This window comes from Rufibacter sediminis (assembly GCF_014269285.1).
In the GTDB taxonomy this organism is placed as follows: domain Bacteria; phylum Bacteroidota; class Bacteroidia; order Cytophagales; family Hymenobacteraceae; genus Nibribacter; species Nibribacter sediminis.
Window position 1 is genome coordinate 235,953 of sequence record NZ_JACOAF010000058.1, and the last position, 46,201, is coordinate 282,153.

Annotated in this window: 45 protein-coding genes and 1 pseudogene (1 of these 46 running past the window's edge); 11 read left to right on the top strand and 35 right to left on the bottom strand. The window is 50.2% G+C overall.

What is annotated here, in order from left to right; translation table 11 throughout:
* The 14 genes from H7U12_RS21680 to H7U12_RS21740 form a co-directional block, all read right to left on the bottom strand.
* Nucleotides 1-970: the 5' portion of a Gfo/Idh/MocA family protein gene (locus H7U12_RS21680; protein ID WP_186642017.1), read on the bottom strand. 182 nt of this gene lie to the left of the window's left edge; 970 of the gene's 1,152 nt are visible here — the first part of the coding sequence; it begins with the start codon at nucleotides 968-970; the stop codon falls past the left edge of the window.
* Between the two features lie 379 nt (nucleotides 971-1,349).
* Complete coding sequence (locus H7U12_RS21685; protein WP_186642018.1) at nucleotides 1,350-1,622, bottom strand: hypothetical protein; 273 nt, start codon at nucleotides 1,620-1,622, stop codon at nucleotides 1,350-1,352.
* Nucleotides 1,623-1,732: 110 nt separating this feature from the next.
* Nucleotides 1,733-2,032, bottom strand: a complete 300-nt coding sequence (locus H7U12_RS21690; protein WP_186642019.1) for a hypothetical protein — start codon at nucleotides 2,030-2,032, stop codon at nucleotides 1,733-1,735.
* A 127-nt stretch (nucleotides 2,033-2,159) separates the two neighbouring features.
* Nucleotides 2,160-2,384, bottom strand: a complete 225-nt coding sequence (locus H7U12_RS22745; protein WP_241749611.1) for a hypothetical protein — start codon at nucleotides 2,382-2,384, stop codon at nucleotides 2,160-2,162.
* 75 nt (nucleotides 2,385-2,459) lie between these two features.
* Nucleotides 2,460-2,921 (bottom strand): hypothetical protein, encoded by a 462-nt coding sequence (locus tag H7U12_RS22750; protein ID WP_241749613.1) that lies wholly within the window; start codon nucleotides 2,919-2,921, stop codon nucleotides 2,460-2,462.
* Between the two features lie 6 nt (nucleotides 2,922-2,927).
* A complete protein-coding gene (locus tag H7U12_RS21700; RefSeq protein ID WP_186642020.1) occupies nucleotides 2,928-4,172 on the bottom strand; it encodes a DUF4153 domain-containing protein in 1,245 nt (414 codons plus the stop codon).
* 41 nt (nucleotides 4,173-4,213) lie between these two features.
* Complete coding sequence (locus H7U12_RS21705) at nucleotides 4,214-4,552, bottom strand: potassium transporter KefB (RefSeq protein WP_241749615.1); 339 nt, start codon at nucleotides 4,550-4,552, stop codon at nucleotides 4,214-4,216.
* A gap of 320 nt (nucleotides 4,553-4,872) precedes the next feature.
* Nucleotides 4,873-5,175, bottom strand: a complete 303-nt coding sequence (locus H7U12_RS21710; RefSeq protein WP_186642021.1) for a winged helix-turn-helix domain-containing protein — start codon at nucleotides 5,173-5,175, stop codon at nucleotides 4,873-4,875.
* Entirely contained in the window at nucleotides 5,172-5,798 is a 627-nt protein-coding gene (locus H7U12_RS21715; protein WP_186642022.1) for a hypothetical protein, read from the bottom strand. Before H7U12_RS21715 ends, H7U12_RS21710 begins: the two co-directional genes overlap by 4 nt.
* Nucleotides 5,799-6,306: 508 nt before the next feature.
* A complete protein-coding gene (locus H7U12_RS21720) occupies nucleotides 6,307-6,573 on the bottom strand; it encodes a hypothetical protein (RefSeq protein ID WP_186642023.1) in 267 nt (88 codons plus the stop codon).
* A gap of 181 nt (nucleotides 6,574-6,754) precedes the next feature.
* Nucleotides 6,755-7,810, bottom strand: coding sequence for an ABC transporter permease (locus tag H7U12_RS21725; protein WP_186642024.1), 1,056 nt, complete (start codon nucleotides 7,808-7,810; stop codon nucleotides 6,755-6,757).
* 12 nt (nucleotides 7,811-7,822) lie between these two features.
* Complete coding sequence (locus H7U12_RS21730; protein ID WP_186642025.1) at nucleotides 7,823-9,184, bottom strand: ABC transporter permease; 1,362 nt, start codon at nucleotides 9,182-9,184, stop codon at nucleotides 7,823-7,825.
* A 6-nt stretch (nucleotides 9,185-9,190) separates the two neighbouring features.
* On the bottom strand, nucleotides 9,191-10,912 hold the full coding sequence (locus H7U12_RS21735; RefSeq protein ID WP_186642026.1) for an ABC transporter substrate-binding protein: 1,722 nt from the start codon (nucleotides 10,910-10,912) through the stop codon (nucleotides 9,191-9,193).
* Nucleotides 10,913-11,038: 126 nt separating this feature from the next.
* The gene (locus tag H7U12_RS21740; RefSeq protein ID WP_186642027.1) at nucleotides 11,039-11,239 is read right to left on the bottom strand and encodes a hypothetical protein; all 201 of its coding nucleotides are present in this window, start codon (nucleotides 11,237-11,239) and stop codon (nucleotides 11,039-11,041) included.
* A gap of 272 nt (nucleotides 11,240-11,511) precedes the next feature.
* Between H7U12_RS21740 and H7U12_RS21745 the strand changes: the two genes are divergently transcribed.
* Complete coding sequence (locus H7U12_RS21745) at nucleotides 11,512-12,993, top strand: hypothetical protein (protein ID WP_186642028.1); 1,482 nt, start codon at nucleotides 11,512-11,514, stop codon at nucleotides 12,991-12,993.
* Nucleotides 12,994-13,131: 138 nt separating this feature from the next.
* Here H7U12_RS21745 and H7U12_RS21750 read toward each other — a convergent pair whose 3' ends face one another.
* From H7U12_RS21750 to H7U12_RS21765, 4 genes are all read right to left on the bottom strand, one after another.
* The gene (locus H7U12_RS21750) at nucleotides 13,132-15,723 is read right to left on the bottom strand and encodes a carboxypeptidase regulatory-like domain-containing protein (RefSeq protein ID WP_186642029.1); all 2,592 of its coding nucleotides are present in this window, start codon (nucleotides 15,721-15,723) and stop codon (nucleotides 13,132-13,134) included.
* A 569-nt stretch (nucleotides 15,724-16,292) separates the two neighbouring features.
* Nucleotides 16,293-17,030 (bottom strand): head GIN domain-containing protein, encoded by a 738-nt coding sequence (locus tag H7U12_RS21755; RefSeq protein ID WP_186642030.1) that lies wholly within the window; start codon nucleotides 17,028-17,030, stop codon nucleotides 16,293-16,295.
* A gap of 25 nt (nucleotides 17,031-17,055) precedes the next feature.
* The gene (locus H7U12_RS21760) at nucleotides 17,056-18,135 is read right to left on the bottom strand and encodes a FecR family protein (protein WP_186642031.1); all 1,080 of its coding nucleotides are present in this window, start codon (nucleotides 18,133-18,135) and stop codon (nucleotides 17,056-17,058) included.
* Between the two features lie 113 nt (nucleotides 18,136-18,248).
* Nucleotides 18,249-18,818 carry an RNA polymerase sigma-70 factor gene (locus tag H7U12_RS21765; RefSeq protein ID WP_186642032.1) on the bottom strand — a complete coding sequence of 190 codons (570 nt, stop codon included), beginning with the start codon at nucleotides 18,816-18,818 and terminating at the stop codon, nucleotides 18,249-18,251.
* Nucleotides 18,819-18,967: 149 nt separating this feature from the next.
* On the opposite strand from H7U12_RS21765, the gene H7U12_RS21770 reads away from it, so the two are divergent.
* On the top strand, nucleotides 18,968-20,278 hold the full coding sequence (locus H7U12_RS21770) for an MFS transporter (RefSeq protein ID WP_241749616.1): 1,311 nt from the start codon (nucleotides 18,968-18,970) through the stop codon (nucleotides 20,276-20,278).
* A gap of 85 nt (nucleotides 20,279-20,363) precedes the next feature.
* Here H7U12_RS21770 and H7U12_RS21775 read toward each other — a convergent pair whose 3' ends face one another.
* Complete coding sequence (locus H7U12_RS21775) at nucleotides 20,364-22,016, bottom strand: amidohydrolase (protein WP_186642033.1); 1,653 nt, start codon at nucleotides 22,014-22,016, stop codon at nucleotides 20,364-20,366.
* Nucleotides 22,009-22,779 carry an AMP nucleosidase gene (locus H7U12_RS21780; RefSeq protein WP_186642034.1) on the bottom strand — a complete coding sequence of 257 codons (771 nt, stop codon included), beginning with the start codon at nucleotides 22,777-22,779 and terminating at the stop codon, nucleotides 22,009-22,011. Before H7U12_RS21780 ends, H7U12_RS21775 begins: the two co-directional genes overlap by 8 nt.
* A gap of 74 nt (nucleotides 22,780-22,853) precedes the next feature.
* Between H7U12_RS21780 and H7U12_RS21785 the strand changes: the two genes are divergently transcribed.
* Entirely contained in the window at nucleotides 22,854-23,321 is a 468-nt protein-coding gene (locus H7U12_RS21785; RefSeq protein ID WP_186642035.1) for a type I restriction enzyme HsdR N-terminal domain-containing protein, read from the top strand.
* Nucleotides 23,322-23,498: 177 nt separating this feature from the next.
* Here H7U12_RS21785 and ald read toward each other — a convergent pair whose 3' ends face one another.
* Nucleotides 23,499-24,614, bottom strand: a complete 1,116-nt coding sequence (gene ald, locus H7U12_RS21790) for an alanine dehydrogenase (protein WP_186642036.1) — start codon at nucleotides 24,612-24,614, stop codon at nucleotides 23,499-23,501.
* A 411-nt stretch (nucleotides 24,615-25,025) separates the two neighbouring features.
* Nucleotides 25,026-25,823: a DUF1573 domain-containing protein gene (locus tag H7U12_RS21795; protein WP_186642037.1), complete on the bottom strand. Its 798-nt coding sequence runs from the start codon at nucleotides 25,821-25,823 to the stop codon at nucleotides 25,026-25,028.
* Between the two features lie 187 nt (nucleotides 25,824-26,010).
* On the opposite strand from H7U12_RS21795, the gene H7U12_RS21800 reads away from it, so the two are divergent.
* A complete protein-coding gene (locus tag H7U12_RS21800; RefSeq protein ID WP_186642038.1) occupies nucleotides 26,011-28,422 on the top strand; it encodes an alpha-ketoacid dehydrogenase subunit alpha/beta in 2,412 nt (803 codons plus the stop codon).
* A gap of 82 nt (nucleotides 28,423-28,504) precedes the next feature.
* On the opposite strand, the gene H7U12_RS21805 is transcribed toward H7U12_RS21800, so the two are convergent.
* Nucleotides 28,505-29,101, bottom strand: a complete 597-nt coding sequence (locus tag H7U12_RS21805; protein ID WP_186642039.1) for a hypothetical protein — start codon at nucleotides 29,099-29,101, stop codon at nucleotides 28,505-28,507.
* A 78-nt stretch (nucleotides 29,102-29,179) separates the two neighbouring features.
* On the opposite strand from H7U12_RS21805, the gene H7U12_RS21810 reads away from it, so the two are divergent.
* Nucleotides 29,180-30,172: an acyl-CoA synthetase family protein gene (locus tag H7U12_RS21810; protein ID WP_186642040.1), complete on the top strand. Its 993-nt coding sequence runs from the start codon at nucleotides 29,180-29,182 to the stop codon at nucleotides 30,170-30,172.
* A 94-nt stretch (nucleotides 30,173-30,266) separates the two neighbouring features.
* Here H7U12_RS21810 and H7U12_RS21815 read toward each other — a convergent pair whose 3' ends face one another.
* The 6 genes and pseudogenes from H7U12_RS21815 to parS form a co-directional block, all read right to left on the bottom strand.
* Complete coding sequence (locus H7U12_RS21815) at nucleotides 30,267-31,421, bottom strand: sigma-54-dependent transcriptional regulator (RefSeq protein WP_186642041.1); 1,155 nt, start codon at nucleotides 31,419-31,421, stop codon at nucleotides 30,267-30,269.
* Between the two features lie 172 nt (nucleotides 31,422-31,593).
* Nucleotides 31,594-32,346, bottom strand: coding sequence for a copper homeostasis protein CutC (locus H7U12_RS21820; protein WP_241749620.1), 753 nt, complete (start codon nucleotides 32,344-32,346; stop codon nucleotides 31,594-31,596).
* Nucleotides 32,347-32,352: 6 nt separating this feature from the next.
* The gene (locus H7U12_RS21825) at nucleotides 32,353-33,330 is read right to left on the bottom strand and encodes a N(4)-(beta-N-acetylglucosaminyl)-L-asparaginase (RefSeq protein WP_186642042.1); all 978 of its coding nucleotides are present in this window, start codon (nucleotides 33,328-33,330) and stop codon (nucleotides 32,353-32,355) included.
* Between the two features lie 133 nt (nucleotides 33,331-33,463).
* Nucleotides 33,464-34,279, bottom strand: a complete 816-nt coding sequence (locus H7U12_RS21830; protein ID WP_186642043.1) for a PhzF family phenazine biosynthesis protein — start codon at nucleotides 34,277-34,279, stop codon at nucleotides 33,464-33,466.
* 214 nt (nucleotides 34,280-34,493) lie between these two features.
* A pseudogene (locus H7U12_RS21835) lies at nucleotides 34,494-34,954 on the bottom strand (RES family NAD+ phosphorylase).
* Nucleotides 34,951-35,367, bottom strand: a complete 417-nt coding sequence (gene parS, locus H7U12_RS21840; RefSeq protein WP_186642044.1) for a type II RES/Xre toxin-antitoxin system antitoxin — start codon at nucleotides 35,365-35,367, stop codon at nucleotides 34,951-34,953. Before parS ends, H7U12_RS21835 begins: the two are co-directional and overlap by 4 nt.
* Nucleotides 35,368-35,738: 371 nt before the next feature.
* Here parS and H7U12_RS21845 point away from each other — a divergent pair, with 371 nt between their 5' ends.
* A complete protein-coding gene (locus H7U12_RS21845) occupies nucleotides 35,739-37,001 on the top strand; it encodes a dicarboxylate/amino acid:cation symporter (RefSeq protein WP_186642045.1) in 1,263 nt (420 codons plus the stop codon).
* Nucleotides 37,002-37,043: 42 nt separating this feature from the next.
* Here the strand turns inward: H7U12_RS21845 and H7U12_RS21850 are convergent, their stop codons facing one another.
* A complete protein-coding gene (locus H7U12_RS21850; RefSeq protein WP_186642046.1) occupies nucleotides 37,044-37,409 on the bottom strand; it encodes a winged helix-turn-helix transcriptional regulator in 366 nt (121 codons plus the stop codon).
* 125 nt (nucleotides 37,410-37,534) lie between these two features.
* Here H7U12_RS21850 and H7U12_RS21855 point away from each other — a divergent pair, with 125 nt between their 5' ends.
* On the top strand, nucleotides 37,535-38,167 hold the full coding sequence (locus H7U12_RS21855; protein ID WP_186642047.1) for an NAD(P)H-dependent oxidoreductase: 633 nt from the start codon (nucleotides 37,535-37,537) through the stop codon (nucleotides 38,165-38,167).
* A gap of 101 nt (nucleotides 38,168-38,268) precedes the next feature.
* Entirely contained in the window at nucleotides 38,269-39,219 is a 951-nt protein-coding gene (locus tag H7U12_RS21860; RefSeq protein ID WP_186642048.1) for an aldo/keto reductase, read from the top strand.
* Nucleotides 39,220-39,949: 730 nt separating this feature from the next.
* Here the strand turns inward: H7U12_RS21860 and H7U12_RS21865 are convergent.
* Nucleotides 39,950-40,435 (bottom strand): NUDIX domain-containing protein, encoded by a 486-nt coding sequence (locus H7U12_RS21865; RefSeq protein WP_186642049.1) that lies wholly within the window; start codon nucleotides 40,433-40,435, stop codon nucleotides 39,950-39,952.
* Nucleotides 40,436-40,473: 38 nt separating this feature from the next.
* On the opposite strand from H7U12_RS21865, the gene H7U12_RS21870 reads away from it, so the two are divergent.
* From H7U12_RS21870 to H7U12_RS21880, 3 genes are read left to right on the top strand one after another with little or no spacing between them, the layout of a single operon-like run.
* Nucleotides 40,474-40,929, top strand: coding sequence for a PaaI family thioesterase (locus H7U12_RS21870; RefSeq protein WP_186642050.1), 456 nt, complete (start codon nucleotides 40,474-40,476; stop codon nucleotides 40,927-40,929).
* A 2-nt stretch (nucleotides 40,930-40,931) separates the two neighbouring features.
* Complete coding sequence (locus tag H7U12_RS21875; RefSeq protein ID WP_186642051.1) at nucleotides 40,932-42,359, top strand: ATP-dependent DNA helicase; 1,428 nt, start codon at nucleotides 40,932-40,934, stop codon at nucleotides 42,357-42,359.
* A 43-nt stretch (nucleotides 42,360-42,402) separates the two neighbouring features.
* On the top strand, nucleotides 42,403-42,852 hold the full coding sequence (locus tag H7U12_RS21880) for a DUF1573 domain-containing protein (protein ID WP_241749622.1): 450 nt from the start codon (nucleotides 42,403-42,405) through the stop codon (nucleotides 42,850-42,852).
* A gap of 90 nt (nucleotides 42,853-42,942) precedes the next feature.
* Here H7U12_RS21880 and H7U12_RS21885 read toward each other — a convergent pair whose 3' ends face one another.
* From H7U12_RS21885 to H7U12_RS21900, 4 genes are read right to left on the bottom strand one after another with little or no spacing between them, the layout of a single operon-like run.
* On the bottom strand, nucleotides 42,943-43,326 hold the full coding sequence (locus tag H7U12_RS21885; RefSeq protein ID WP_186642052.1) for a DUF423 domain-containing protein: 384 nt from the start codon (nucleotides 43,324-43,326) through the stop codon (nucleotides 42,943-42,945).
* A 21-nt stretch (nucleotides 43,327-43,347) separates the two neighbouring features.
* Entirely contained in the window at nucleotides 43,348-44,031 is a 684-nt protein-coding gene (locus tag H7U12_RS21890) for a YggS family pyridoxal phosphate-dependent enzyme (protein WP_186642053.1), read from the bottom strand.
* Nucleotides 44,031-45,080, bottom strand: a complete 1,050-nt coding sequence (locus H7U12_RS21895) for a vWA domain-containing protein (protein ID WP_186642054.1) — start codon at nucleotides 45,078-45,080, stop codon at nucleotides 44,031-44,033. The genes H7U12_RS21890 and H7U12_RS21895 overlap by 1 nt, the downstream gene beginning before the upstream one ends.
* Complete coding sequence (locus tag H7U12_RS21900; RefSeq protein WP_186642055.1) at nucleotides 45,061-45,987, bottom strand: hypothetical protein; 927 nt, start codon at nucleotides 45,985-45,987, stop codon at nucleotides 45,061-45,063. The genes H7U12_RS21895 and H7U12_RS21900 overlap by 20 nt, the downstream gene beginning before the upstream one ends.
* Between the last annotated feature and the right edge of the window lie 214 nt (nucleotides 45,988-46,201).

Here is a 46,201-nt window from a genome sequence, read left to right on the forward strand (position 1 = left end):
GGCTGGTTTCGCCTTCTTTACCTTCGTAGCCGAAAGAAGGCCCTAAGCGCCACCAGCCTTTATCTGCTTTGCCCTCCAGAAAGTCCTCCTGATCGGCGTAGCTGCTGTTGCATTCCGCCACTACACCATTCTCAAATTCCATCCGCCAGCTAATGGATTGCTCCACTTCCTTGAAGATGTCGGGCTTGGTGACTTCCCCAAATTTGGCTGTCACGGCAACCGGTGTTTTGCCCAAGGTGTAACAAGCCGCCTGCACGCAGTAGATGCCCATGTCCATCAAAGGCCCTCCGCCGGATCTTTCCCTATCTACCCGCCAACTGCCCGGTCCTCCCATGACAAAGCTGTTATGCGCCCTGATGCTCTGCACTTTCCCGAATAGCTGTTTCTGCCCAAGTTCCATCACCCGTTGATGAAAAGGGTCGAAGTGCAGGCGATAGCCGATGGCCAGTTGCACGTTGTTCTGGCGGCAGGCCTCCAGCATGCGTTGCGCATCTTCTACCGAGGTGGCCATGGGTTTCTCACAGATCACGTGCTTTTTTGCTTTCGCTGCCCTGATGGTGTACTCGGCGTGCATGGCGTTGGGGAGAACTACGTAGATGATGTCTATGTCTTTGTTATCCGCAATCTGATCGAAGTTCTGGTAGTTATAGATATTCTTGTCAGGGATGTTGTACTTGGCTTTCCAGGTTTCAGCTTTGGACGGCGTACCCGTGACAATGCCGGCCAGGTAACAGTTCTTGGTCTCCTGCAGCGCGGGAGCAAGTTGATGCGTGCTGTACCCGCCAAGCCCCACCAAAGCGATGCCCAGTTTCCGATTCTGGTTGTTCGCGGCACCAGTTTGACTTTCCTGGGTTGTATTTCCCTCCGTTTCACTTGAGCAGAAGGACAGGAGCGGTACCCCAAACACTGTGGAGCCAATGGTAAAGGTTAACCCTTTCAGGAATGTGCGACGTTGGTTGTCTGGTTGCATACCTTTTTGTTTCATGGAAAGAAATAGAGCAGCTGATTACCAATAAGACTTCTAAGGATTGTTTTAGGTAACGGTCAAATCTTATAAGATGAACGGAGGATCCTAAAACGTACTATCCTAAATGCCTCAATGCTTCGGTGTCATTTTACAGTATTTAGAGTACGAATGCACCTATCTAAAGTTGATGAGATAATTCCATCGTCCTGGTTCTTTCATCAAAGTGATGATTGGTGCGAAATAAATGGATGATTGTCCCTTCTGAAAAATAGGCTTTCAGCAGAAATAGGAAAGGAAGTATCGTTCTGCGCACAGCGGATTTTCACCCTTCTTTCCATCGTCTAAATAAGAACTAACCCTGATGTTTGTCTTGCTAGAAAGCTCACCATTTATCAATTATATCTCCCAAGTCACTCACTCCTAAGGTGAACATGACCATGATAATTCCTAAGATAATCTTTATAAGCGGCGGAACTGAGATACCGGTTTTTCTCTTAAGCAGCTCATTTGCAGGAGGAAAATAAAGGAAGGAAAGTAGAAGATACCCGATCCCCGGAACAGGATGCACCCACAGCAAATTCAGCACTCCGGTGAGTATTACCATGATACAGAATACCCAACTGAATAGGTTGAATGAAATAGTTTTAGCTTCCATTTTAGTTGTCATTACGTTTTAAGCCGATTTTTTCAAAAACACTCAATAAACAGACTTAGCTGATCAGTAGCAGTCATTCTTGACTTACCTTTAAGCCACAAATTCAAGCATTAAAAGGACATCAGCATCAGGTCGATTTTTTGAAACAATTCACCTACACCCAGGGCAGCAATGAGGATGAACAGGCCCAGGAGCCATTTCGCTACTCTCGGGATGGAGAATCCGGATATTTTCTGGAAGTAAGTGTTTGCGGGAGGAAGGAAAACGAAGGCAAGCAGGAAAATAAAGATCCCGAATTGCGGGTCATTTCCCCAAAACATATTAATTATTCCAATGGCCATCACCAGAAGGCCGAAGAACCAACCAATTACTTTTGAGAGGCTGGTGGTAAGATGAGAAGTGGTAATCATAGCGTTTTACGTTTTATAGTTTAAGTGACTTTTTACAAAAATGTGCTTAAAACAAGTTGCTCTTTTTTGCGACCCATGTAGCAATTTAGAAAAGGTAAAAGGGCGAATTTGGACAGAGAAATGAATGCTACGGAGTTCGGTTCTGGTGCTTTTTTGCTTGCTCGTATTCATTGAGGCACTTGTCCAGAGGCTGGCAATTAGCGTGAATACAATCGCAGAAGTCATAGCAGGCCTCGGGGTTGTCGCTGTCAGGGCATTGCTGGCGGCAGTCTTTTGTGGAATTGCGGGGCATCAATTCGCAGGACGTTAAGATCACCAGCGCAGCCATGTAAACTATAGAATAAGGTTTCATGATCCTTTAGGGTTAGGCCTTTGTTTTAAAGAATTGGGAAGTATTTGCTGGAATTACTTGCCTAAATAGTTCCGTTCAGGCGGTTTGAGCCTCCTGTTTCTCCCAAGGGAAAATGAATTTCAGCTTGTGGTAGTCCCAGCAAAGGAGGTACAAATTGGCCGTTACCATTAAGGGAGCAGTTAGCCAGGATCCCTCAAAGCGCACCGCCCAGGTTAGGACGCATATGTTCAAAATAATGGGAAAATATATCACCGCTCCCAGGGTTGCCGTACGCGGAATCAACAGCAGAATGGCCGCCATCACCTGCATGACACCTATTGATGTATAGTAGAATCCGGTTTGAAACAAGGCATCTAAATAATGCCCCATCGGGTGGCAGGTGGCTAAATCGGTGAACCGCTCACCCATTATTTTCACGAAGCCCGACGGTAAAAATCCCATGGCCAGCGCTACCCGGTTAAAGATCGCAAAGTCGCGGAGCCATCTGTTCTGCCTTGCCCGCAGATGCACGCTATTCAACGCCGACGAAATAGACATATTCGTTTATTTAAACCCAAATAGAACCGGAAACAGAAAAACCACGATGAGTGTCCAAAGGAAATAAATGGGCAAATAGGAGGCAATGGCTTTTCCGGCTTCGGCTGAATCAGACTTCTTGGTCACTGCTTTGAAAAGCTGGACGGTTACAAGAATCAGGTTGATCAAAATCAGGAGATTACTTCCTAGTACGGCTGCCCTGTTGGGCGTAATTCCCCATTCCGAGATCCTAAATAAGATGGCTGAGAGCGCAATGCTATTCACGATGATGGTGACTGCAGATAATAGAAAGAGAATCCAGATTTCAGCGGGGCTCTTGGTTTCTTTGGACGTTTCTGCCACCGAAAAGAAGATGATGGCCATGACACCAATCAGCAGCGCATTGAACATGAGCAGAAACTCCCGATCATTGTAGGGGTCTTTGCCGGAATACAGAATGGCGATCAGATAAATCACCAGCATGATAAACACCAGCGGACTGAATATTCTGGCAATAACAGGAGAAACTTTCCCAACCAGCTGCGGATTGGTCTGGGTGAGATACGTGCCTACGATGGGAACTGCGGCAAGACCGAAAACGATGACATACTGCGCGTAAAACTTTTCGATGTTCAACCCGATCAAAGAGAAGAGTCCGATTGTGATCCCTGACATGGGGCCCCCGGCCAGCAGAATCAGCGCGACCATTACTACCAGGTCGCCGTTGTACCTCAAAAATCCCAGCCGTTGGTGCGTGTCGCCTAAGTTATTGCCCACGAAAGCAGTTCCCAGCAACACCCACAGCAGTAAAGGCAAATGAATGCAGGCTAAGATCAAGGTGTCACTGGCATCAGAGCCCGGCAAGAGATTGATGTAGAGGAGGGACACGAGCATTATGCCATAGAGCACGGCTGTTTTTTTGGCCGGCAATTTGTTCTTCCAGGCGAAATAGGCCGTCAGGAAAGGTAGAAAGATGAAGCCTAGGTTGCGAGGGTAGAAGAACTCTTCATCAATAGCGAAGATAGCCGGGATCTTAGCGATGAGTCCTGCTAAAAGTCCCGCCAGGAGGACAAACAGGAGATCGCGGCCCGTGCCCCAGTGAAGGTCATCGGTTTCGTAGGTCAGCCTTTCGTGCCAGAAATCCGCCAGCGGATTGCCTTGCAGGGTAGGATATAAGGTGCTGAATTCTCTTTTGAAAGGTCCCTTGTTGTTGTGGTACAACCTTTCCAGCTGCCCTGGATCACCTAAATGGGTTTGAATTTCGTCTTTCATGTGCCTGTATTTTAACGTTTACTTCTGAACAGAATAGCGACTCAATCCCACATGGTACCGGCCAAACCCAAAACAACCCCCAGCCATAAGCTGATGAGGTAGACCACTAAGCTCAGCAGAATAGCTACTGTTCTATTGAAGCCTCGGGAAGTCTGGTAACTGAGGAATGCGTAAAAGGCACCGCCCAGCGCCCCAGCTAAGGGAGTAAGGATCAAAGGTCTTATCATCCAGTACTTTCCCCATTCGGGATTAGGCGAATCCGCTCCAAAAACAAAGGTTGAGATCACCAGAAAAGCAATTCCTGCCCCAAGCAATATGGGGATAGGAGAAAGGCTCGGATAGTTTTTTCGGCGGTTGAATTTGTTTTCCGAAGTCATCATAAGAAAGCTTTAACAGTGAAAGTTGTATTTAATTAAAGTACTTTGTGTTTCAAAGTATAAGGGCAAAAAAATAGGAATTAGCTAGTAAAGAAGGTTTGAGTAACAACTGTTGCGAAGTGTATACAGGAACAAAATTTCCCGTCCAGAGACGAAACTTATTATTCCGTGCATCTTTTAAGATGCCTTGCTGGATGAACTTATGAGACATTTTTCATAACCATTAGATATAATATGTTCGCGTAGGTCTGTTAATGTCGGTTTTCTAAATCTTAGCCTGCATAGATGTTAGACATCAGGTTCTTTTCAAAAGGTAACCGTTCTTATTCCGATACTCCCTTAATCAGTTTCTCCAAGGCATTTAAGTGATCACTAAACGCTTTTCTTCCCAGTTGGGTGATGGCGTAAGTGGTATTAGGTTTCCGGCCGATGAACGACTTTTCAACTTTAACGAACTCCTCTTTTTCCAAGGCTTTCAGGTGACTCGCCAGGTTTCCATCGGTTACGTCAAGGTATTCCTTCAGGGCATTGAAATCCAGCAACTCATTCACCACCAGCGCTGACATGATACCCAGCCTGATTCTACTTTCAAATGCTTTATGTAACCCATTGATCGATATTTTCACCGCTCGTACCTGTAATGCATGTAAATTCCATAAATAATATGGACTACCCCGAAGCCCATGGCCCAAAGCAATAATCCATATCCCACGAAGTAAGAGCCAAGCAAGCCTAAGCCTATCTCAATAAGCCCCAGGCTTCTCATCTCGCCGTAGGTAAACTTGCTGGCGTTATACAAAGCTAAGCCGTAAAAAATTAAGGTGAACGGGGCGATAAAGCCTATGAACCCTTTGGAGATCAACACCAGGATCAGAAGTCCGCCTACCATCAGGGGAACGGCCATGTTGATGATAACACGCTTTGCGGTGGCATTCCATAGTTTTTCGCCCCTTTTAACCGCTTTCTTGTGGGAAAGAATGATGGCGGTTCCTATCGCCAGCACCAGTATCACCAGAGCCAGCGCAATGACTTTCAACAAATCAGAGGAAAAGTTATCAGTATTGTAGGTGCTGAAAGCGCTTTCATCAGGAGTGAAGTCAAACACCTGGTAAGCGACGTACGCTCCTGCCAAGGCGTAGATTCCGGCCATGATGCCAGCCCATCCGGAGAGCGACAGAAACTTGGATGACCGCTCCATCATTAAGCGGATCTCCGCCAGATCCCGAGTATAATCCTGATTCTCTTTCATCTAAAAGTGCTTTGTGTTTCAAAGTAACAGTAAAAAAATACGTTTTGCAACTACTTTCAGGATTTTGTGCCAGAAACGCCATTCAACATCTGGCTTAGGTTTAGGAGGTAGTTCAAACCAACCATTTACTTCTATACGCTAGAATAGGAGAGAACCTGGTTTCTGGTTTTATAATGACGCACAAGCTATGGGAGAATGTCAAAATAAGGAAGATTAATTTTGACTTACCTATAGTACTCTCTCTTTGAAGACGTTCTTGTGGGTTCTCGTGCTTCTATCCTGTTTTTAGGTCAGTTTTCCCAAAGCAGGCTAAAAACAGAGAAGGCAATTTGATGGTTTATCCAATGTATTTCAAGTGCGGTTTTTAGTGACTCTGCTACAGCTTGTTTCACGTGAAGGCAAAAAAAAGCCTGCCGGTGACAAGCCGGCAGGCAAACAGACAAACAACAAAAAAACTCAAACAAATACTAACTTCCGCATGGGGGGCTACGGAAGACAACTCAAAATCTTAATATCTGATACCGGGATGTCCCGTTAAAGAATCAAATTCAAAGGTTCCTAAAAAATAACCGTCCAATACAATGCCTTCGGAAAGCGTGGCAGATGAAAATTCCATCAGGCTGTTCATGGTGGAAAAGGATTTTATTCCTATCTTACTCACCGATGTTTTAACCGTCTGTCCTCCAGGTCTCTTAGAAGCTTGCTGATTCACCACTAAGCGAAACTGTGTTTGCGAAGCACCGATAAAACTTAACCCAGATACATTCATCTCCATTTGCTCTTTATTATGATACAATAATACGGCGAGGTATGCAGCGGAAATAGGAAACAATCAGGTGTTCTATAACTAGAACTAACCAAGGATATAATTAGATTTAGTCATTAAAAAAGGGCCTAAGTAGCTGTATTAGCTACTTAGGCCCTTTTTTAATGACTAAAATAATGAGGTTTTTTGCTTACTCGGTAACGGATTTCGCTCTGTTCCTGGTAGTGAAGTGGTGACCTATTACTTGAAGACTGAAAATACTGGCTAATAAAAAGAACGCCGGGAAGACCAAAAGCCACCATGCTTCCACTGAATAACGCGCTACCGCCAGCATTTTACCCCAGGAAGGAACATCAGCGGGTATTCCTATGCCTAGGTACGCCAAGGTGGAACCTATGCCCAAGAGCCCCGAGGCGGCAAAGCAGAAGGTGGTCAGAATGGGGCCTTTCAGGGAAGGCAGCAAAAAATACGTGAATACTCTTCTGAACGGAATGCCCAAGGCTTCAGCGGTCTCATAGTAAGACTCCTTCTTTAGCTGCAGCACATTGGCTCTGGCAATTCTAGCCGGAAGAACCCAATACGTGGCGCAGATCCAGCCCAAGAGGGTGAGCATAGAAAAAGGGGTAAAGGCCGTCAATATTAAAAGTAACAGCAGCTTTGGTAATGAAGACCAGATGGTGATGACTTTCTGGAGCCCTTCATCTACGCCTACTGCTACCTTCTTCTGCAGGAAAGAGAAGCGTGCTGAAATATCTAGTGAGAGCACCACATATACCAGGAAGGCGGCGCTTCCATAATACACCCAATAAAGCAAAGTGTAGCCCTGAAAAGGAGGGTAATGATGTAAGACCGGAAACACAAACAGGTAGGCGAGCACCAGAAAGGCCAAGAGTAAAAGGTTGATCACCGATACTTTCAGGCCGTGGTTGCCCAGGATTGCGGCTCCCGTGCCCAGCAGGACCCCAATACCAGTAGCTAGAAGTAAAGGAGGAATGGCAATGAGCCAGGCCGTACGGCAGCTTAAGAACAGATAGAAGAGAACATCTCGTCCTAACTGATCTGTCCCCAGGGGGTGCTCCAGTGAGGAGAATGGAGTGAGGTACGCCTGCTCTGGACTTGCCATCGCCTGCTTTCCCTGCCATACGAACACCTGGGAAATCAGGGCCGCAGCCGTGAAAAGAATAAGCCAGGTGATGGATAGCTTTTCGGTAAGTGAGAAGGTGTGCCTCGGTGTGCCTTTGTCCATGCTCCAGTTCCCCTAATTGCTTCTCATGCGTGGATCAAGAAGGCCGTAGCCCATCTCGGTGAGCCAGACTATGAACAACCGAAACACCAGGAACATAAGAGTGAGTCCCACCAGTACCGGGTAGTCGGCGGCTAATATCGCTTTCGTCAGTAAACTCCCAATGCCCGGCAGGGAAAACGTAATCTCCACGACCAGTACCCCCGACATCAGACCGATGATGACTTCACTCAAAATAGTGAGGGTGGGTAGGAGGGCATTGGGTAATGCGTGTTTTCTGATTGTTTTCTGAAAAGTTAATCCTTTCGCTAAGCCGGTGCGCTGGTAAAGTTGTTCGGTCTGGGTGACTAAACTTCTGTGAAACTGCAGGGTAATTTGAGGAATGATCAGTAAGGCAACACAGAAGCCACCCAGTAAAATGGATGGATTTCTAAAAGCCGCTAAAATGCTTTCTTCTTCAGTATCCATAGTAAAAGGTGCGAGGGTTGAGCCCCCGTTTACCAAAAACAGGCCTAAAATGGAAAGGGCAATAAGAAAAGCCGGTATACTGTCTAACACATACAATCCTTGACGGAGAAGAGGAGTGAAGGGGCTCGTCGATTTCTCCGTTAAATATAATCCGGCCAAAAAAGAGAACACTACGGCCAAGGGAAGGCCGATGATTGCTAATGCCAGTGAGGTCATTGCTGCCGATGTGATTTTGGCAGTTACCGCTTCATAGTCCTGAGTGGAAAAGCCTAGATTACCTTGCATAATCTGCAGCATCCATCGGTGGTACGAATTATCTTTGCCCTGCCACTCTACCGTTGGGAAGAAATAATGGAAAGGAGCGGATTGTTTGGTCAGGTTTTTCCAGGAGGCAAAGAGCTGAGCGGATGCAGGTCCAGGAGAGGCCTGTACTGCCTTTTCCACTTGTTTGGAGCTAATCATAATATCTTCAGGGGCTTCACTCAATGACCAGGAGACAAGCGTCTGGAACAGGTTGGTCTTCTCGGTCTCTGTCGCCTGAGTGGCCCACTGGCGCCATACTGTATAAAACTGTAGCGTCGGCTCCAATCCGTGCCTGATCACCGCCCTTTCAACCCAGGGTCTATCTAAGGCAGTTGTAGGAATTCCAGCGGCTATTTTGGAGCCTTTTGCAAGAATTTTGAAGTAAAAGAGCGGCTTATTCAAGCCGGTTCTCTCAAGATAATCAGCCCTGACGGCGGCTAGAGTAGAGACATCTGAAGCACCGTAAATGGAGAGGTATGCCTCAATCATCCCCTTGGGTGTGCTCGCTGCAGGTAGCAGGAGACTCATAATGAAAACCAAAGAAGCTGTCAGCCAAAGCGAAATTACTAGATTGAACAGCCGCAGGAATGTTTTCAGAAATGTCATTCCTGCTTATTTCTTAATAATGGATCTAGTTATATCATACCCTGGTTTTACACCAGAAACGAGTAAGGAGTCAATTCGCTTTGATGCAATGATTTTATTTTGTTGAAAATACAGGAAGACAAAGTTGCTTTCCTCTTGTGTCTTTTTCTGCAGTGCTTTCAACATCTGAGCTTTTTCTGCTGTGCGCTCCTCTTTTACAATGTTCTCCAAAAGCATGTCTGTTTCTATAGTTCCAAAGTTTGTTACATTTGCGCCGCCTTGTCCTGCGTTTGAAGTATGAAGAATAGGAATCAAGTTGTAGGAAAATGGATTCCCAACCAATGTCCTGAAAAAGAGATCAAATTTTCTGCTCTGTAATCTTTCACTTATTTGCCCACTCTCCAGAGCCTGTAAAGTGACAGGGATGTTTAACTCTCTGGCATTCTGCTGAAAAAGTAAACTCATGTTTTCGAAATCTGTATTACCGGCCCTATGAAGTAGTTCTAATTTTAATTGACGTGGTTTTCCGTCAATCATCTTCTGCCAACCAGCAGGAGTTTGCTTCCAGCCAGAGGAAAGTAATAATGTTTTGGCTTTTTGCAGGTCAAACTTGATCGGGGGTAAGTCATAGTTATAGAAATCTTTCTCCTGAGGATGCACTATACCAATTGTTGGGGTAGCCAAACCACCCTGGATAGTCCGGATTATCTGCGGAATGTCCATGAGGTGGGCCAATGCAAGCCTAGTTCTCTTATCCTCTAGAAGGGGATTTCTTCCATTCATTCCCATGAACACAAGTTCATACGAGGTGGGGGAATAAAAGTGAAAAAGCTCCTGATACTTTTTGTCTTTCCGCATTTCCAGAAAGGAAACCAGTGGAACGTTGTCCATCAAGTCTATCTGTTGCGCTTTCAATGCTAAGACGGCGGCACCATTATCTGGCAGAATCTGATAGATTAATCTGATGGGGTTTGCTTGTAACGATTTAACGTAGCCCTTCACCTCTTGGCCCCACCACTTTTTCTTTTTTCGTAAGACAATTGCTTGACCTGCTTTCCAGCTTGCCAATGAGTAAGGCCCACTTCCCTTAACCAAGGATGTGTCCCTTACTAAAGCTGTCTTGTTTATGGTTGCTGCAAAAGCTTTAAAAGTGGAGGTTTGGGCTAGAGAATCAAATTCCTGCCTGATCTGGGGATAAGAAAAGGATGAAAGGACTCCTTTGGGATCAAATTGATGCGCTGGAAGTACAAAGAAGTCACCCACCATCAGCTTCATTTCTGGAGTGTAACCAGAACAAACTAAAGTAAAGCTTTTTGGGTCTTTTGAAGATATCTGGATATCTTTTATAAAGTTATACTGAGCACGCCAGCGCTCATTGTCTAACAAAGGACTGTGCAGTAGTTTCAACGAGAAAGCTACATCATGCCCAGTGACAGGTGATCCATTGTCCCACGTGGCTTCTGGTCTAATGGAAAAGGTAAAGAAGGACAAGGTGTCTTTCCTGCGTATTGACGGTAGCGAAGTGGCTAACTGGGGTTTGATTGATTTGTCATCTAAATCAACCGCTAATAAGCTTTGATATAGATGATTGAGGATCTGTAAAGCAGGAGCATTTCCGTAGCTGAGCGGATGTAAAGATTCTGGATCCTGTGAAAATCTGACTTTTATCGCTGTTTCTGTAGATGGATTAGAACAGGCCAAAAGCCATAAAAAAAACAAGCTAAGGCTCTTTGCGCAGTATTTTTTCATATAGAGCAAGAAGTTCAGGCGAACACCATGCTCAATATTACAAAACTTGGCTGAGAATGCCTTGGCTTGTTTTCAGTACCTGAGAAGATAGAAGACTATCTTTTAGGCGTGTATAGATATGTTGAATTAGTCTCTTGTGTCCCAAGTACCAGTTCCACCATAATTGGTTTCACCAGAACCATTGTCACCCGTGCCTACAGTTGTAGCAGATCCAGCTGAAGTAGTGGAAAGAGTGGCGGCAGACGATGTATTCGTAGCCTTGTTATCAGATGGCGTTCCTGTTAAGATAGAAAGTTGAAGGAGCAGAGAGAGTAGTAATTCTAACATGGCTTTTTATGAGTTTAAAAGTATGTCACAAAATTGGGCGTTCAACAGCGCTAAGGAAAGGAAACTGTATGCTGATCTGTAACTATAACTACATTAATACTAAATATAAAAATATTTATCTTATATAAAGAATTGAAGTTTTGAATTTTTAATTTTATAATCTTTTACTATGTTCGAAAAATTAGAACAAATATTTAATCGAATAAACTATTTAGTAACCATTAAATTTTGAAGAGTAAACTGTAAATGCTTCATCAGCATTATAAAATAAAATGGAAGAATTGATTAAACTGATACAAATTATTGAGAAAAGAGGTGGTCTGCCTGCTCATACTTTAAATAATAATTCTAAAGAGAAAAAATTATATTCAGAAATAATCAAGGGCAGGATAACAGATGAAGCTACTGCCATACTCGTCCTTTATACAGATGCTAAGGAAAAAAGTGGTTTGAAGATGGTTAAATCCAGACTTCGGAAAAAACTAATGAACCAGCTTTTTTTTATAGATGAGAATAATGAACAAGTGCAGAGTTCACACATAGTAGAGCAAACTTGTCTATCCAAGTTTTTGCAGGCAAGAATCTTATTGGACGCAGGAGCAAATGATCTTGCCCTTCCATTGCTAAAACAGTCGTTATCTAAATCAAAAGAATACGATTTTAATTATATCTCCTCTCTGTGCTTGCGAGCAATTATACAGGCATACGTGAATTTAAAGGAAAGAAATTTATTCTATAAAGCTGCTGAACAGTTAAAAAGTCTTGGTGCTAAATTGACTGCCGATCAAGAATCAGAAATGATTTTTTCTGAAGCTAATATCGAGCTTAGCCGTTCTGTTGTCTCTAGAAAAGATTATATACAATTGATTGATAGTGTTTTGTCTAAAATGAATGCTATATGGCAGCAAGCAAAAACATTTGAGACATTTAACAACTATTACCGATTATCAATGTGGTTGCATGAATTAAATGGCAATTTTGATGAGATTGTAACACTAACAGAAAAGTCACAGCAAATCTTAAAAGAGCATTCTAATATTGCGAAAAGATTTGATCATAGGTATAACCATTTCATACAAGTATATGCACATCTAAGAGCTAAAAAAATAGAGGAAGGGCTGGTTCTGGCAAATACCTATCTGCATTACTTTAATCCTTCCAGTAACAACTGGTTTGCCTACATGGAGAATTATACTTTGTTGGCGGTTCATGCTAAGAAATATGAAGTGGCGCACACCTTGTTCCATCAGGTGCAGTCAAACCCGTTTATTAAGAAGATCAATAAGCTAGCCCAGGAGCGGTGGACTTTATTGGGTGCTTACCTGCAGTTTATTGCCCCTCAGTCAGATAGTCCTGTCAAGTGGCAGAACTTAGTCCATAATTCACCTTCTTACAGCAAAGACAAAGAGGGCTTCAATGTGGCCATCTTAATTCTCCAAGTAATGTACTACCTGGAGATCATGGATTATGAAGCCCTAGAGTATAGAGTGGACTCTCTGAAGAAGTATGCTCAACATCACTTCAAAGATAGTTTCAGTGAACGCAGTCGCATCTTCTTTAAATTACTAGCGGTGCTCGTCCGATCAAATTTTGAATATACCACCACTCAGAAGAAAGCGCAGTACTTGTTCAATAAACTGCAACGCACACCCACTCCCGGAGATGCTTATGCTGAAATTGAGATAATCCCTTATGAACACTTGTGGGAATTTGTGTTAGATAGAATTAAGAAAGCTGCTCTGTATGCCAAATAAGTACAAGAAGATAGGATCAGCTATCTGTTGATGTGAATTTCTAGAAGTTTACTTAGTTGCCCTGCCAATACGTTGCTTCTCGTTTTGAACCTGTTTTTACAAAAAGCATGCGAAAACGGTGAGATGGAAGGTAGATCATTAGAACTGAATACGGTAACCCAGGTAAGGGTAAATGCCCAGTTGGTAGTAGGTTTTAGCCCGGTTTTCTTCCAGATCCCAACCATAATACAACTCGTTCTTGTTGTCTAAGAAGTTGTCTGCGGCGGCAAAGATCCAATGGTTCGTCTTGCGGTTATTGATCTGATAGGAGAACCGGATATCCGTTCTGAAGTAGTTTTTGAGGCGAAACTGATACGCGTTTTTAAGATCATAATAGATTTCATCGGTTTGCTCGTTGATCGTCTTTTCCTCATCAATAGGAATGATCCTTCTTCCCCCAGTATAATTAACCCGTAGGTCAATGGACAAGTGATGCCGGTTGGCATTATCTAAGGGTATTTCTTTGCCCACCAAGACATTGGAGATAAACCCAATGTTGAAAGCGGTGGGGCGTACATGGCCGTCTCCTCCGGTAAAGTGCGACCGCAGGAGGGAGAGATTGCCCAGCGCGTAGAATCCATTTTTTAGGAATCGTTCGGCGGTTAGCTCCAGTCCATAATTTCTGCCGGTTCCTTCACTCACCACACTATCCACGGTGACGAAGCTATAGTCCACGCCTAGGTTGAGCATGGAGAAAGCCGCCTCCTTGGCGGTTTTGCTGACTGGTACTTTGTAATGGTACTGGTAATAGGTTTCGGCTTTGAGCCGCCAGTTGGCAGAAAGTGTCCGGTGGTAGCCTAGCACCACCTGCCTACTTCTGGTAAAGTCTAAGCGGTTGTAAGGTTGGTTGAATTCAGGCTTCACCTGGGAAAAGAACCGATATTCATAGTACACCAGGGGCTGGGTTTGGCTGAGCAATCCGGCGGAAAAATACAGTTTCTGGGCTTCGGTTAGCTGATAATCCAGGGAGAGCCTTGGTTCTACCGCAACTCTGTTGCCAATGGTGAATTGTTGGGTATATACCCCGGCCTGGAGATCCAATTGCGGAGACAGGGACACCTTGGAGAGTAGATAGCCCTGGATCAGGGCGGCAGAGCCGTTGGCATCCAGCGGAATCTCGTAGATATCCCTCCTGTCGCGGTACATGATTTCCTGGTTGTCATAGTACATCTTCTGCCAGGCAAATCCGCCTTTGATCAGCCATCGATGAAAGGGTTTGTGGGTGATGTTGAATCGGGTGATAAGCTGTCTTTCGTAGTTCCGCAGGTAATAAAATAACCGGGAGGTTTTGTTTCGGTAGGTAGCAATACTGGTGGCTTCTACCTGGCTGCCTGAGTTGGATATGATGAGTTCCGTGACGGTCTTGGGTATTCTGGAGAAGGTGTGGTGGATGCCAAACGCATACATCTGGTTCATGAGCGTAGGTTCCAGCCGGTACCTTAACTTTCCCCAGGTGGTGGTGTCTTCATCGATGTCATAAATGGTGGCGCTGCTGCTGCCGGCTATTCCCCAGACGGAGAATTTTCCGGCTTTGGGAGTGGGCAGAACTACTTTGAAGGAGCCATCCTGAAAGCTGGGCAGGGCATTGTAGCCGATTTTAACGCCTATCGCCTCCAGCGGACGGAACGTGAAAAGCCGCATGCTGCCCAAAAAAGAACCTCCCCATTTTTTCGCCAAGGGGCCTTCGGTCATCACTTCCAAACCATTCAATCCCAGTTGCAGGGTGTTTTCAACTTTCTTGTTGTTGCCCTCCCGCAGGCGCACATCCATGACCGCCCCAATCCGGTTACCGTATTCGGCGGGAAAGGCCCCGGTCAGAAAATCCGAGTTGGCCAGCAGGTTATTATTCAGCATGCTGAAAGCGCCTCCTGAATTGGGGGTGAAGGTAAAGTGGTTGGGGTTGGGGATCTCTACGCCCTCCATGCGCCAGAGAACTCCCAACGGGGAGTTGCCCCGCACGATCAAATCGTTGCGCTGGTCGGAGGCGCTGGAGACGCCCGCATAGTTGGCCGCCATCCGGCTGGGGTCCTGCCGGGAGCCGGCGAAACGGTTTATTTCTTCCGCCCTCAGGGTATGCACGCTGGAGGAGATGAGCAGATTTTGGGGCAGCGTTTTATCGCGTTCGGCAATCACCACCACTTCGGCTTGCTGAATAAAACTTTCTTCCATCTGGACGGGCACCACGGTCTCTTTCCCGGTCACCAGCATGATGTTAGAGATCTCCGCGTCTTTATACCCCAAATAGGTGACTTTCAGGTAATGCCTCCCTATGGGAAGTTTCTCCAGGGCGAAAGATCCGTCCAGGCCCGTACTCACGGCCCGTGCCGGATCAACGGAGAGCAATTGGACCGTTGCCCCAATCAACGGCGTTTTAAGCCCGGCATCTAGCACCGTGCCGCGTAAGGTCTGAGTATAGTTTCTTAAGGGAATAAGCTTGGTGCTGCTTTCCGTCTTGGGTTTCAAGACGATCTGTTCGCCGATGATCTGATAGGAGAGGCCGGCGCAGTCGCAAAGAGCTTGTAATGCCTTGACTTGGGGGAGAGACGTCACCGAACAGGTGATGGGAGCATCCAGCGGCAGTTGGTTATTGCTGTACGAGAAATTAAATGAATAGCGTTTCTCTAGATCCTGCAGCACCTGCTCCAAAGGAATGGCCTGGTAGCGATACGTGACTTGTACCTCTGCTGACATATCCTGCGCACATGATCTAGAGGAGAAAAAGATCAAACATAAAGTGCAAACAAGAATGCCGACTGCTCTAATCAAAGCCTTTGAACGGATGGGAATGAAACATTTCGGACGGTTTTATCCTGATCCGCTAATTTCCATATTTCAACAGTCTTTGCAAAATCGTGCAATTAAAATATAGTAAAATACCTAATATTAACGATGGTCGATCAATTGGTTCTTGGGAGTATAACTAGAACCTAGGACTGTTTTGGAGCTGTTTTAAGAAAACTGCCCTCAAAACGGAGATTAACCACTAGGCTAGTAGGTTGAAGTTCTTAACCCTTGCATGTGGCTCAATGTTTTTTTGACGAGGAAAGGAGTGGCGGCATAGTTACGATTAGGAATATTTTCTCAAGAACCTCGGTAAACTTAGGGTAAGCAGAGGAATTTTGATGAATGCGTTTTAAGGCTGATTTTCTGAAAACAGGTCAGAAGCGCAAAACCGGTCGTCTGCCAAACAGAGGGTATCTCGGCCGGGGATACTCACAAGAATAAAAAACTAAAACCAGCCCTTTATGGGAGGACTGGCTTTAGTTGTCATTGATTACTTTTCCGCTGCCAGTGGTTAGCTTGGAGACAAGGCTGGGGTTGCCGCGGTAGTAGATGTTTCCGCTGCCGCTGATGTTTGCGTCCAGAACTTTATTCACCCAGATCTGTTGGTGTCCAGAGCCGGAGGTAATCACTTGGGCGGTGTCTGCGTGCATGAAGTAGCCCATCACTCTCCCTGAACCGCTAAGCGTAGTTTCCAGGTTGGAAGTAAAGCCATTCAACTCAACATCACCGGAGCCGGAGTGCTGCACTTTGAGGACGGTTGCATTCCCCGTGTACTTGATCGTTCCTGAGCCGGTCAAGCTGAGTTGCAGAGGCTTGGTAGACGCAACCGTTTGGATGCTTAGTACACCAGAGGTTTTCAGGGTTGCCTGTTCAATATCCGGCAGCGAAATGTAGACGTTCGTTTCATTGTCATTATAATCCAGGCAAGAGGTGGATTTGATGACCAAGGTCTTGCCTTCTACTTCCGTCACAATCTCGGGGAGCAGATTGGCAAAACTCTCCACCTTTACTTCCGCTTTGGGCCCAGCGGTGACAAACACATTTCCGCCAACCCGCATCTCTACGCCAGTGAAGGAAGCTACATCACGGGTTTCGGTTTTGCTTTTCCCGCTGCCGTGTAAGCAGGGGCCGTTGTTCAAGATGTCACAAGAGGTGATAAAAACTCCTGCTGAGAAAAGGAAAACGGTACAGATGAATTTCAAATGCAGGTTCATACAGGAGAAAGGCAGGTGAAAGGATTTACTGACACCCTGCCCCTTCAATGGTATAAGATCCTGTGGCGGACTGGTTGATCTTCAAATCTGCCGAAGCCTGTAGAACCGTTAAAATCTCTTTCAGCTCTGGATTCTCAAAAGTGCCGGTAAACGTACAGGCCTGCAGTTTCTGGTTTGGCACCTCAACCGCAACGTTGAAATATTTCTCCAGTTGATCGGCCACGGCGGTGAGGGACGTGTTGTTGAACTCCAGGGAACGCCAGGTGACAGGGGTGGCTTTTTCCGTTTCTTTCGTGTCAAGTTGCCCGTTGGCAGACAGGAACCCGGTGTACCCAGGGGTGAGCAATACCTTCTGATTGTTCTTCAGGGAAGTAAAAGCGACTTTGCCGGTCATGACCGCCACCGCTACTTCGGGTTCTCCCTTCAGGGCACGGACATTGAAGGACGTCCCCAGTACTCTGGTCTCGGCGTTTCCGCTTTTCACGATGAACGGTTGCTTCGGGTTCTTCCGTACTTCGAAGAATCCTTCACCCACCAGCTCTACCTGGCGCTCAGCACCAGTAAACGCGGTATGATACCGCAGGGTGGAGTTCTCATTCAAGGTGACCTGGCTGCTGTCTGGCAGGTAAATCAGTTGTCTCTGGCCGGCGGCCGTGGCTACCTGGGTCCAGGCGGAGGAGGTAGAGGTATTGAATTGCAGATACACCAACCAAGCTAAGCCTACGGCTACCACCAGTCCGGCGACGTATTTGTAGAAGGTGTTCCAAGGGAAAATCTGGCGTTTAACGGCAGAAGAGGGCTGCTCAGAGACAAATGGTTCTTGGGTAGGGATGAGGGGGATGACTTTGGTTTCTGGGGTGAAATCTGCCTTGGCGCAGAATTTAGTCCAGGCTAGGTCGGCATCGGGTTGGAAGGTAAGATTCTGTTGGGAGCCAACTTCATCCCATACTTCCAGGGCATCGGTCCATTGTTGCGTGTGGGCGTCATCTTCGTTCAACCAGGCAGAAAATTCCAGTTGTTCTTCTTCAGACAATTCCCCCCGCAACGCTTTCGCCATCAAAACCCATTCTGGGTTCTCATGGGTGTCCAGTTTTGTTTGTGTCATGGTCGTGTTGGTGTCGTGGTGTCTATATGACAGCTAAAGGCTTCAAAACCCCTATGCCACGTTTATATTTTACTTGGTTAAGGCAATAGTTTGGTTTACTATGCCAGAGTATTTTAGAAACAAGAAGTTATGAAAAGGAGTAGCAGGTGCTCCCGTAAGATGCGGAGCGCTTTTCCCATTTGGTTTTCCACCGTTTTGGGGGAAAGCTGCAGGGTTTCGGCTATTTCTTTGTAGGTCAATTCCTCAAAACGACTCATCTCAAAGATAAGGCGGCACTGGGGCGGTAACTCGTTTAGAGCCTGCTGGATACGCCCTTCCATCTCGGTTCCTTCCAACAGCTCCATGGTGGTGTTGGCCGAAAGGGTAGATTCAAACGGAGTAGTGTCTTCTGCGAGCACCAGGCGTTTCTGTTTCTCCAGATAATTTAACGCCTGGTTCGTCACCGATCGGACCAGGTACGCTTTGTAGGAAGTACTGACCTCCAGTACCTCGCGGTTCTGCCAGATCTTGCAGAAGACTTCTTGCACTAAGTCCTCGGCGGCTTCGGTGTCTTTGGTGAAACGCACGGCGGTTCTGCACAGCAGCACGTAGTACTGCTTGAACAGCGTCTCCATGAAGAGCGCTTCGTTGGTTTTAAGCAGAATGTGCAATTCCTGCTCTTGGGTAAGTAGAGGTGTACCCATGATCGTATAATTAAGTGTACTGCAAAGATAAAATAAGCTTCACTTTATCCTATAAAATCGCCCTAAAATCAAAGTCGGTTGCCGTTAATTTAAGTAGTTTTGAGTAACTAGAACTGCAACTTGCCTTTTGTGAAGGCATATCTCCGTGTATGATGCAAACAATTGAAAAGAATGATCCCAAAGTGCTGAGGGCCTGGTGTTTCTATGACTGGGCCAACTCTGTCTATTCACTGGTGATCACGACCGCTATTTTCCCTATTTATTATGTGGCACTTACAAAAGGGGACAACGGTGACCTTGTTCAGTTCTTCGGGCTGGAAATATCCGCTTCGGTTTTGTATAGCTACGCCTTGACAGGGGCTTTCCTGACCATCGCCTTTCTGAGTCCGTTGCTCACCGCCATTGCTGACTACGGCGGAAACAAGAAGAACTTCATGCGCTTTTTCTGCTACATGGGCTCCACGGCCTGCATGGGACTGTTCTTCTTCACCGAGGAGACCTTTTCCATCTCCATTCTGCTGTTCATGGTGGCGGCCATCGGGTTTAGCGGGAGTATCGTGTTTTACAACTCCTACCTGCCGGAGATTGCCACCGAGGAGAACTTTGACAAACTGAGTGCCCGCGGTTTCTCATTGGGGTACATCGGCAGTATGATTCTACTCATCCTTTCCCTGGCTCTGGTGCTTTATCCTGGGGTGCTGGGCATAGAAGACAGCGGCTTGCCCGCCCGCATCTCGTTTCTGATGACCGGTTTGTGGTGGTTTGGCTTTGCCCAATATTCCTTTGCGTATCTGCCCAATAACACCAGCCCCAAGGAGAAGGAGGGCGGCTACCTGCTGAACGGGTTCAAAGAGCTGGGCCGGGTGGTAGGCATGCTGAAGGGTTTGCCGCTGCTCAAGCGTTTCCTGCTGGCTTTCTTTTTCTACAACATGGGCGTGCAGACGGTGATGTATGTCGCGTCTCTGTTCGGGTCCAAAGAACTGAATCTGCCAGATACCGCTTTGATCACGGTGCTGCTGATCATCCAAGCCGTAGCTATTGGCGGCGCTTATTTCTTTGCCTGGCTCTCTGGCCGGATCGGGAATACGATGGCCCTGATGTGGGCGGTGCTGGTGTGGGTGGGCATTACCATAGGAGCCTACTTTGTGACGACCGGAAACCAATACTACGCCCTGGCTTTTGTGGTGGGCGGCGTAATGGGAGGGGTTCAGTCCCTTTCACGGTCCACGTACAGCAAACTGCTCCCCGAGACCACTGATCATGCCTCTTTCTTCAGTTTCTATGACATCTGTGACAAAGTGGGCTTGGCCCTGGGCACGCTTTCCTTCGGGATTACGGAGCAGATTTTTGGGTCTATGCGGAACAGCATTCTTACCTTAATGGTCTTTTTCATCATCGGGTTGGCGCTGCTCTTCAGTATCAGAACCCGTAAGCTGGCACCGGTTCAGCCGACAACGTAGCTTAAGCTTGGGCAAAAAGAAAGGGCATCTGTCACCAGATGCCCTTTCTTTTTGCGGGTGTTTTCAGAAAAACAGGCGTAAAACGCTATTTCTGCCCGTACACCTTTTCTCCGTTCAGATAAGTGCTGATCACTTTCACCTCCCGGATGGCTTCTGGCTTGATGGTCATGATGTCCTGATCCAGAATAACGAAATCGGCTACTTTGCCGGGCTCCAGACTTCCTTTCTGCTTTTCCTCGAAGTTGGCGTACGCGGCCCAGATGGTGGTGCCACGCAGCGCTTGCTCCCGTGTCAAAGCATTTTCGCGCTGAAATCCGGCGGCGGGGTAATTCTTGGCATCCTGCCGCGCCACGGCCGAATGAAAACCGAACAACGGGTTGATGTGCTCCACCGGGAAATCGGACCCCAACGGAATCATGTTGTTTTGCTCTAAAAGGGCTTTAAACGCATAGGCGTGCTTTACCCGATCCAGGCCCAGGCGCTCTCCGGCCCAGTACATGTCTGAGGTGGCGTGCGTGGGCTGCACCGATGGTAATATGCTGTACTTGCCAAACAACGGCACATCAGCGGGGTTGACGACCTGCGCGTGTTCAATGCGCCACCGGCGGTCATTCTTGCCTTTCAGCACATTACCGTAAGTCTGCAGAATCAAACGGTTAGCCGAGTCACCGATGGCGTGGGTGTTCATCTGGAAGTTGTGCTGGTACAGCTCGGCCGCCAGGTCTTTGTACTCCTGAACTGTTTCCAGCAGGAAGCCCGTTTCGTTGGGTCTATCAGCGTAGGGGTGCAGCAGGCAGGCCCCTCTGGAACCCAGGGCACCGTCCCCGTAGACTTTGAAGGAACGTACCGTCAGCCTATCCGTCGTATAGGGGCCGTTTTTGTAAAAGTGGGCCTTATTCTCCGGGGTTGGGCTCAGCATGGCGTAGATCCTGAGTTTCAGGTCTCCCTTTTTCTGCAGGGAATCAAACAGGTCCACAGCCGATTTGGGCAAACCCGCATCTACCACGGTGGTAAGCCCCACCGCAAAGATGTTTTGTTCCGCCTCTTTCAAAGACTGGCTGATTTCCTCTACTGACGGAGTCGGGATCTTGGAATAAACCAAATCAGAGGCTCTGTCTACCAGTAAGCCGGTTAATTTGTTGTTTTTCGCCTCAATCATGCCGCCCTGAACGGGCCGGGCAGAGGTGATTCCCGCCAGATCCAGCGCCTTTTGGTTCGCCAATGAGGCGTGACCGTCTACCCGCTCAATGATCACGGGCACATCCGGAAACAACTGATCCAGCGTGTCTTTGGTAGGGAACTGCTTTACGGCCCAATCGTTCTGGTCCCAGCCCCGGCCCGAAAGCCAGGCTGCCTCCGGGTGCTTCCGGCGATGTTCCTGAAGCCGCTGCACGACTTCGGCAAACGAAGTGGTGCCCACCAGGTCTGCTTCGCGCTGGTTCATGGCGTACCCGTAAAAGTGGGCGTGCGCATCAATCAACCCCGGATAGAGCGGTTTGCCCTGGGCGTCTACCTCCTGAGCGGCCTCGTATTTCTGGCGCAGCGCCTCCGAGGTGCCTACCTCCAGAATCTTGCCGTCTTTGACAGCAATCGCCTGGGCTTTGTCAAAGGCCTGATTGACCGTGTAGACATTGGCGTTGTAGACCAGCAGATCGGCCTGGTTTTTTTGGCTGCAGGAGGAGAGCAGGGACAAGCCCACCAAAGCGGCTACTCCCAGGTAATTCTGTTTCTTAATCATAACGTAAGTGTTTCACAGATTCTCCGGAGTCACGCAACTCCAGCAAGGCATCAATCCCGATTTGCAGGTGTTTGGTTACGAAATCGGCGGTGATGCGCAGGTCGCTCTCGGCGGTTTTCACCCCGTCGGGTGTCATCGGGTTGTCAGAGACCAGCAGCAAAGCCCCGTGCGGGATGTCGTTCATGAAACCCACCACGAAGATGGTGGCGGTTTCCATGTCCACGCCCAGGGCCCGGATGGAGCGCAGGTAGTCTTTGAACTCCTCGTCATGCTCCCACACCCGGCGGTTGGTGGTGTACACGGTGCCGGTCCAGTAGTCCATTTCGTGCTTCTTGATCATGGACGATACCGCGCGCTGCAGACGGAACGAGGGGAGGGCCGGAATCTCCGGTGGAAGGTAATCATCCGAAGTTCCTTCTCCGCGGATGGCGGCAATCGGCAGGATCAGGTCGCCCAACCGTGATTTTTTCAGGCCGCCGCATTTGCCCAGAAACAACGCGGCTTTGGGTTTCACCGCCGACAGCAAGTCCATGACGGTGGCCGCCATGGCGCTCCCCATCCCGAAGTTGATGATGGTGATGTTCTGGGCCGTGGCGGTCTGCATGGGTTTATCAGAGCCTTTGATCTCCACGCCGAACTGGTCAGCGAACATGACCACGTAATTGAGGAAGTTAGTCAAAAGGATGTATTCCCCGAATTCATTCAACGGCCTTCCCGTATAGCGGGGAAGCCAGTTCTCAACGATCTCCTGTTTCGTCTTCATAGTTTATTTTGGTTCTATTTTGAGAAAAACGGCCTTAAAACGCCTGCTCTGCTTCTTAGTGACTACTTTTGAGCATGGAACAGCTTTCTTTACCTGCCTTTTCCTACAAACTTAAGGATTCTGGGGGGAAAACATTTATCCTGGATCAGGTACGCCGCAAATATGTGCTCTTAACCCCAGAAGAGTGGGTACGGCAGCACATCGTCTATTTGTTGCACGCGCATCTGCACTACCCGCTGGCTTTGATGAGCGTGGAGCGCGGCACCACCTACAACACCCTGCAAAAGCGCACCGATCTGCGAATCTACTCCACCGAGGGAACTCCGCTGCTTCTGGTGGAATGCAAGGCCGCCCACGTCCCCATCACCGAAGCAACCGTTCGGCAGGTAGCTGTGTACAACCAAACCATCGCCGCTCCCTACCTCATGGTCAGCAACGGACGCGAGCACTATTGCTGGCACGTCCACCCTGTGTCAAAGCAGATTACGCCCATTCCCGTTTTGCCCTCGTTTCAGGAAATCAGCCTTAAAAAGGAATTATAACTGAGAGCACGTTAGGGTTGTGGGGGAGAATACCTTAACTGTTTTATTTACAGATAGATAAGCATTTTGTCTTTACAAGTTACTCTCAACGTGTTTTGAGCTTGTTTTCAGGAAAAGGCACAAAAAAAGGCCTCTCTTCTATAAAGAAAGAGAGGCCTTTTGTATGAGAAGGAAAGACTACGCGAGTACTTCCGCTACATTGGTTAAAGGCAAGTTGAAGGCTTGGGCAACACCCGGGTACACCACTTTGCCGTCTACCACGTTCAAGCCCAGTCTCAGCTCTTCGCGCTCCTGGCAGGCTTGTTTCCAGCCTTTGTTGGCCAGTAACAAAGCATAAGGAAGGGTGGCGTTGGTCAACGCAAGGGTAGAGGTGTAAGGCACCGCACCTGGCATGTTGGCTACGCAGTAATGCACCACGTCGTCAATGATGAAAGTTGGGTTCTCGTGGGTAGTAGGCTTGCAGGTCTCAATGCAACCTCCCTGGTCAACGGCCACGTCTACCAACACCGTACCCGGACGCATGTCTTTCAACATGTCACGGGTGATCAGGTGAGGCGCTTTCGCGCCCGGGATTAATACCGCCCCGATGATCAAATCCGCGTCTTTGATGGCTTCTTTGATGTTGTAGTGGTTTGACATCACCGTGGTCACGTTGGCTGGCATGATGTCATCCAGTTCACGCAGACGCTTCAGGCTGATGTCCATGATGGTCACGTTCGCCCCGAAACCGGCGGAGATCTTAGCCGCTTGGGTTCCCACGATACCACCACCTAATACCAGTACATTGGCTGGCTTCACGCCGGGTACGCCACCTAATAAAATGCCACGGCCTTTCAATGGTTTCTCCAGGTATTTGGCTCCTTCCTGTGGTGCCATGCGGCCCGCTACTTCACTCATTGGAATAAGCAAAGGCAACGAACGGTCTTTCAGTTCTACGGTCTCATACGCCAGACAGGTAGCTTTACGCTCAATCATGGCATGGGTGAGGGGCTCGTAGGAAGCGAAGTGGAAATAGGTGAACAACAACTGGCCTTCTTTGATCAGGGCATATTCCTGCTCAATGGGCTCTTTTACTTTAACAATCATCTCGGCGATGCCGTACACTTCCTCAATGGTAGGGAGGATAGTGGCGCCAGCGCTGGTATATTCCTCATCTGAGAAACCGCTGCCCAGACCGGCTGTCGCCTGAACGTAAACGGTATGGCCGTTCTTAATAAATTCCGCCACGCCACCGGGGGTGAGGGCCACGCGGTTTTCGTTGTTTTTTATCTCCTTCGGAAGACCAATTATCATGGTATGATTTTTTAAAAGGTGGTGAAAAAGTGCACAAATATACACGAACCTCCTATCAGATTTGCAACTCCCGCCAGTTTTAAATTAACGTTTGTTTGGCGATCCTCGCGTTTTTCTAGGCTTTTCATAAAAATAGACCTAAAACGAGATTGCTGGGGCCATCTTCAATACCCACAATTTCCTTACATCCGTTCTCCGCCTAGCATTAATTCAACTATAGAATATGTGGTTGAAACCAGGTGCACAGTCGAATAAACGTTTAGATGGGCGGTTTGCCTCCTTCCAATGTTTTACCAATGTTTACCTGAAAGCAGAGTTAGTGTTTGGAAATAGTTGATTATCAACTAAAAGGCATAAAAAAAGGCAGTAACTTCGTTACTGCCATTAGTACAAAATAAAACTATGAAAAAACTATTTAAAAGGCACTGACGCCTTGTTAACCTTAACGGAGCTTTGTTTGGCTAAGCTTTCTACCACTTTGGCTTTAAGAGTAAGCGTGGGAGCTGAACCAGTAATGTCATTAGAAAGGAGGGTTACTGCCTCTATTCTGTCCTGTAACACCTGAGGGCTATAGGTAAGTTCCAATTTTGCAGATTGTCCTGCTTTCACTACCGAAGGGCTCATCTTGAACGCCACACAGTTGCAAGCGGTCTGTAAACCAGTAACGTTCAAATCAGATTTGCCAGTATTCTTAAGGGTGAATTTAGCGGTGGATTTCTGGCCTTTCTCTAATTTCCCGAAGTCATACGTGGTGCTGCTTACTTCAATTTTCGGAGACTTGGCTTTTTCCTCAGCGGAGGCTACGGAAGAAGACGACTCCTTTGCCGCATCTTTCGGTACCACGGTGCCTTTGATGAACAAAGACTTAGTATCGGTGGTGCTGTTGGAGGTTACCGTCAGGGTTTTGTTGAAAGCGCCCGGCCGACCAGCACTGTTGTAACCGGCTTTCACTACACCTGTTTTGCCGGGCAGAATTGCCTCTTTTGGCCACTCGGGTGTGGTACATCCGCAGGAAGCCTGCACGTGGGAGATAATAACCGGTTGGTTACCGGTATTCTTGAATTTAAACTCGTAAACGGCTTGTACCCCTTCGGTTACATTACCGAAGTCATGCAGGTCTTTTTCGAAGGTCAGCACGCCTTGGGCGGAGACCATCCCTTGGGTAAGTACAACCAAGGCTAATGTCAGGAAAAGATAGATTTTTTTCATAATTTTTTAACGATTTGCTTCAGTTTCATGACCCGGTTAGGAATCAAACAAAAATAATAAAATTTAGTTCGTATCGCTAGAAAAAAACACTTATAAGAACGGCACCCGGGGAGAGCCATTTGAAATTGGGGTAAAACTTATGTAGTTTTGACTTTAAAAATCCTTATCGGACCTTATAAGATAACGCATGCAAACCGTTGAACGGATTACGAAACTTTCCCTTACCAGAGAAGAGATGTTGCAAGACTATCGCATTGCCTGCGAGAGTCGGCAGGCCAGTTTAACTGGCCGGAAAGAAGTATTTATGGGTAAAGCCAAGTTCGGGATTTTCGGAGACGGGAAAGAGGTGGCGCAACTGGCTATGGCCCGTTTTTTCCGCCCCGGCGATTTCCGCTCCGGCTATTATCGGGATCAGACGTTTATGTTCGCCATCGGTGAACTCACCATACAGCAGTTTTTTGCCCAATTATACGCCCACACCGATGTGGAGCAGGAGCCCTCTACTGCCGGCCGCAGCATGACCGGTCACTTCGGTACCCGCCTGCTAGACGATGAAGGGAAGTGGAAGCCCCAAACCTCAGCCAAGAATTCCTCCGCCGATATTTCGCCCACCGGCGCCCAAATGCCGCGCCTCCTGGGCCTAGCGTACGCCTCTAAACTGTACCGCCAGAACCCTGAACTGCACCAATTCACTGATTTCTCGGTGAACGGAAACGAGATCGCCTTCGGGACCATTGGCAATGCTTCTACCTCAGAAGGAGTTTTCTTTGAGACGATCAACGCCGCCGGGGTGTTGCAGGTGCCTATGCTGGTCTCTGTCTGGGACGATGGCTACGGTATTTCTGTGCCGGCGCACTACCAGACAACTAAAAGCAGCATCTCTGAGATTCTGGCCGGATTCCAGCGCGATGCGCCGGGAGAACAGGGCTATGAGCTGTTCAAGGTAAAAGGATGGGATTACGCGGGTTTATGTGAAGTGTACCAGCAAGCCACCCAGGTATGCCGCGAACAGCACGTGCCCGTTCTTATTCACGTGGAGGAAGTAACCCAACCCCAGGGCCACTCCACCTCCGGCTCGCATGAGCGCTACAAGTCCAAAGAGCGGCTTGCCTGGGAAGAAGAGTATGACTGCATCAAGCAGATGCGGAACTGGCTCATCACCAGTGGCTACGCCGATCACGCGGAACTAAACCAGATTGAGGCTGAGGCCAAGGAAGCGGTGCGGGTGGCGCGGGCCAATGCCTGGGCTGCGTTCAATACTGCCATTCAGGAAGACCATGCCCAGTGTCTGCACCTCTTAGACCAGCTTTCGGGCAGTTTAGAGCAAAACGCCTCTAAAATAGCCACCATCCGGGAAGAACTCAGTAAAACCATCAACCCGCTCCGGTCAGATGCCATTCGGGCGGCCAGAAAAGCCTTGCGCTTTGTGCGTCATGAGAAAAGCGCCGCCAAACGCGAACTGGTGAAATGGCTGGAGACCGTTCAGGGCGAAAATGCTGAGCGCTACAATTCTTACCTCTACAGCCAGTCCGATGAGTCTGCTTTGTTGGTGGAGGAAATCAAACCAGAATACACTGAGGACAGCCCTGTTGTAGATGCCCGCGAGGTGCTGCAAGCCTGTTTTGATGCCGCTCTGGCCCGCGAGCCCCGCCTGTTCGCTATTGGCGAGGACGTAGGCAAGATAGGTGACGTTAACCAGGCCTTCGCTGGTTTGCAGGATAAATACGGCGAGATACGGGTCACCGATACCGGCATCCGGGAGTGTACCATCATAGGGCAGGGCATTGGCGCGGCTTTACGCGGCCTCCGTCCATTAACCGAAATCCAGTACCTGGACTATTTACTTTACGCCATCCAGATTCTAAGCGATGATCTGGCCAGTTTGCAGTACCGCACCAAAGGCGGCCAGAAAGCTCCGCTGATTGTGCGTACGCGCGGACACCGGTTGGAAGGCGTCTGGCACTCCGGTTCTCCCATGGGCATGATCCTGCACAGCTTGCGGGGGATGCACGTGTTGGTGCCGCGTAACATGACCCAGGCCGCCGGCTTCTACAATTTGCTTCTGAAGTCTGATGAACCAGCGCTGGTGGTGGAATGCCTCAACGGCTACCGCCTGAAAGAGCGTATTCCGGCCAACATCGGGGAGTTCACCATCCCCTTGGGAATGCCTGAGGTCCTGAAGAAAGGAACGGATATTACCATCGTCACCTATGGCTCTATGTGCCGCGTGGTGATGGAAGCCGCAGAGCAACTGGAAACAGTCGGCATCTCGGCGGAAGTAATTGACGTGCAGACGCTTCTACCGTTTGACTTAGAGCATCAGATTACCGATTCCATCCGGAAAACGAACCGTGTTCTGTTCACCGATGAGGATGTCTCTGGTGGGGCTACCGGGTTTATGATGCAGAAAGTAGTAGATGAGCAGGAAGCCTGGCGTTGGCTGGATTCCAAACCGGCTACGCTTTCGGCTCAGGATCACCGTCCTTCTTATTCCACAGACGGAGATTACTTCTCTAAGCCCAGCGCCGATGATGTGTTTGAGCGGGTGTATGCCATGATGCACGAGGCTGATCCCAACGCTTTCCCGGCTCTTTACTAAGGAGTGATTCATTTAAAAAGCCACCGGCCAACAAAGACGTATGTTGGCCGGTGGCTTTTTAAATGAAAGGCGATAAAGCGGTTTACTTGTCGAACTTAAGAATTATTTCCGGCGACTCTATTTTATTGCTCTTGTTTCTATCCCGGTCCAGAATGTAGAAGTCATACTTGATGGTGTCTCCCTGAACCAACCGTTTGTTTAAGTAAAAATCATTCATTTTGTAGTAGATAGACTGGTTTTTGGGGATGTCAAACCCGCCCACTTTGATGTCGCCCTCCAACGGTTCCGTTCGGTCAACGGAATAGATTTCCGGTAGACGGTTATAGTATTTGATGAGGCTGTATTCTATTCTGGTAACCGGTGGGTCACCTTCTCTGATTTGGGTCTGAACGTAGACTTGTTGAAAGGTGCCGTTGATCTTGACGTAGAAGTCGCAGTAGAAATCGATCAACGAAGGATCATCTGCATCAGAAAGTCCAATGTTTCCGTCGCCGTCCCTGAACCTGATCACGTGTTGTATGGTGTCCACCACATTCAAGCCCTTCAGGGCTGCATTATGAGTATAGCCTCTATACTCAATGCTGGGTTCCATGGGAAAGTCGGGGGAGTTGTAGCAAGCGGTTAAGCCCAGAGAACCAAACACAAAGGCCAGACTAAAAAAGAGTCTATGTTTTTTCATAGTAAAATTATGAGCACCTAAGGTACAAATCCTAACGCGCACTTGTTTACTTTGTTGTATAATTTAGCACCATCTTCCATGGGTTTTCCCGTAGAGTACAAAAAAGAGATCCTGCAACAGGGGCCACAGGAGTTTGAAGCCGCAGCCCTGGCCTTGTTCCACTACCAGGCGGTGCATAATCCGGTGTACGGCACGTACCTGAAGCACCTGAAGAAGGAGCTGAGCCACGTAAAACAGCTCCATCAGATTCCGTTTCTGCCCATCGAGTTCTTTAAAACCCATTCTGTTCAGTCGCATCCGTTTACGCCAGCTGTTGTTTTCAAGAGCAGCGGGACCACGCAGCAACAAAGAAGCCAGCACCTGGTAGCTGATCCCGAGTTCTATAAAGTACATGCCCAGTACCTGTTTGAAGAAACCTACGGACCTTTGGCCGGATGTGTCTTTCTGGCGCTGTTGCCTTCGTATCTGGAGCAGGGAGATTCCTCTCTGGTGATGATGATTGACCACTTCATCAAGGCCAGCGGCCAAACCCAGCCCGGCTTTTACCTCAGAAACCACGCCGAACTGCGCGAAGCGGTGGCACAGGCGAAGCGGTCCGGCAAAAAAGTGTACCTGTTTGGGGTAACGTACGCCTTGCTGGACTTAGCCGAGGAAGTAAGCCCTGGGGAGTTTAGCGGCACCGTCATCTTTGAAACCGGCGGAATGAAAGGCCGGCGGCGCGAGATGGTGCGCGAGGAACTGCATGGTCTCCTGACCCGGGCATTTGGGGTAGACGCCATCCATTCTGAGTACGGCATGACCGAACTGCTGTCACAAGCCTATTCCACCGGCCAAGGTATTTTCCAGCCCTCGCGTACGCTGCGGGTGCTGGTGCGCGACGTGAACGATCCTTTCTCCGTCTCCAGCGAGGCCGGTTCCGGGGGGGTGAATGTCATTGATCTGGCCAACGTAGACTCCTGCGCTTTCATCGAAACCAAAGACCTGGGCAAACTCTACCCCGATGGGTCCTTTGAGATCATGGGCCGCTTTGACAACTCCGACATTAGGGGGTGTAACCTACTGGTGGGGTAGCGTTTTAGGCCTGGTTTAACTAAAACTGCTTTAAAACGGAAATCGCCGCTTAGAACCAGACTAAGCGGCGATTTCCGTTCTAAAGCTTTATTTTCTACTTGGCGTAGGCTCGGGCATCGTCCTCGGTGATGGTGTCTTCGCTCATGATCACCAGGCGTTCCACCACGTTGCGGAGCTCCCGCACGTTCCCGCGCCAGTCCAGTGACTGCAGGTAGGTGAGGGCTTCGGGCAAGATTTGCTTGGGTTTGTTTCCATAGTCGCGGGCCACATCCTGCAGGAATTTCTCCACCAGGCTGGGGATATCCTCGCGGCGTTCGTTTAACGGCGGCACATGGATCAGGATGACACTCAGGCGGTGGTACAAGTCTTCCCGGAAGTTCTTGGCTTCTATTTCCTCCAACAGATTTTTATTGGTAGCGGCCACCACGCGCACATCTACGGTAATGTCTTTGTCGCCGCCCACGCGGGTGATCTTGTGCTCCTGAAGCGCGCGCAGCACTTTGGCTTGCGCCGAGAGACTCATGTCCCCGATCTCGTCCAGAAACAACGTTCCGCCATTGGCCTGCTCAAACTTCCCGATGCGCTGCTTCACCGCCGAGGTGAACGATCCTTTCTCGTGGCCAAATAATTCGCTTTCAATCAACTCACTGGGAATGGCTGCGCAGTTGACCTCCACCAGCGGGCCCTGCGCCCGGTTGCTTTGCTCGTGCAGTGACCGCGCCACCAGCTCTTTCCCGGCTCCGTTGGGGCCGGTGATCAATACGCGGGCATCGGTGGGAGCCACCTTCGCCACCGCCGACTTTACTTTCCCCAGGGCGGGAGACGAGCCTACCATTTCATAGGTTTTGGAAATCTTCTTCTTCAGGGTCTTGGTTTCCGTGACCAGAGTAGCCTTATCCAGGGCGTTGCGCACCGATACCAGCAGCCGGTTCAGATCCGGGGGTTTCACCAGGAAATCATAGGCGCCTTTCTTGGTGGCCTCTACGGCGGTGTCAATGGTGACGTGCGCCGAGATCATGATAAAAGGAGTGTCTGGCACCAGAATCATGGCCCGTTCCAGTACTTCCATCCCGTCTAGCTTGGGCATTTTGATGTCGCAGAGTACCACGTCATATTTGCTTTTCTGCAGCAGGTCCAGGCCGCGTTCGCCGTCTTCGGCTTCGTCTACGGTATAGCTTTCGTACTCCAGAATTTCTTTCAGGGTGTAGCGGATGCTACGTTCATCATCTATGATCAGGATTTTGGGCATGGGTTTTCGGGTTTACTGTGCCAACGGCAAAAGCTTGCGGTTTATTTCCGAATGGCATACGCGGGAATGAACCTATTGGATATTTTGGGGCTGTTTTTCGTAAATCGGCCGCAAAACAGGGCTTGAGCAAAGGGTAAAAGTATAAAACTTTGGGCAGTTGGCAAGTGGTTCTTCAGCTTCCTTGGGCCAGGGCCAGCAGAGTCTTGATTCTTTCCCTGGATGCGGCCATGTGCCCGTATTCGGTTGCCAAAGGTGTTCCCCCCATGGGAACATCTTCCCGCCGGAAGGTCATGGCACTTTCCCTGAACTCCCGCGCCGAGGCATGGAACTCCATCGCCCCGCTTTGTTCCAGCAGCGCCGGCAGGTTGTGCTCGTTGATGCCGCCCCCGGGCAGAATAACCAGGCGATTACCGGCTCTTTGCCGAAGTTCAGAGAGAAGCGCGGCGCCGTTGGAAGCCGTGTCCTGTTGCCCCGAAGTGAGCAGCCGGTCTACTTTGAGCGAGAGCAGGTCTTCCAAGGCCTGATACGGATCTGGGGTGAGGTCAAAGGCCCGGTGAAAGGTGACGCTCATGGGGCGGGCCGCGGCTATCAGTTCACGGGTGCGGGCCACATCAATGGTGCCATCGGGTTGCAACACGCCCAGTACCACACCATCGGCCCCCAACTGCTTGGCCAACAGAATGTCCTGCTGCATGACACTGAATTCCAGATCTGAGTACCGGAAATCGCCCCGGCGGGGCCTAATAAGCACGTGCAGTTTTATGGAAAGATGCTTGCGGCAAAGCTGGATCATGCCGGCGCTGGGCGTGGTGCCGCCTTCTACCAGGTTATCGCAGAGTTCTACCCGCCGGGCACCCGCTTCCTGCGCCGTGATCGCCGACTCCACGGAATCCACGCACACCTCCATGATGATTTGCTTCATCATGCCGCTTTAGAGCTTGAATTTAGCATCCAGCAGTTTGTTTGTGTGCTGGTCCCGGACGGCGTAGTTAAAGCCCCGCTGGATACAGTACCCACCGTATTCGCCCTGTTTGTTGATGGCGATGAAGCCCACCTGCAGGTCTTTTACATCCTTCTGTTTGCGGATGATGCGCTCCACGGCCAACTGACAGGCTTTCTCCGGGGAATTTCCCTGGCGCATGAGTTCCACTACCAAATGGCTGCCTACCATCCTGATCACGGCTTCGCCCAGGCCGGTGGCGGTGGCGGCGCCCACTTCGTTGTCCACGAACAAACCGGCTCCAATGATTGGGGAATCGCCTACGCGGCCCTTCATCTTAAAGGCGGCCCCGCTGGTGGTGCAGGCACCCGCCAGGTTCCCATGCGCGTCTAAGGCCAGCAACCCGATGGTGTCATGGTTCTCAATGTTGATGACGGGTTTGTACTTGGACTCTTTGAGCCAGTTTTTCCAATCCTTCTCTGATTCTGGGGTGAGCAGGTTCTCTTTCTGAAAGCCTTTGGATAACGCGAACTGCAGGGCACCATCGCCTACCAGCATGACGTGCGGCGTGTCTTCCATGACTTTACGGGCCACCGAGATGGGATGCTTGATGTGCTGCAGATACGCCACCGCGCCGCAGTTGCTGTCTTTGTCCATGATGCAGGCATCCAGGGTGACATTGCCTTCGCGGTCTGGAAAACCGCCGTAGCCTACCGTCCGTACGTTGGGGTCTCCTTCGGGCACGCGCACACCGGCTTCCACGGCATCCAGGGCGTGACCGTTCTGGGAAAGGATCTTCCAGGCGGCATCATTGGCGGGCATGCCGTGGTCCCAGGTAGAAATGACCAGCGGTTTGTTGGTTTTGCCTGCCTGCAGCGTTCCGGAGAAGGCCTTGTGGAGGGGATAAACACCGCTGACAAAGGCGGTACCCAGGGCGGAAAGCCGCAGGAAGTGACGTCTGCTTTTCATCAAGAGAAGTGATTAGATGGGTTCTGTATGTTAAAGATGGATCTGTTTTGAGGCTGTTTTCCAGAAAACAGCGGAAAAGCGGTAGGGTAGGACTGAGGTGCAACAGGCGGCACTGTGTCCTTTCCAGAGGGTTCTAGTTGAGGTGCAGTTCCCCTTCCAGAACAATCTGGGCTTGGCTGCGCACCTCCAAGGTGTGGTCCTCTTTGATGGTCAGGTGCAGATACCCGCCTCTGGCCGAGAGTTGAAACGCCCGCAGTTCGGTTTTCTGTAGTTTATGTGACCAGTAGCTGGCCAGGGCACTGTGCGCTGAACCGGTAACGGGGTCTTCATTGATGCCCACCCACGGCCAAAAGCAACGGGAGTAGAAATCGTACTCGGGGTCTTCTGATCTGGTGGTTACCGCCAAGCCGTTCACCGTGTCCAGTAAGCGGACCAGGCGGTCAAAATCGGGCCGGAGCTGGAGCAGGGTTTGTTTATCAGGCACTTCCAGCAGGAGCATCTGGAGAGGTTCAGACAGATACAGCGGATAACTGGGCGGCAAACTCAAGGCGTCAAAGAGCCCGGGCAGCGATTCATGCGGCTGGTAGTCATACAAAGGGAACCGCATCAGGAGGTGATCGGCTTCTTTTATGGCGTGTAGCACCAAATGTTGCTTCGTGGTGAAGGTTACCTGCTCCAGTTCCAGTTTCTCCAGGACCAGTTTTGCGGAGGCCAGCGTTGCGTGCCCACAGAAGGCGATTTCCACGGTGGGGGTAAAGTACCGGATGCCAAAAGCGAAAGCCTGGTTTGGGTCCTGAACCAGAAAAGCAGTTTCAGAAAGGTTCATCTCGGCCGCAATGGCCTGCATTTGGGCCTCGGTCAACGGCTGCTCCAATAGGCAAACCCCCGCCGGATTCCCTTTGAATGCTTCCCGGGTAAAGGCATCAATGATGTAAGTCTTTATCTTCATCTCCTTCCGTCAAAGAAAAAGGGAAGCTAGCAAAGTTTGGCAGGAATGGGAAAGAAAAGGTGAAAAATAGCTTCCTTCAAATGCTCAAGATTCAAGGTTTCCTAGAAAACGAAGCGTTGAGGTATCAGCCAAAGCCGGGGAGAAGTTCAGCTGTCACTCTATACATAATAGGAGTCACTATTGAGGGCTGGGATTTACTTCTAACTATGTCACCTTACCGCATAAACAGCCGCTCATCAAAGGGGAAGGGCTCTGAACTGAGCAGCTTGATTTGACCAAACTCAGGATGGCGCGGATTGAAGAGGTAATTATGGTCGCCGTGCACCACCGCCGAAGGTACTTTCATGCCCACCGTGCGGCTCTCGCGCACGAAGGCGTCCCCGATGAGTTGGGTGGAGTTGGGGTGCGGGAAACTCCGCCAGTCGGGGGGAGGTCAGAGAGCAGCACTTCGCTTAGCAAAAGCTCGTCCGGGATTTCCAGTGTAATCAACCAGTAGTCCACGGGTACAATGCCCAGCGGCGTATGCACGGCGATCTCGGTGGTGCACAGGGCGCGGGATTCACAGGTGTACAGCAGCGCCGTGCCTTTGCTGTTCCAGCGGCCACCCGCAATCTCGGCACCCCTGCCGGAAAGATCGTTTTTATAAAGTCCTTTGCTCAGCCGATACGCAATCATGCCAGCACACCGTGTTCAATGCGGGTGAGTTCGTCTTTGAGCAAACTGATCCCGAAGGTGGTGTCCAGCAGGCTCTTGGGCGTGATGCCGCCCAAGGCCACGTTCTTCGCCTCTAGCCAAGCGTTGAAACTCTCGGAGCTGCCAAAGACCTCGGTGCCCCGCTTGTAAAGCAGTGTCACTTCCAGAATTTTCTCTGAGTGGATAGGGTCAAAGGTTTTCTTCTCCTTTTTGTACCGCTGAATGGTGCGCTCAGACAAGTGCAAAAACACCGACCACTCGCTGAGGTTAAACGGACTCTGGCTCGCTATTTTCACAAAGAGCGGGTACTTGATCCCCTGGCGCACGGTCTGCACCAGCAACAGGATGTCGCGGTCATCTACTGAGGTGTTGGAAAGGTTCAGGGTGGCGGGCATAAAGATCAGGTTTTAACGCAAAGGTACTACTGGTGATAAAGATAACAACTGTCTTTTAATAAACGACAATTGTCTAAATTAAGTTTGATTCCCTTTGGCATCTGTTGTAGATGAACAGAGAATTCATTGCTCTCTGATTCCGTGATTTTCTCTCGATTTTTACCAGAAGAGAATAATAATTTGATAGATAAATCGAGATGAAAAACAGGCGAATATCCACGATGATAAGCAAAAAGCATGTAAAATATACGCGGCGTTTAGGGGCTGTTTTTAGAAAAACAGCCCCTAAACGAAGGTTTGTAGCGATCAGATTTTGCTCCTTGAAATAAATCTGGTTATTCTTACTCTTTAGTATTTACCTTATCGCCCCCATGATCCGGAAGAAACCTCTCTACGAAAGCCTCTATTTTCAAGTCATCAGTGCCATTGTGATTGGCGTGCTGTTAGGGCATTTCAGGCCGGAGCTGGGCGTGCAACTCAAACCGCTGGGCGATGCCTTCATCAAACTGGTGAAAATGATGATCGGGCCGGTGGTGTTCTGCACCATTGTGACGGGTATTGCCGGCATGCAGGACATGAAGCAGGTAGGCCGGGTAGGGGTAAAGGCGCTGCTGTATTTTGAGGTGCTCACCACGGTGGCGCTGCTGCTGGGACTTCTGGTGGTCAACCTGCTTCAGCCGGGCACGGGCATGCACGTAGACGCGGCCAGCCTGGACACTGAGGCCTTGTCGGCGCTCACCAGCGCCGGCGAGAAAGCAGATACCTCCAGCACCGTTGGCTTTTTGATGCACCTCATCCCCAACAACATCGTGGACGCGCTGGCCCAGGGTGATCTGCTGCAGATTCTGTTTTTCTCGGTGCTGTTTGGCTTCGGACTGTCAAAGATAGGCGAACGCGGCCAGCCAGTGTATGCTTTTATCCAGTCGCTATCGCAGGCGCTGTTTGCCATCATTCACATCATCATGAAGGTAGCGCCTTTGGGCGCTCTGGGGGCGATGGCTTACACCATCGGGAAATACGGATTGGGTTCTTTGGGCGCGTTGGGCCAGTTGATGGGGTCTTTCTACCTCACCTGCGTGCTCTTTATTGTGGTTATTCTAGGTGGGGTGATGAAAGTGATGGGCTTCAGTATTTTCAAGCTGCTCCGTTTCATCAGGGAAGAGCTACTGATTGTGTTGGGGACTTCCTCGTCAGAAGCCGCCTTGCCCTCGCTGATCGAAAAGCTGGAGAAGCTGGGTTGCGCCAAACCGGTGGTAGGGTTGGTGGTGCCTACGGGCTACTCCTTCAACCTGGACGGAACCTCCATTTACCTGACCATGGCGGCCGTGTTCGTGGCCCAGGCCACTGATACGCCGCTGGACTTTGGGCACCAGTTAACATTGCTGCTGGTGTTATTGCTTACTTCTAAAGGAGCGGCCGGCGTGACGGGGAGTGGCTTCATTACGCTGGCGGCCACGCTGCCGGTGGTGGGCAATATTCCCGTGGCGGGCCTGGCGCTCATTTTAGGCATAGACCGGTTCATGAGTGAGGCGCGGGCGCTCACCAACCTGATCGGGAATACCGTGGCCACCATCTTCGTGTCTAAATGGGAGAAAGAGATAGACCTGGAGCGAGCCAAAAAGCTGATCGGGTAATACCCGTTTCGGGACTGTTTTCAGGAAAACAGCCCCGAAACGTTATACCTCCTCGGGGTGGTAGATGATCTTGTCGCGGTGCTTCATGCCCCAGTCGCGCAGTTCGTTGATGACCGGGGTAAGGCTGTGGCCGTAGTCGGTGATGGAATACTCCACGGTGACCGGCGAGGTGTCATGCACGGTGCGTTTCACCAGTTTGTTCATTTCCAATTCCTTTAGTTCCTTGGAAAGCATTTTGGCCGTGATGCCCTGCACATCGCGGTGCAGTTCTTTAAAGCGTCTTTTATGCACGCAAAGGGCCACAATAATCGGAATTTTCCATTTTCCGCTTAGAATGTCCAGCGCATCCCGGATGGGCAGGATGTGGGTGATGCACAGGTTGCGTTCGGTTTTGATAAGTGCTTCCATATCTATATGATTTCATAGTGGATACCAGTATCTAAATGTAAACCAGTATCTATTTGAAACCAAAAGTACGTAAATTTGTTTATACAACTATCGTAGAGACAAATAAATTATTTTTTTAAAAAAACATGAACTTACTTCAGGACCTGAACTGGCGCTATGCCACCAAACGCATGACGGGCGAGAAAATCCCGCAGGACAAAATGGACACTATCCTGGAGGCCATCCGGCTTTCTGCTTCTTCTATGGGGTTTCAGCCCTATAACGTGTTGGTAGTGGAAGATCCTGAAGTACGGAAACAGATTCAGGCCGTGGCCTTCAACCAGCCCCAGATTGTGGAGGCTTCCCATCTGCTCATTTTCGCCGCCTGGGACACCTTAACCGAGGAGCAGGTGACCGCTTACATGAACCAGATTGCCGCTGAAAGAGGCGTGGGCATGGAAACGTTGGCTGGTTTTGCGGGCAGCATCAACAACATGATCAAGAGCAGAACCCCCGAGGAGAATTTCAACTGGGCGGCCAAGCAAGCGTACATTGCGTTGGGTACCGGCTTGGTAGCTGCTTCTACTGAGCGGGTAGATGCCACGCCTATGGAAGGTTTTAACCCAACAGCCTTGGACGAATTGCTCCAATTGCGCGAGAAAGGTTTGCGAAGCGTGGCGCTGCTGGCCCTGGGTTACCGTGATGAAACCAAAGACGTACTGGCCTCGGCCAAGAAAGTGCGCCGCCCGGCCGAGGAATTTTTCCTGACCATTTCGTAACCAATCTCTCTAGAAAGAGAATACCTATAGAAACCCGCTGCGAAACCAGAGCATGGCCGCAGCGGGTTTTTGCCGTAAGAACAAGACTAACCTTTACTTCTATGAAAAAGCGCACCTTAGGAAAATCAGGCCTGGAAGTGGCCCCGCTAGCCTTCGGCGGAAACGTCTTCGGCTGGACCATTGACGAGAAAACCTCTTTCCAACTGCTGGATGCCTTCACCGAGGCCGGTTTCAATCTGATTGACACCGCCGACGGCTACTCGGTTTGGGTTGCCGGCAACACCGGCGGCGAGTCGGAAACCATCATCGGGAACTGGCTCAAAGCCCGCGGCAACCGCGACAAAGTAGTCATCGCGACCAAAGTGGGCTGGGAAATAGGCCCCAACCAGAAAGGCCTCAAAAAAGACTACATCATGGGCCGGGTTGAAGAATCGCTGCGCCGCCTCCAGACAGATTATATAGACCTGTACCAATCACACGTAGATGATGAAAGCACTCCTTTCGAGGAGACGCTGGAAGCTTACCAACAACTGATTCAGCAAGGCAAAGTACGCGCCATCGGGGCCTCCAACATCAAAGCCAGTCGTCTGAAACAAGCCCTGGAAATCAGCAAACAGCACGATCTGCCAATCTACCAAAGCCTGCAACCCGAATACAACCTCTACAGCCGCCAGGAGTTTGAGGCCGAACTGGAGCCCTTGTGCTTACAGGAAGGCATTGGCGTGATCTGCTACTACGCTCTGGCCAGCGGTTTCTTGACAGGGAAATACCGCAGTGAGGCAGACCTGACCAAAAGCCCCCGTGGCGGCGGCGTGAAGCGCTTCCTAAATGAGCGTGGCTACAGCATCTTATCCGCCCTAGACCAAGTGGCCGCCCAGCACAACGCCAAGCCGGCGCAAGTGTCGCTGGCTTGGCTCATGGCCCGCCCCAGCATTACGGCTCCCATCGCCAGTGCCACCAGCCTGGAGCAACTACAGGATCTAACCCAAGCCGCAGAGATCACCCTCAGCCAAGAAGATATCGCTCTGCTGGATCAAGCCAGTGCTTATTAATATAAGTGTCAGGTACAGGTTTACCGCTCTTCATTGCAACTCCCTGTTTCAAGGCTGTTTTTAGGAAAACAGCCTTGAAACAGGGAGTTGCATGTTTGTAGAAATGATCAAGTTTCCTGAAAACGTGTCCTAAACGCAAAACTGTCTACAAAGTACATCGCTAGCTCATTGACAATAGTACCCGTTCATTGCGACAGAACCAGGGAGACAAGGCATGCCTTGTCTCTACATGATCAGATAATTCAAGCTAGCGATTTGGCTGGCATTCACCTGCGGCAGGGCGGGACGAAGGTCCACCATGGGGCCGAGGCACGTGCTGCCGCACGCAAGAACGTTTCCAGCTGTAATGACCTTTGCTTCCTATGAAACAGAGGACGGCTGCGGGGTGGTACCTTTTATTGAAGAAAAGACTGTCTGAGCGTCAGCGAGTTTCTTTTCTTCATGATTCTTTTGGTTACTTTTCTCATCCAGGAGAAAAGTGACAAACGCGGGCAGACCGCGACTGCAATCTTGAGGCTTGGCAAGACAGAAATAGAGAGCATAGGCGGGCAAGTGATCAGCAGGTGTAAACATCCCCCTTCATCCCTTCAAAGGGGGAACCTCTGCTTAAGGGAAGTTGACATGATTTTTGAAGAGAACACCAACAACGGAGGGCGGGCTGTTAGCTCAACAATCAAACTCTGTTTTGAAGCCATTTTACGAAAAACAGCTCCAAAACAACTCTCCTACCTCAATCCAGAAAAATCTGCCGCGGAATAAACAGATCATCCAGGTTCACCAGGGCGTGGAGAATGGGATGCAGTTCATCGCGCTTCAGCTGAAACATGTCCCGGATGCCCAAAAATTTCACTTCCTCCAGAAGCTGGGCGTGCGGCTCGTGCTCGGGGTCGGAGCCCAACTCCAAGGTGCCGTTTACTTGGTTGACTTCAAAGAAAAGCTCGATGGCGTGGAGGGGCGGCCGAAGAAACTCATTGAGGTACAGAAATCGGCTGACTTCCACCTCCAGGCCGGTTTCCTCCTTAAATTCGCGTTTGAGGCACTCTTTTACAGTTTCATTAAAATCGAGTCCGCCGCCGGGGGGCATCCAGAAGTAACCTTCGCCGAACGCGGCTTTATGACGGGCTAGTAGTACTTTGTCATCTTGCACCAGAAGTCCGCAGACTCTCACTCTGGTTTTGGATGAGTATTGTTCCGCAAGCGGATGAATGTTCTCCATAGGTTGTGGGGCAGGTCCTGAGGCAGTACTTTTACCAAATGTTACAGACGTTCAATCCTGACTTTAGAAATACGGTAAAAGAAAAACTTCAGCGGCAATTTTACATGCATTTGCTGGGTTTTGAAATAGAGACCATTGAAATAGGGGCAATTGAAGGTAAATTAACCCTGGAAGAAAAGCATAAACAAAACAAAGGCTTCGCCCACGGGGGCGTCATTGCCACCCTCGCTGACATTGTGATGGGCTTTGCCGCCGTGACCCTGGTACCCGCCGACCAGCACGTGGTCACTACCAACATGAACATTTCCTATCTGAACCCGGGCGTGGGAACCGCGCTGTTTGCCAAAGGATGGGTGCTGAAACAAGGCAGAACGTTGAACTTTTGTGAGGCAGAAATCTTTAGTATAGATGGTGCCGGCGCGAAGAAACTAATCGCGAAGGCCTCGGCGACCATGGCCACTATCCGGCCCGAAGCCTCCATCTCCCAGCAGTAACTATGACACCCGCAGAAGCGCTCCGCAAGAATTTTCCGTTTGAACCCACCCAGGACCAGGCCAACCTGTTCCAGAAACTGGACCATTTCATCATGCGCCGCACCGGCCTGAAAGAGGTGTTCCTGCTCAAGGGCTTCGCCGGTACGGGTAAAACTACGGTGGTGAGCGCTCTGGTGAAGATCCTGAACAGTTTCGGTTACAAATATGTGCTGCTGGCGCCCACCGGCCGGGCGGCCAAGGTCATGTCCACGTATTCGGCCAAACCAGCCTCTACCATCCACAAGAAAATCTACCGCCAAACGGCCAATCCGTACTCAGAAGGCATGTCTTTTTCCCGACAGCCCAACAAGAGCGAGCAGGTGATCTACATTGTGGACGAGGCCTCCATGATCTCGGATGACAAAGCGTTCGGGGACAGTGGCCTGTTACAGGACCTGTTAGGGTATGTTTTTGAAAAACCAAGCAATAAACTGCTGCTCATCGGTGACACCGCCCAGCTGCCGCCCGTGAACCAGACGCTTAGCCCATCCTTGGATGCGGGCTACCTGCAGAGTAATTTCCAGTGCCACGTGCACGAGATGGAGATGCGCCAGGTCATGCGGCAAGCCGAGGAATCTGGAATTCTGATGAACGCCACCCGGTTACGGAACGAATTAATAAAAGAGCAACCAGAGCTGGCGTTCAGAACCAAAGGTTACCGAGACATTTTCTCTATGCGCGGCGATAAGCTGGAAGACGGCCTGCGGTACGCCTATGACAAGTTCGGGATTGACAACACCACCGTCATCTGCCGGTCCAACAAAACCGCGAACCTGTACAATCAGCACATCCGGCGGCAGATTTTCTTTGCCGAGGACGAGATTGGGGTAGGGGATTACCTCATGATCGTGCGCAACAACTACACCTGGCTGCCCAAAGACTCCAGCATCGGGTTCATGGCCAACGGCGACTTCGTGGAGATCACCAAGATTATCCGCTACGAGGAACTGTACGGCCTACGCTTCGCCGACGTGCGGATCCGGTTCGTGGATTACCCCAATGAGGAGGAGCTGGATACCAAAATCATGCTGGACACGCTGTACTCCGAGGCTCCGGCTCTGCCCGCCGACAAGAACAAGGAACTGTACCAACAGGTGCTGGAAGACTATCAGCACATCGCCAACAAGCGGCAACGGGCACAGGAAATGCGGCAGGACAAGTACCTGAATGCGCTGCAAGTGAAGTTTGCCTACGCGCTCACCTGCCACAAAGCGCAGGGCGGACAGTGGCAGGCCGTCTTCGTGGACCACGGTTTCCTGAAGGAAGATCTGGTGACGCAGGAATTTGCGCGCTGGTTGTACACCGCCGCCACGCGGGCCTCTGAGCAGCTGTTCCTGGTGAACTTCAACGAGAAACTGCTGGAGAATGCGCCAGAACGAGTAGAAGATTAAGTATCTTCGCTACCGCTGATTGACTTACCTAATCAAAACAGATATGAAAAAATTAGTTTTGGGTGCGATGTTCCTGTTTTTCGGGGGCACGGCCGCCATGGCGCAAACAACTTCCGCTGCTCAGGCGGCGGCGGTTCCGGTGGCTCCCATTGCTCCGCCGGCCCCGGCTCCGGTGGGCCCTTCCATTCAGTTTGAAGAGCAGAAATTCGACTTCGGCGAAATCAAAGCCGGCGATGTGGTGGAGCACACCTTCAAGTTCACCAACAACGGAACGCTGCCGCTGGTCATTTCCAACGTGCGGACCACCTGCGGCTGTACCGCCACTGATTTCCCCAAAGCGCCCGTGATGCCCGGCGAAACAGCCTCCATCACCGCCAAATTCAACAGCGCCGGTAAACGTGGGCAGCAAAACAAAGTGATTACCGTAGAATCAAACGCCGTGCAAGGCAATGCCCAGGTCATGATCGTGACCACTATTGCCGCCGCCAACTAGCCTTTTGGGGCCGTTTTCTCCAAAACACACGAAAAACGCCTCTCTTGCTTTGGCAGGAGAGGCGTTTTTGCTTGTTGTTGTAGAGGCTGTTTACGGCAGGTTCTTGGCCAGAGCCCACACCATGTTCAGCCAGCCGCCTATCATAAACAAGCCGCCGATGGGAGTGATGGCACCCATCCATCTAATGCCGGTGAGGCACAGAATGTACAGCGAACCGGAAAAAATGAGAATACCGATCAGGAAACAGAGCCCGGAAAGGCGCAGGCCGGTGGCTGCCGGAAACTGCGCCATGAGCACGCCTACCAACAGCAAGCCCAGGGCGTGGTACATCTGGTATTTCACCGCGGTTTCAAAGGTCTCGGTGCGGCCGGTTTCAGTGAGGAGCTTTGACAAGCCGTGCGCCCCGAAGGCGCCAATCATGACGCCCAATCCGCTTAGCAGGGCACCTAGGATCAATATCGTTTTAAGGGTCATTTTCTTAAATCAGGTTAAAAATTACTGAGAGACGGCGTAGTTCCGGTTGCCAAAGATAGCACTGCCCACTCGAATCATGGTGCTGCCCTCGGCAATGGCCAGCTGATAATCGGAGCTCATGCCCATGGAGATTTCCTTGAAAAACGCCAATTCAGGGTAAAACTCACTTTTTAACGCTTCAAAGTAGCCGCGCAGACGGGAGAATTCACGTTGCAGGTGTTCTTCGTCCTGAGTAAAGGTGGCTACGCCCATCACGCCACAGATACGCACATTTTTCAGGTTGGAGAACTCTTCGGAACGAAGAATTTGCCGCGCTTCCTCCAGATCAAGCCCGAATTTGGTTTCCTCCTCGGCGATGTAGAACTGCAGCAGGCAATCAATTACACGGTGATGTTTTTGGGCTTGTTTGTCAATTTCCTGCAGTAAACGCAAACTGTCTACGGACTGGATGAGGTGCACGAACGGGGCGATGTACTTTACTTTGTTCGTTTGCAGGTGCCCAATCATGTGCCACTCCACATCGGCGGGGAGCTGGGGCTGTTTGTCTTTCATCTCCTGCGCCTTGTTCTCCCCGAAGGCTCTTTGGCCGCCCTCGTAGGCTTCCATGATCAGCTCCACCGGGTGGGTTTTGGACACGGCAATGAGTTGGCAGTTGGAGCCCTGCAGCCGCTGCCGGAAGTCCTGTATGTTTTCTTGGATGGTCATCAATCTTCTAACGCGTTGGTGAAAAAGGTGTTTTTGAGCAGCAGCCACAGCAGCAGCAGCAGAATGGCCCAGCGCAAATATATCTGGTAATAGTCGCGGGTGTCACGGTACCGGGTTTCTTTTATCTCGGTTTTCTCCAGGTTGTTGATGCGCTGGAAAATATCGGTGAGCGTGTTGGCGTTCTGCGCCCGGAAAAACTGCCCCTCGGCCAGCGAGGCAAGCTGCCGCAGTGTTTTCTCCTCTAGCCCCGTCTGGATGGACACCATTTTTCCGGTAGAGTCCGCCTCCATCTGCACGGTACCTTCCTTCCCGATGCCCACCGTGTACACTTTCAACTGGAAAGCGTGCGCCAGTTGGGCCGCCAGTTCTGGGTCAAGGCTGCCGGCGGTGTTTTCGCCGTCACTGATCAGAATACAGACTTTTGACTTCGCTTTCGATTCGCGGAGCCGGTTGATGGCCACCGCCAATGCGCTGCCAATGGCCGTGCCGTCTTCCGAGACCATGCCCAACCTGATGCTTCTGATGCTTTCCCGGATGAGCTCGTAATCAGTGGTGAGGGGCGCGAGGGAAAAGGCCCGACCAGCGAATACCACCAACCCAATGCGGTCCTGCACCCGGCCGTTCACAAACTGCAGGGCCACTTCCTTGGCGGCTTCCAAGCGGTTGGGGAGAAAATCGGTTAACTCCATGGAGCCGGACACGTCCATGACCAGTACAATGTCAATGCCCTCGGCGGAGAGTTCAACGGTTTCATCGGTTTTCTGGGGGCGGGCCAGCGCCACCAGCACCAGCATCAGGAACAACCCGAACACCAGATCCGGCAGATACCGTAAGACGCTGCTCCAGTGCCAGGTGACACTGCCTTCAAACAATGCCACGTCCATTTTTCTACGGAACCGCACCGTCAAAAGCCAGCGGAGCAGGAACAGAAAGGGGACGCTCAGAAGCAGGTACAGGTAGCCCGGGTTGGCCCAGTCGAACGACTGCCAGGTGCGCCACGCGAACCAGCTCAGGTTCAGCCAGGAGAAATCAGCGGGTGCTTGCCACATTGCGCAGGGAGTCTCGGATTAAAACATAGCGGTACGCCGAGAACTCGGCTAACTGACTCAGTGAATCGGTTACCTCGGTTTCATCGTCTGAAATGATGTTGCCGTAAATGGCTCGGTCACATACTTTTAGGGCGTTGCTCACCCGCTCGTCTTCCTCGTAGTACGACGCAATTTCTTTGGTGGTAAACGAGTTGATGGCGATGTCTTCCAGCTTGGTTAAGTAGTTCTTCCATAATGTGATGGCACGCTCCAGTTGATCCAGGGTTTTACCTCGCTGGAACCGTTCCCGGGAGGTCTGGAACCGGTACTGAAACTGGGCCTGATCTTTCCGGAGCACGTAGAGTTTGTACCGCAGGTTGATGCCTTTGCCAAACAAGACCCAGACCCCGCCAATTAGAATAGACGCCGCCACGGCACCCAACGCCCAGTAGACGTAGTTGAACTGCTCCGGGACGGGCCTTAACTGAGTGGCTGCCTGCAGGGGCAACGGATCTGGAACCACGGCCACATTCTGTTTCAAATAGACTGAGTCGCGGGGCGTTACCAGGTGCAGGGTGTCGCCGTTATGGAACATCTGAGCCGTGAGCTGGAGCGCCTGCACCGGTTTCAGGCTGAAGGTGCGCAGCGTGTAAATGGTGCTGTCAATGCTGGTGCCGTTAATAGTGCGGGTAGGGTAGAACTCCTTCCGGACCAGCTCAAAGGGGGCGAACCGGAACGTGGTATCCGGGAACAGGACCTCGGCCTGGGGCGCGTGCCTGGACCGCAGGACGTACTTCACCGACTGTCCCAACTCCACGGTGTCACGCAGGAAAAAGCCTTCTACCTTCACGGCAGGAAGCTGGGCCCAGGAGAAGAGTGGCAGCAGGAAGAGGAAGAGCCCGCCGGTCTTTTTTAGTAGTGAAAACAAGTTCTATCGGTAAGATAGCCTCAGAGCAAAGGTTGCTTCAAGGCAATGGGTACTGAGTTTGGGTGCTGATGGCTGGTTTGTTTCAGGGCCGTTTTCCTGAAAACAGGCCTAAAACGGAGCAGAAGTTCGTTAGGAGCTTCGCTTCATGATCTTGTTTCGGGCCCTGAACAGGTGCACCAGCTGGGGCACGTAGTCCTGCTCCACAAAAATAGGA

Coding starts and splice junctions, on each gene's coding strand:
- H7U12_RS21705 (WP_241749615.1), bottom strand. CDS start 4,552: ATGATGACTTCGGAAAACAAATTCAACCGCCGAAAAAACTATCCGAGC.
- H7U12_RS21885 (WP_186642052.1), bottom strand. CDS start 43,326: ATGACCCTTAAAACGATATTGATCCTAGGTGCCCTGCTAAGCGGATTG.
- H7U12_RS21870 (WP_186642050.1), top strand. CDS start 40,474: ATGTTACAGACGTTCAATCCTGACTTTAGAAATACGGTAAAAGAAAAA.
- H7U12_RS21795 (WP_186642037.1), bottom strand. CDS start 25,823: ATGAAAAAAATCTATCTTTTCCTGACATTAGCCTTGGTTGTACTTACC.
- H7U12_RS21880 (WP_241749622.1), top strand. CDS start 42,403: ATGAAAAAATTAGTTTTGGGTGCGATGTTCCTGTTTTTCGGGGGCACG.
- H7U12_RS21715 (WP_186642022.1), bottom strand. CDS start 5,798: ATGAAAGAGAATCAGGATTATACTCGGGATCTGGCGGAGATCCGCTTA.
- H7U12_RS21725 (WP_186642024.1), bottom strand. CDS start 7,810: ATGGACAAAGGCACACCGAGGCACACCTTCTCACTTACCGAAAAGCTA.
- H7U12_RS21890 (WP_186642053.1), bottom strand. CDS start 44,031: ATGACCATCCAAGAAAACATACAGGACTTCCGGCAGCGGCTGCAGGGC.
- H7U12_RS21875 (WP_186642051.1), top strand. CDS start 40,932: ATGACACCCGCAGAAGCGCTCCGCAAGAATTTTCCGTTTGAACCCACC.
- H7U12_RS21845 (WP_186642045.1), top strand. CDS start 35,739: ATGATCCGGAAGAAACCTCTCTACGAAAGCCTCTATTTTCAAGTCATC.
- H7U12_RS22745 (WP_241749611.1), bottom strand. CDS start 2,384: ATGAAACCTTATTCTATAGTTTACATGGCTGCGCTGGTGATCTTAACG.
- H7U12_RS21820 (WP_241749620.1), bottom strand. CDS start 32,346: ATGATGAAGCAAATCATCATGGAGGTGTGCGTGGATTCCGTGGAGTCG.
- H7U12_RS21730 (WP_186642025.1), bottom strand. CDS start 9,184: ATGACATTTCTGAAAACATTCCTGCGGCTGTTCAATCTAGTAATTTCG.
- H7U12_RS21815 (WP_186642041.1), bottom strand. CDS start 31,421: ATGCCCAAAATCCTGATCATAGATGATGAACGTAGCATCCGCTACACC.
- H7U12_RS21775 (WP_186642033.1), bottom strand. CDS start 22,016: ATGATTAAGAAACAGAATTACCTGGGAGTAGCCGCTTTGGTGGGCTTG.
- H7U12_RS21810 (WP_186642040.1), top strand. CDS start 29,180: ATGGGTTTTCCCGTAGAGTACAAAAAAGAGATCCTGCAACAGGGGCCA.
- H7U12_RS21865 (WP_186642049.1), bottom strand. CDS start 40,435: ATGGAGAACATTCATCCGCTTGCGGAACAATACTCATCCAAAACCAGA.
- H7U12_RS21700 (WP_186642020.1), bottom strand. CDS start 4,172: ATGAAAGACGAAATTCAAACCCATTTAGGTGATCCAGGGCAGCTGGAA.
- H7U12_RS21825 (WP_186642042.1), bottom strand. CDS start 33,330: ATGAAAAGCAGACGTCACTTCCTGCGGCTTTCCGCCCTGGGTACCGCC.
- H7U12_RS21765 (WP_186642032.1), bottom strand. CDS start 18,818: ATGGGTACACCTCTACTTACCCAAGAGCAGGAATTGCACATTCTGCTT.
- parS (WP_186642044.1), bottom strand. CDS start 35,367: ATGCCCGCCACCCTGAACCTTTCCAACACCTCAGTAGATGACCGCGAC.
- H7U12_RS21745 (WP_186642028.1), top strand. CDS start 11,512: ATGGAAGAATTGATTAAACTGATACAAATTATTGAGAAAAGAGGTGGT.
- H7U12_RS21740 (WP_186642027.1), bottom strand. CDS start 11,239: ATGTTAGAATTACTACTCTCTCTGCTCCTTCAACTTTCTATCTTAACA.
- H7U12_RS21770 (WP_241749616.1), top strand. CDS start 18,968: ATGATGCAAACAATTGAAAAGAATGATCCCAAAGTGCTGAGGGCCTGG.
- H7U12_RS21830 (WP_186642043.1), bottom strand. CDS start 34,279: ATGAAGATAAAGACTTACATCATTGATGCCTTTACCCGGGAAGCATTC.
- H7U12_RS21720 (WP_186642023.1), bottom strand. CDS start 6,573: ATGGAGATGAATGTATCTGGGTTAAGTTTTATCGGTGCTTCGCAAACA.
- H7U12_RS21785 (WP_186642035.1), top strand. CDS start 22,854: ATGGAACAGCTTTCTTTACCTGCCTTTTCCTACAAACTTAAGGATTCT.
- H7U12_RS21685 (WP_186642018.1), bottom strand. CDS start 1,622: ATGGAAGCTAAAACTATTTCATTCAACCTATTCAGTTGGGTATTCTGT.
- H7U12_RS21805 (WP_186642039.1), bottom strand. CDS start 29,101: ATGAAAAAACATAGACTCTTTTTTAGTCTGGCCTTTGTGTTTGGTTCT.
- H7U12_RS21690 (WP_186642019.1), bottom strand. CDS start 2,032: ATGATTACCACTTCTCATCTTACCACCAGCCTCTCAAAAGTAATTGGT.
- ald (WP_186642036.1), bottom strand. CDS start 24,614: ATGATAATTGGTCTTCCGAAGGAGATAAAAAACAACGAAAACCGCGTG.
- H7U12_RS21850 (WP_186642046.1), bottom strand. CDS start 37,409: ATGGAAGCACTTATCAAAACCGAACGCAACCTGTGCATCACCCACATC.
- H7U12_RS21895 (WP_186642054.1), bottom strand. CDS start 45,080: ATGTGGCAAGCACCCGCTGATTTCTCCTGGCTGAACCTGAGCTGGTTC.
- H7U12_RS22750 (WP_241749613.1), bottom strand. CDS start 2,921: ATGTCTATTTCGTCGGCGTTGAATAGCGTGCATCTGCGGGCAAGGCAG.
- H7U12_RS21760 (WP_186642031.1), bottom strand. CDS start 18,135: ATGACACAAACAAAACTGGACACCCATGAGAACCCAGAATGGGTTTTG.
- H7U12_RS21855 (WP_186642047.1), top strand. CDS start 37,535: ATGAACTTACTTCAGGACCTGAACTGGCGCTATGCCACCAAACGCATG.
- H7U12_RS21755 (WP_186642030.1), bottom strand. CDS start 17,030: ATGAACCTGCATTTGAAATTCATCTGTACCGTTTTCCTTTTCTCAGCA.
- H7U12_RS21750 (WP_186642029.1), bottom strand. CDS start 15,723: ATGTCAGCAGAGGTACAAGTCACGTATCGCTACCAGGCCATTCCTTTG.
- H7U12_RS21800 (WP_186642038.1), top strand. CDS start 26,011: ATGCAAACCGTTGAACGGATTACGAAACTTTCCCTTACCAGAGAAGAG.
- H7U12_RS21860 (WP_186642048.1), top strand. CDS start 38,269: ATGAAAAAGCGCACCTTAGGAAAATCAGGCCTGGAAGTGGCCCCGCTA.
- H7U12_RS21780 (WP_186642034.1), bottom strand. CDS start 22,779: ATGAAGACGAAACAGGAGATCGTTGAGAACTGGCTTCCCCGCTATACG.
- H7U12_RS21735 (WP_186642026.1), bottom strand. CDS start 10,912: ATGAAAAAATACTGCGCAAAGAGCCTTAGCTTGTTTTTTTTATGGCTT.